Origin of the sequence: Oricola nitratireducens (assembly GCF_014904745.1) — a bacterium.
GTDB classification, from domain to species: Bacteria; Pseudomonadota; Alphaproteobacteria; order Rhizobiales; family Rhizobiaceae; genus Oricola; species Oricola nitratireducens.
Genome location: NZ_JACZCS010000008.1, coordinates 281,782 through 338,850 on the forward strand (window position 1 = coordinate 281,782; position 57,069 = coordinate 338,850).

General features: G+C 61.9%; 55 protein-coding genes and 1 pseudogene (2 of these 56 cut by a window edge). 45 read left to right on the plus strand and 11 right to left on the minus strand.

Annotated elements, in window-relative coordinates:
* Positions 1–271, minus strand: partial view of an aromatic ring-hydroxylating oxygenase subunit alpha gene (locus tag IG169_RS05555; RefSeq protein WP_193175167.1) — the 5' portion only. It extends 935 nt beyond the left edge of the window; 271 of the gene's 1,206 nt are visible here — the first part of the coding sequence; it begins with the start codon at positions 269–271; the stop codon falls past the left edge of the window.
* A gap of 1,038 nt (positions 272–1,309) precedes the next feature.
* Here IG169_RS05555 and IG169_RS05560 point away from each other — a divergent pair.
* The 9 genes from IG169_RS05560 to IG169_RS05600 all read left to right on the plus strand — a co-directional run bounded on the left by IG169_RS05560 (position 1,310) and on the right by IG169_RS05600 (position 11,050).
* Positions 1,310–1,681 carry an STAS domain-containing protein gene (locus IG169_RS05560; RefSeq protein WP_281435895.1) on the plus strand — a complete coding sequence of 124 codons (372 nt, stop codon included), beginning with the start codon at positions 1,310–1,312 and terminating at the stop codon, positions 1,679–1,681.
* On the plus strand, positions 1,681–2,049 hold the full coding sequence (locus IG169_RS05565; RefSeq protein WP_193175169.1) for a response regulator: 369 nt from the start codon (positions 1,681–1,683) through the stop codon (positions 2,047–2,049). Before IG169_RS05560 ends, IG169_RS05565 begins: the two co-directional genes overlap by 1 nt.
* Positions 2,046–4,061 carry a chemotaxis protein CheA gene (locus tag IG169_RS05570; RefSeq protein ID WP_193175170.1) on the plus strand — a complete coding sequence of 672 codons (2,016 nt, stop codon included), beginning with the start codon at positions 2,046–2,048 and terminating at the stop codon, positions 4,059–4,061. The genes IG169_RS05565 and IG169_RS05570 overlap by 4 nt, the downstream gene beginning before the upstream one ends.
* A 35-nt stretch (positions 4,062–4,096) precedes the next feature.
* Positions 4,097–4,567, plus strand: coding sequence for a chemotaxis protein CheW (locus tag IG169_RS05575; RefSeq protein WP_193175171.1), 471 nt, complete (start codon positions 4,097–4,099; stop codon positions 4,565–4,567).
* Positions 4,568–4,578: 11 nt separating this feature from the next.
* Complete coding sequence (locus tag IG169_RS05580) at positions 4,579–6,666, plus strand: HAMP domain-containing methyl-accepting chemotaxis protein (protein ID WP_193175172.1); 2,088 nt, start codon at positions 4,579–4,581, stop codon at positions 6,664–6,666.
* 14 nt (positions 6,667–6,680) lie between these two features.
* Positions 6,681–7,175, plus strand: a complete 495-nt coding sequence (locus tag IG169_RS05585) for a chemotaxis protein CheW (protein ID WP_193175173.1) — start codon at positions 6,681–6,683, stop codon at positions 7,173–7,175.
* Positions 7,176–7,291: 116 nt separating this feature from the next.
* Positions 7,292–8,170: a CheR family methyltransferase gene (locus IG169_RS05590; protein WP_193175174.1), complete on the plus strand. Its 879-nt coding sequence runs from the start codon at positions 7,292–7,294 to the stop codon at positions 8,168–8,170.
* Positions 8,171–8,192: 22 nt separating this feature from the next.
* On the plus strand, positions 8,193–9,317 hold the full coding sequence (locus IG169_RS05595) for a protein-glutamate methylesterase/protein-glutamine glutaminase (protein ID WP_193175175.1): 1,125 nt from the start codon (positions 8,193–8,195) through the stop codon (positions 9,315–9,317).
* Between the two features lie 14 nt (positions 9,318–9,331).
* Positions 9,332–11,050, plus strand: a complete 1,719-nt coding sequence (locus tag IG169_RS05600; RefSeq protein ID WP_193175176.1) for a hypothetical protein — start codon at positions 9,332–9,334, stop codon at positions 11,048–11,050.
* Positions 11,051–11,133: 83 nt separating this feature from the next.
* Here IG169_RS05600 and IG169_RS05605 read toward each other — a convergent pair whose 3' ends face one another.
* Positions 11,134–12,087, minus strand: a complete 954-nt coding sequence (locus IG169_RS05605) for a LysR family transcriptional regulator (protein WP_343225585.1) — start codon at positions 12,085–12,087, stop codon at positions 11,134–11,136.
* A 65-nt stretch (positions 12,088–12,152) separates the two neighbouring features.
* Between IG169_RS05605 and IG169_RS05610 the strand changes: the two genes are divergently transcribed.
* From IG169_RS05610 to IG169_RS05630, 5 genes are read left to right on the plus strand one after another with little or no spacing between them, the layout of a single operon-like run.
* Positions 12,153–13,652 carry a CoA-acylating methylmalonate-semialdehyde dehydrogenase gene (locus tag IG169_RS05610; protein WP_193175177.1) on the plus strand — a complete coding sequence of 500 codons (1,500 nt, stop codon included), beginning with the start codon at positions 12,153–12,155 and terminating at the stop codon, positions 13,650–13,652.
* Positions 13,653–13,707: 55 nt separating this feature from the next.
* The gene (locus tag IG169_RS05615; protein ID WP_193175178.1) at positions 13,708–14,850 is read left to right on the plus strand and encodes an acyl-CoA dehydrogenase family protein; all 1,143 of its coding nucleotides are present in this window, start codon (positions 13,708–13,710) and stop codon (positions 14,848–14,850) included.
* A gap of 3 nt (positions 14,851–14,853) precedes the next feature.
* Positions 14,854–15,894: a 3-hydroxyisobutyryl-CoA hydrolase gene (locus IG169_RS05620; RefSeq protein WP_193175179.1), complete on the plus strand. Its 1,041-nt coding sequence runs from the start codon at positions 14,854–14,856 to the stop codon at positions 15,892–15,894.
* Between the two features lie 13 nt (positions 15,895–15,907).
* Positions 15,908–16,795 (plus strand): 3-hydroxyisobutyrate dehydrogenase, encoded by an 888-nt coding sequence (gene mmsB, locus IG169_RS05625; RefSeq protein ID WP_193175180.1) that lies wholly within the window; start codon positions 15,908–15,910, stop codon positions 16,793–16,795.
* A gap of 5 nt (positions 16,796–16,800) precedes the next feature.
* Entirely contained in the window at positions 16,801–17,571 is a 771-nt protein-coding gene (locus IG169_RS05630) for an enoyl-CoA hydratase (RefSeq protein WP_193175181.1), read from the plus strand.
* Between the two features lie 283 nt (positions 17,572–17,854).
* Here IG169_RS05630 and IG169_RS05635 read toward each other — a convergent pair whose 3' ends face one another.
* Entirely contained in the window at positions 17,855–18,334 is a 480-nt protein-coding gene (locus tag IG169_RS05635; RefSeq protein WP_210325878.1) for a MarR family winged helix-turn-helix transcriptional regulator, read from the minus strand.
* Positions 18,335–18,558: 224 nt separating this feature from the next.
* Here IG169_RS05635 and IG169_RS05640 point away from each other — a divergent pair, with 224 nt between their 5' ends.
* Positions 18,559–20,472 (plus strand): FAD-binding monooxygenase, encoded by a 1,914-nt coding sequence (locus IG169_RS05640; RefSeq protein WP_193175183.1) that lies wholly within the window; start codon positions 18,559–18,561, stop codon positions 20,470–20,472.
* Positions 20,473–20,740: 268 nt separating this feature from the next.
* Here IG169_RS05640 and IG169_RS24320 read toward each other — a convergent pair whose 3' ends face one another.
* Positions 20,741–21,571, minus strand: a complete 831-nt coding sequence (locus tag IG169_RS24320; RefSeq protein WP_193175184.1) for a LuxR C-terminal-related transcriptional regulator — start codon at positions 21,569–21,571, stop codon at positions 20,741–20,743.
* A gap of 146 nt (positions 21,572–21,717) precedes the next feature.
* On the opposite strand from IG169_RS24320, the gene IG169_RS05650 reads away from it, so the two are divergent.
* Genes IG169_RS05650 through IG169_RS05680 form a run of 7 tightly spaced genes read left to right on the plus strand, consistent with a single transcriptional unit; the run spans position 21,718 to position 28,664 of the window.
* Positions 21,718–22,848: a class II histone deacetylase gene (locus tag IG169_RS05650; protein ID WP_343225587.1), complete on the plus strand. Its 1,131-nt coding sequence runs from the start codon at positions 21,718–21,720 to the stop codon at positions 22,846–22,848.
* 40 nt (positions 22,849–22,888) lie between these two features.
* The gene (locus IG169_RS05655; RefSeq protein WP_193175185.1) at positions 22,889–24,208 is read left to right on the plus strand and encodes an ABC transporter substrate-binding protein; all 1,320 of its coding nucleotides are present in this window, start codon (positions 22,889–22,891) and stop codon (positions 24,206–24,208) included.
* Positions 24,209–24,234: 26 nt separating this feature from the next.
* Entirely contained in the window at positions 24,235–25,011 is a 777-nt protein-coding gene (locus IG169_RS05660) for an ABC transporter ATP-binding protein (protein WP_210325863.1), read from the plus strand.
* Positions 25,008–25,724 carry an ABC transporter ATP-binding protein gene (locus tag IG169_RS05665; protein ID WP_193175186.1) on the plus strand — a complete coding sequence of 239 codons (717 nt, stop codon included), beginning with the start codon at positions 25,008–25,010 and terminating at the stop codon, positions 25,722–25,724. Before IG169_RS05660 ends, IG169_RS05665 begins: the two co-directional genes overlap by 4 nt.
* Entirely contained in the window at positions 25,724–26,602 is an 879-nt protein-coding gene (locus IG169_RS05670) for a branched-chain amino acid ABC transporter permease (protein WP_193175187.1), read from the plus strand. Before IG169_RS05665 ends, IG169_RS05670 begins: the two co-directional genes overlap by 1 nt.
* A complete protein-coding gene (locus IG169_RS05675) occupies positions 26,602–27,633 on the plus strand; it encodes a branched-chain amino acid ABC transporter permease (RefSeq protein WP_210325864.1) in 1,032 nt (343 codons plus the stop codon). Before IG169_RS05670 ends, IG169_RS05675 begins: the two co-directional genes overlap by 1 nt.
* Entirely contained in the window at positions 27,630–28,664 is a 1,035-nt protein-coding gene (locus IG169_RS05680) for a histone deacetylase family protein (RefSeq protein WP_193175189.1), read from the plus strand. Before IG169_RS05675 ends, IG169_RS05680 begins: the two co-directional genes overlap by 4 nt.
* A 79-nt stretch (positions 28,665–28,743) precedes the next feature.
* Here IG169_RS05680 and IG169_RS24425 read toward each other — a convergent pair whose 3' ends face one another.
* A complete protein-coding gene (locus tag IG169_RS24425) occupies positions 28,744–28,938 on the minus strand; it encodes an aspartate racemase/maleate isomerase family protein (RefSeq protein WP_193175238.1) in 195 nt (64 codons plus the stop codon).
* A gap of 127 nt (positions 28,939–29,065) precedes the next feature.
* Positions 29,066–29,377 carry a hypothetical protein gene (locus tag IG169_RS05690; protein WP_193175190.1) on the minus strand — a complete coding sequence of 104 codons (312 nt, stop codon included), beginning with the start codon at positions 29,375–29,377 and terminating at the stop codon, positions 29,066–29,068.
* A gap of 69 nt (positions 29,378–29,446) precedes the next feature.
* On the opposite strand from IG169_RS05690, the gene IG169_RS05695 reads away from it, so the two are divergent.
* From IG169_RS05695 to IG169_RS05705, 3 genes are read left to right on the plus strand one after another with little or no spacing between them, the layout of a single operon-like run.
* Positions 29,447–30,010 carry a MaoC family dehydratase gene (locus tag IG169_RS05695; protein WP_193175191.1) on the plus strand — a complete coding sequence of 188 codons (564 nt, stop codon included), beginning with the start codon at positions 29,447–29,449 and terminating at the stop codon, positions 30,008–30,010.
* Positions 30,007–31,167, plus strand: a complete 1,161-nt coding sequence (locus tag IG169_RS05700) for a CaiB/BaiF CoA transferase family protein (protein ID WP_193175192.1) — start codon at positions 30,007–30,009, stop codon at positions 31,165–31,167. Before IG169_RS05695 ends, IG169_RS05700 begins: the two co-directional genes overlap by 4 nt.
* A gap of 2 nt (positions 31,168–31,169) precedes the next feature.
* A complete protein-coding gene (locus tag IG169_RS05705; protein ID WP_428982232.1) occupies positions 31,170–32,300 on the plus strand; it encodes an extracellular solute-binding protein in 1,131 nt (376 codons plus the stop codon).
* Positions 32,301–32,306: 6 nt separating this feature from the next.
* On the opposite strand, the gene IG169_RS05710 is transcribed toward IG169_RS05705, so the two are convergent.
* Together IG169_RS05710 and IG169_RS05715 are read right to left on the minus strand one after the other, a co-directional pair.
* A complete protein-coding gene (locus tag IG169_RS05710; protein ID WP_193175194.1) occupies positions 32,307–33,143 on the minus strand; it encodes an amidohydrolase family protein in 837 nt (278 codons plus the stop codon).
* Between the two features lie 69 nt (positions 33,144–33,212).
* Entirely contained in the window at positions 33,213–33,995 is a 783-nt protein-coding gene (locus tag IG169_RS05715; RefSeq protein ID WP_193175195.1) for an IclR family transcriptional regulator, read from the minus strand.
* A 168-nt stretch (positions 33,996–34,163) separates the two neighbouring features.
* On the opposite strand from IG169_RS05715, the gene IG169_RS05720 reads away from it, so the two are divergent.
* The 12 genes and pseudogenes from IG169_RS05720 (at position 34,164) to IG169_RS05775 (ending at position 45,971) form a co-directional block, all read left to right on the plus strand.
* Positions 34,164–35,480: an ABC transporter substrate-binding protein gene (locus IG169_RS05720; protein ID WP_193175196.1), complete on the plus strand. Its 1,317-nt coding sequence runs from the start codon at positions 34,164–34,166 to the stop codon at positions 35,478–35,480.
* 112 nt (positions 35,481–35,592) lie between these two features.
* Positions 35,593–36,489, plus strand: a complete 897-nt coding sequence (locus IG169_RS05725; protein WP_193175197.1) for a carbohydrate ABC transporter permease — start codon at positions 35,593–35,595, stop codon at positions 36,487–36,489.
* A 2-nt stretch (positions 36,490–36,491) separates the two neighbouring features.
* Positions 36,492–37,358: a carbohydrate ABC transporter permease gene (locus IG169_RS05730; RefSeq protein ID WP_193175198.1), complete on the plus strand. Its 867-nt coding sequence runs from the start codon at positions 36,492–36,494 to the stop codon at positions 37,356–37,358.
* Positions 37,359–37,360: 2 nt separating this feature from the next.
* Complete coding sequence (locus IG169_RS05735; protein ID WP_193175199.1) at positions 37,361–38,458, plus strand: ABC transporter ATP-binding protein; 1,098 nt, start codon at positions 37,361–37,363, stop codon at positions 38,456–38,458.
* A gap of 4 nt (positions 38,459–38,462) precedes the next feature.
* A complete protein-coding gene (locus tag IG169_RS05740; protein ID WP_193175200.1) occupies positions 38,463–39,584 on the plus strand; it encodes an enolase C-terminal domain-like protein in 1,122 nt (373 codons plus the stop codon).
* Between the two features lie 3 nt (positions 39,585–39,587).
* Positions 39,588–39,917 carry an L-rhamnose mutarotase gene (locus IG169_RS05745; protein WP_193175201.1) on the plus strand — a complete coding sequence of 110 codons (330 nt, stop codon included), beginning with the start codon at positions 39,588–39,590 and terminating at the stop codon, positions 39,915–39,917.
* Positions 39,910–40,983: a Gfo/Idh/MocA family protein gene (locus tag IG169_RS05750; protein ID WP_193175202.1), complete on the plus strand. Its 1,074-nt coding sequence runs from the start codon at positions 39,910–39,912 to the stop codon at positions 40,981–40,983. The genes IG169_RS05745 and IG169_RS05750 overlap by 8 nt, the downstream gene beginning before the upstream one ends.
* Positions 40,984–40,985: 2 nt before the next feature.
* A complete protein-coding gene (locus IG169_RS05755) occupies positions 40,986–41,438 on the plus strand; it encodes a MaoC/PaaZ C-terminal domain-containing protein (RefSeq protein WP_193175203.1) in 453 nt (150 codons plus the stop codon).
* Positions 41,439–41,459: 21 nt separating this feature from the next.
* The gene (locus tag IG169_RS05760; RefSeq protein ID WP_193175204.1) at positions 41,460–42,194 is read left to right on the plus strand and encodes an SDR family oxidoreductase; all 735 of its coding nucleotides are present in this window, start codon (positions 41,460–41,462) and stop codon (positions 42,192–42,194) included.
* Positions 42,195–42,216: 22 nt separating this feature from the next.
* Positions 42,217–43,512 (plus strand): enolase C-terminal domain-like protein, encoded by a 1,296-nt coding sequence (locus IG169_RS05765; protein WP_193175205.1) that lies wholly within the window; start codon positions 42,217–42,219, stop codon positions 43,510–43,512.
* A 27-nt stretch (positions 43,513–43,539) separates the two neighbouring features.
* Positions 43,540–44,379 (plus strand): fumarylacetoacetate hydrolase family protein, encoded by an 840-nt coding sequence (locus tag IG169_RS05770; RefSeq protein ID WP_193175206.1) that lies wholly within the window; start codon positions 43,540–43,542, stop codon positions 44,377–44,379.
* A gap of 164 nt (positions 44,380–44,543) precedes the next feature.
* Positions 44,544–45,971, plus strand: a pseudogene (locus IG169_RS05775) (IS3 family transposase).
* 86 nt (positions 45,972–46,057) lie between these two features.
* Here IG169_RS05775 and IG169_RS05780 read toward each other — a convergent pair.
* The gene (locus IG169_RS05780) at positions 46,058–46,969 is read right to left on the minus strand and encodes an NAD(P)-dependent oxidoreductase (RefSeq protein WP_193175207.1); all 912 of its coding nucleotides are present in this window, start codon (positions 46,967–46,969) and stop codon (positions 46,058–46,060) included.
* Between the two features lie 187 nt (positions 46,970–47,156).
* On the opposite strand from IG169_RS05780, the gene betB reads away from it, so the two are divergent.
* The 6 genes from betB (at position 47,157) to betI (ending at position 54,991) form a co-directional block, all read left to right on the plus strand.
* Complete coding sequence (betB, locus tag IG169_RS05785) at positions 47,157–48,623, plus strand: betaine-aldehyde dehydrogenase (RefSeq protein ID WP_210325866.1); 1,467 nt, start codon at positions 47,157–47,159, stop codon at positions 48,621–48,623.
* A 35-nt stretch (positions 48,624–48,658) separates the two neighbouring features.
* Positions 48,659–50,308 (plus strand): choline dehydrogenase, encoded by a 1,650-nt coding sequence (betA, locus tag IG169_RS05790; RefSeq protein WP_193175208.1) that lies wholly within the window; start codon positions 48,659–48,661, stop codon positions 50,306–50,308.
* Positions 50,309–50,365: 57 nt separating this feature from the next.
* A complete protein-coding gene (locus IG169_RS05795) occupies positions 50,366–51,334 on the plus strand; it encodes an ABC transporter substrate-binding protein (protein ID WP_193175209.1) in 969 nt (322 codons plus the stop codon).
* A 74-nt stretch (positions 51,335–51,408) separates the two neighbouring features.
* Entirely contained in the window at positions 51,409–52,278 is an 870-nt protein-coding gene (locus tag IG169_RS05800) for a betaine/proline/choline family ABC transporter ATP-binding protein (RefSeq protein ID WP_193175210.1), read from the plus strand.
* A 161-nt stretch (positions 52,279–52,439) separates the two neighbouring features.
* Positions 52,440–54,356 carry an ABC transporter permease gene (locus IG169_RS05805; RefSeq protein ID WP_193175211.1) on the plus strand — a complete coding sequence of 639 codons (1,917 nt, stop codon included), beginning with the start codon at positions 52,440–52,442 and terminating at the stop codon, positions 54,354–54,356.
* Positions 54,357–54,418: 62 nt separating this feature from the next.
* A complete protein-coding gene (betI, locus tag IG169_RS05810) occupies positions 54,419–54,991 on the plus strand; it encodes a choline-binding transcriptional repressor BetI (RefSeq protein ID WP_193175212.1) in 573 nt (190 codons plus the stop codon).
* Here betI and IG169_RS24430 read toward each other — a convergent pair.
* Positions 54,936–55,205, minus strand: coding sequence for a DUF6538 domain-containing protein (locus IG169_RS24430; protein ID WP_428982233.1), 270 nt, complete (start codon positions 55,203–55,205; stop codon positions 54,936–54,938). The two genes, betI and IG169_RS24430, sit on opposite strands and share 56 nt — an antisense overlap.
* 192 nt (positions 55,206–55,397) lie before the next feature.
* On the opposite strand from IG169_RS24430, the gene IG169_RS05815 reads away from it, so the two are divergent.
* Complete coding sequence (locus tag IG169_RS05815; RefSeq protein WP_193175213.1) at positions 55,398–55,538, plus strand: hypothetical protein; 141 nt, start codon at positions 55,398–55,400, stop codon at positions 55,536–55,538.
* Between the two features lie 660 nt (positions 55,539–56,198).
* Here the strand turns inward: IG169_RS05815 and IG169_RS05820 are convergent.
* Positions 56,199–56,777, minus strand: a complete 579-nt coding sequence (locus tag IG169_RS05820) for a cupin domain-containing protein (protein ID WP_193175214.1) — start codon at positions 56,775–56,777, stop codon at positions 56,199–56,201.
* Between the two features lie 118 nt (positions 56,778–56,895).
* On the opposite strand from IG169_RS05820, the gene gabT reads away from it, so the two are divergent.
* Positions 56,896–57,069 carry the 5' end (the start) of a 4-aminobutyrate--2-oxoglutarate transaminase gene (gene gabT / locus IG169_RS05825; protein ID WP_193175215.1) on the plus strand. It continues 1,128 nt past the right edge of the window, so the window shows 174 of its 1,302 coding nt (coding positions 1–174); its start codon is at positions 56,896–56,898; its stop codon lies beyond the right edge, outside the window.

A 57,069-nucleotide genomic window follows, 5' to 3' on the forward strand; every position in this document is an offset into this window, starting at 1 on the left:
GCCGGCCACCACGGTGACGGCAGATATTGTGGAACGCTCGGACAACCCCGTCCTGGCCGCGGACGACAAGCGCCCGTTCGCCAAAAGCATCGAAGGCGAGATAGTCGCCCGGTTCCGGCATGTCGGATATGTGGCCGGCGATTTGCCAGTGCGTGCGGAACAGATGCTCCTTCTCCAGTTCGAGAAAGGCGTCGCTGTGATAGCTCCAGGCGGGAAGTCCGCTGCGGTCCCAGTCGTTGGGGACGGAAAGATCGCGCTGAGTGATGTTCATGGCCGGTATCCGGATTTATTCGTGCTGAACGTTCATTCAATATAGTCATAATTGACGTTCTTTCGCAAGACGTTACGGACCAACAAATCCATTTCGCATACGATAGGGAATTGTGACGGCGGATGGCTTCGGACGGACGAGTTTCCCGGCACGTGGACGAAACGATGCGTCTTATATGGCGGGTTGACGATGTGCGCCGGTCGCCGATCGATGAGATTATCCGCGATTGTTCAATTGCTTGCGCCGGATGAGCTTTGTCGGTCCGGTCTGCCGCGATCGGCGAGGCGGGCCGCGCGACCGATGAAAAGCGCATCATTGGGCAGCCGTAGACATCGCCGAAAACCGCCCGCCCCAGTATCCGGATTTCGACAATGCGTTCAGCGGCTGGCTGAAGCAATAGTTTTCCCGCAGAGGTGCAGCCATCGGAACCGGCCCGGAGAAGTCGCGACGGAAGTCTCCATTTTCACCCGCGCCGGGATGGAGCGGATCATGCGTTTCGTGTTCGAGACGGCGCAGTCGCGACCGTGAACGCTATAGACGGTCTTCGCCAGACCGAACGCGCATCGTTTCGGGATGGTTTTATGGTGCGAGGTCGCACGCGAGGTTCCAGCGGATTTTCCCGAAGTGACCTGGGACGGGATGCTTGTCGGCGCGATGACAAATATGAACCGGCGTACCGAGGCCCGGGATTGAAGTCAGGCCGTCGTCGCCCTCCGGGGCCTCGTTTCCCGTGCCGGCTAAATCTCATGCTGTATTTGGAATATATAAAATAGCGGCGGCGGAAGACCTGCACCGCGGCCAAGCGCTTCCTTGAAGGCCGGTTCCCGAGAGTCAAGTCTATATTCCCAGAACATAATAAAACTTTCTTACGTAAGGTAATTTCCGCCTGTGTCTAAAATTTTATATTCTCTTAGGGAAATGCTCTGAGTCATCCTGGGCTAATACAATTGATTCTACTTCTTAAGTCTTGGTGCGATTTTGCATCTATAAAAAGTATATATGTAGTAAACTCTTAATTCTTTTTGTTCAGCATAGTCTATGGATTTACTAGAGGGGACATATATTGTGAGTGCGTGCAGCGAAACCGTCGTCGCCCTTAGCGGCGCCTTGGGTCTCAAGGACGCCGGATTGACAGGCGAACGCCTTCACGAAGCGCTCCTTGAGCATGAACGGGTCAAGGTCGAGGTCCACGATCTGGCTAATTTCAACATCGGCATTATCCAGATTCTGGCCTCGGCCCGGCGCACGGCGAGGCAACTTGGTCGTGAACTCGTGCTGTCGGAAACGCCGTCTTCCGCATTTCAAACAACGTTGATCCAGGCGGGTTTGCTCGCGCCGGATGGGACTGCCCGCACGGAAGACGAGCAGTTCTGGATGAACGCCGCCGCCAGACTGGAGGAAGTTGCGTGATGAGCAAGACGATACTGACCATCGACGATTCAGCATCGGTTCGCCAGATGATTGCCCTCACCCTTTCCGGGGCGGGCTACCAGGTCATCGAGGCATGCGATGGCGCGGACGGCTTTCAGAAAGCCACCAGCAATCCTGTGAACGCGGTGATCACCGACCTGAACATGCCGGTGATGAACGGAATCGAGTTCATCCGCAAATATCGCGGCGATCCGTCCAGCACCGGCGTTCCCGTGATTTTTCTCACCACCGAATCCGCGGACGACCTGAAGCGTCAGGCGAAGGAGGCCGGCGCGACCGGCTGGATCACCAAGCCGTTCAATCAGGATCAGCTTCTGGCGGTTATCAGAAAGGTCGTCGGCGCATGACCGGTCCCGATCCCGCTGCAGTCTTCCTCCAGGAAGCACGAGACCTCCTCGAAACGCTGGAGCAGGCGCTTCTCGATCTCGAACAGTCGCCGCACGACCGTGACCTCGTCGATAGCGCATTTCGCGCTCTGCACACGATCAAGGGCTCGGGAGCGATGTTCGGCTTCGACGACGTCGCGGCCTTCGTGCACGAGTTCGAGACCGCCTTTGATCGCGTCCGTGTCGGCGATGTCCCTCCCAGCCCCGGCCTCATCGCCGTGGCGCTCTCGGCCAAGGATCATGTTCACCGGCTTATCGAAGAGCCGGACACGCATGTGCCGGCAGGCGAACCTATCCTCGTAGCGCTGCGCGATATCTTCGACGCGGCCGGCTGGAAAACCGAGCAGGCCGACGCCTTCGCGGAGATGCCGGCCGCGACCGCGAGCGGCCCGCAAGGTTGGCGTGTCGTATTCCGCCTGCCGGAGGATGGCTTGGCGCATGGAACCGATCCGGTGCTGCTTCTCGATGAATTGCGGCAGCTTGGTGATTGCGAGATCTCCGTGCGAACCGACCAGGTTCCGTCTCTCGACGAGATAGATCCGGAAGTCTGCTACTTCGTCTGGGACGTGACGCTGACCACTGATCAGTCGCGGGAGGCTATCGAGGATGTTTTCATGTTCATCCGCGATGACATGGAACTGAGTATCGAGCCCGTGGCCGAAGAAACACCGGCGGCCGAGGAGAACACCGCGGAAACGGAAGCCGTGGCCGAAGCCGGCGATGCCGGCGTCGCGCAAGGCGCGGCACCGAAGAAGAAGGCCGCTGACGGCGCAACCGAGAAATCCAGTTCGTCTATGCGGGTTCCCGCCGAAAGGCTGGACGAACTGATGGATCGGGTGGGCGAGTTGGTGATTGCGCAGGCCCGCTTGTCTCAGATTGCGACCGCCAGCAACGATCTCAACCTCAAGGCCGTTGCCGAGGAGCTTGAACGTCTGTCGTCTGGCCTGCGGGACACGACGATGGGTATCCGAATGGTGCCGATCGGGACGCTGTTTGGCCGCTTCCGCCGTTTGATCTTCGATCTGTCACGCGATCTCGGCAAGGAAATCGAGTTCCTGACCACGGGCGAAGAAACCGAACTCGACAAGACTGTTATCGAGCGCCTCGCGGATCCTCTGGTGCATATCATCCGCAACGCGGTTGACCATGGTCTCGAAGTGCCGGAGCAACGCAAGCAGGTCGGAAAACCGGCCTGGGGGACGGTCAGGCTTTCCGCTATTCATTCCGGCGCGGAAGTTGCCATTTCCATTGTTGACGATGGTGCGGGACTGGACGCCGAGCGCATCCGCGCCAAGGCCGTGAGTGCGGGGTTGCTCGCCGAGGATGCGCACATTTCCGATCAGGAACTGTTCCAGTACATTTTCCATCCGGGCTTTTCGACCGCTGCCGAGGTGACGTCCCTTTCGGGGCGCGGCGTGGGCATGGACGTCGTCAAGCGCACCATGGATGCCCTGCGCGGCAGCATCGACGTCTCCTCCAGGCCCGGTGAGGGGACCACGGTAACCCTGCGCCTGCCACTGACGCTCGCCATCATCGACGGCATGCTCGTGCGTGTTGGGGGCGGACGTTACTCCATCCCGTTATCCGCCGTCGAAGAATGTGTCGAGCTACCGTCGACGGCGGAAGTCGAATCCAAGGGACGCAATTTCCTTAATATCCGGGGCAGTCTCGTTCCGTTCCTGCGGATGCGGGAATTGTTCAATGTCGAGGCGCCGAAGGAACTTCACCAGAAGGTCGTTGTCGTGTCCGCCGGCGAATTCCGCGTCGGGCTGGTCGTCGACCAGATTATCGGCAACAGCCAGACCGTCATCAAGTCGCTGAGCCGGTTCCACGCCGACGTGGAGACGTTCTCCGGTGCCACGATCCTAGGCGACGGAACCGTGGCCCTCATCCTGGATGTCGGGCACCTGGTGAGCTTTGGCCAGACTTTTGAAAACCGCCTGCGGGCGGAAAATGCGGGGAGGGCGGCATGACGGAAGTGAACGACATGCACGACGCGGACGCCGCGATGAAGGCGCTGACAGTCGGCCTGCAGGGGGAAATTTTCGCCATCGAGGCCGAGAGCGTTCGTGAAATCCTGGATGTGGTGCCGATCACGGAAGTGCCCAATGCCAGGGCGTTCGTCGGGGGGCTTATCAATGTACGCGGCCGCGTCGTGCCGCTGGCAGATCTGCGGGTGATGTTCGGCATGGATCGTCCGCCACCGAACACAGATACGCGCATCGTTGTCATCGAGATCGAACTCGATGGCGAGCCGACCATTTTGGCCGTCCTGGCCGACAAGGTTCATGACGTCACCGATATCGAAGCGGTCTCCGTCGAGGAAGCACCGAAAGTCGGTATGCGCTGGCGGCAGGAATTCGTCCGCGGCATCGGCAAACGCGGCGACGACTTCATCATCATTCCCGACATGGGGCGGATATTTGGGGAAAACGGGGGCGCAGGTCAGGCCCTAACTTCGGAAGAAAGGTTCGACTAATGAGACTTACATTGAAGGCAAAACTGGGGGCGGTGTTTGCCACCATTGTCCTGCTTTCGGCTGGGGGCATGCTTCTCGGCATCAACAACCTCGGCAACCTGAACGACAGCTATGACGGCGTGATCAACAACCAGATCGCCCGTATCAGGTACATCAACCAGATCGATTCCACCGCCGTTCGCATCGACCGCGATGAAAAGGATCTCGTTCTTGCCTCCGACAAGGACCAGGTGAACACGGTTGTTACTTCTATCGAAGCGAACAAGAAGAAGCTCGATGACCTGATCGCCAAGGTCTACGATCTGTCCGGTGCCGAGGGACGCTCCAACATTGACGCGTTCAAGGCGGAGTGGGACAAGTTCCTTGCCGCCGACGCGAAGGTGCAGCAGCTGAGCGCCGAGCAATCGATTACGGCCGCAAGCGATTTGCTGGCGAACGAGGCCCGCATTGCCTACAATAACGTGGTGAGCAAGGCCGGTGTCCTCAAGCAGCGTCTTGAGAATGCCGCCGCCGCCAGCACGTTGAGCGGCAACAGCACTGCGGAATATGTAGCGATAGGCAACATCACCGAACTGGTGCTGCGCATTCGGGCCAACACCCTCAAAGTGCTCACCGATCAGGACAATCCCGACGCCCAGAAGGCTGACTCTGAAACGGTCAAGTCCCGCATCGGCGAGCTCAACGCCGAAATGGCCAAGGCGGAGAGCCTGCTGACCGGCAGCAACCTGGCCGCTTTGCAAGAGCTCAAGGCGTCCATTGGCGCCTGGTTGCCTCTGGTCGATCAAGCTGTCGCCAAGGGCCTTGAAAACAGCAACTTTTATGCGTCCGTGGCCAGCCGCGAAGGCGGTGAATATCGGCGCGCCGCCATCGCGGTTCTCAGCGATATGACCGTGCGCATGCGTGAAGCCATCGCTCATACGCAGGAAGAAAATGCTGCGTCCTTCGAACAGGCCCGGATGCTGATGATCGGTCTCCTAGCCGCCATTACCCTGATTGCCGCCATTTCGGCGACCTGGATCGTGCTGAACATCTCCCGTGCGGTTTCCAGCGCCCTCAATCTTGCCAATGCGGTTGCCAACGGCGATCTCAATGCCACGGCCAGTGTGAAATCCAACGACGAGATCAAGGATCTGATCGACGCGTTGAACTCGATGGTGGCCAAACTGAAGGATATCGTCGGTGAAGTGACCTCAGCTGCACGAAACGTTGCGGCCGGCAGCCAGGAGATGTCCGCGGCGTCCGAGCAACTCAGCCAGGGCGCAGCCGAACAGTCGTCATCGACCGAAGAGGCGTCCTCGTCGGTCGAGCAGATGGCTGCCAACATCAAGCAAAACGCCGACAACTCCGGCCAGACCGAAGAGATCGCCCGCACTGCCGCAGGCGATGCCGAGAAGTCCGGCGCGGCCGTAGCCGAAGCGGTCAAAGCGATGGAGACCATCGCCGAGAAAATCCTGATCGTGCAGGAAATCGCTCGCCAGACGGACCTGTTGGCCCTGAACGCGGCGGTGGAAGCTGCACGTGCCGGCGAACATGGACGTGGCTTCGCGGTTGTCGCTTCGGAAGTTCGCAAGCTGGCCGAACGCAGCGCGGCTGCGGCCGATGAAATCTCCGGTCTTTCCGGCGATACGGTGAAGGCCGCCCAGAGTGCCGGCGAGATGTTGTCCAAGCTGGTGCCGGATATCCAGAAGACCGCCGAGCTGGTCTCTGAAATTTCGGCCGCCAGCAACGAACAGAATGCCGGTGCGAGCCAGATCAACATGGCGATCCAGCAGCTCGACAAGGTTACCCAGCAGAACACGTCGGCCGCCGAGGAAATGTCCTCGACTGCCGAAGAGCTGGCCAGCCAGGCCGAGCAGATGCAGCAGACCATCGGCTTCTTCAAGCTGGATGAAAGCTCGACAACGACCAGGCGTCCGGCTGCCGCTCCCTCTCAATCTGCTCAACTCGGCGCGATGGCCAAGCAGATGCGTCAGGGTTTCGCCGCGAAACCGGTGTCCGCGGCGGGCAAGGCCGTAGCCGGTGGCGGGTTCGACCTCGACATGGACAACGGCGGAGACTCGCTCGACAGCGAGTTCTCCCGCCAAAAAGGCGCGGCGTGAGCCGGGGGACAAACATGGCAGATGCTGCGCAATATCTAACCCTTGGGATCGCGAGCGAAACGCTCGCGGTTCCGGTGGGGCGAGTGCAGGAAATACTGGAATTGCGGCCGGTCAGCTGTTTGCCGCATTCCCCCGAAAGCCTCCTGGGTGTCATCGACGTTCGGGGCCAGAGTGTGCCGGTGGTCGATCTGCGGCTCAAGCTCGGCTTTCCGCAATCGGCCGACACACCCGACACGCGAATTGTCGTGTTGTTTGTCGAGGTGGCGGGTCGGCAAATGACCTTCGGTCTGAAGGCGGACCGGGTCTTCGAGGTTACGGTGCTCGACAACACCGATCTCGAAGCGCCGCCGGAAGTCGGAATGAGCTGGCGATCAGACTGTATATCCGGCATCGGCCGCCGCAATGGTGCCTTTGTCACGGTACTCGATCTGGATCGGCTGTTTGGCGATGCCGGGATGTCGTTCAGCGCGCCGGCACGAACCGGTGAGCTGGTCGCGGCCGAAGCATAAGGGGGCGGGAGCGTACCGGCTGTGCCGCATGCTCCCGCGTCTCCGAACATATAACAGCAACCTATAGCCAAGCCTGGCCGAGGATCGCCGTGATCCGGCCGACAGAGGATGCCCGCATGGCGCAAGCGCAGAGAAGTGTAATTACTGCGAAAGAGCCTGTAGACCGACTGGATGACGAGGCCTTCGCGCGTATCGCCGGGATCGTCAACGAACATAGCGGCATCAAGCTGCCGCCAACCAAGCGGCTCATGGTGGAAGGCCGGTTACGCAAGCGTACGCAGCTGAGCGGCTGCGACAGTCTGGCCGATTATTGCGACTACCTGTTCGACAGGGGCGGGCTCGAAAAGGAGTTCGGCCATCTGGTCGACGCGATCACCACGAACAAGACGGATTTCTTCCGCGAATCCGATCATTTCACGGTTTTCGAGGGCGTCCTGTTGCCCTCGCTGCTCAGCCTGCGCCCGAGCGGGGCGAAACCGAAACTGAAGCTATGGAGCGCGGCGAGTTCTAATGGCGCTGAAGCCTACACGATCGCGATGGTCATGGCGGAGGCGAGGGAGCGCTATCGAAACCTCGACTTCTCCATTCTCGGCACCGATATCTCGTCGGCAATGCTCGCGGCCGGGCGGCGGGCAATCTATCCCGCCCAGATGATTGAGCCGGTGCCGGCGGAGATGCAGCAACGCTATGTCATGCGCGGCCGGTTGCCGGCGCGGCAAGATGAGGTCCGCATTGTCCCGGAACTGCGGCGTCGCGTCCGCTTCGAAGCGCTCAATCTGATGGACAACTCGTATCCGTTCGATCGCGACGTGGACGTGATCTTCCTGCGCAATGTGCTGATCTATTTCGACAAGGCGACGCAGGAGGCGGTGACGATGCGGCTGCTGCGGCATCTGCGGCCGGGTGGCTATCTCATTCTCGGACATTCGGAATCGATGATCGGCACCAATCTGAGGTTACCTCAGGTGGCGCCGGGGATTTTCCAGAGGACATGAACACATCAGTGTGAGTAGCGACATGGCAAACAGTACTTTCAATGCCCCGCGCGGAAAGAAAATCCGCGTCCTTATCGTGGACGATTCGGCTGCGGTGCGTCAGTGCCTCAGCGAGATCATTGCCAGCGACCCCGGCCTCGAGGTCATGGCGACCGCGCAGGATCCCTATGTGGCCGCCGAGCGCATCCGCAACGAGGTTCCCGATGTCATCTTTCTCGATATCCAGATGCCCCGCATGGACGGCCTGACTTTTCTGCGAAAGATCATTGCGCAGCGGCCGATCCCTGTCGTGATTTGCTCTACCCTGACTGAAGAGGGTTCCGCGGCCTTTCTCCAGGCTCTGGAGGCCGGCGCAGTGGATGTCGTGACCAAGCCGCGTGTCGATACCGCGCATGCCTTGAAAGAAAGCCGGACCCGGATCTGTGACGTGGCGCGTGCCGCCGCGCAGGCGCGCGTACGGCAACGGCGGCAAGCCGGCGCTCCGGTCAAGGTCGAGGCCAAGCTGACCGCCGATGCAATCCTGCCATCCGGCGGCTTCCGGCAGGGGGCGACCGCCGTCACGAACACGATTGTCTGTATCGGTGCGTCGACGGGGGGAACCGAGGCGTTGCGCGAGGTCCTGACGGTATTGCCGCCTGACTGTCCCGGTATTGCCGTCGTCCAGCACATGCCGGAAAAATTCACGACGGCTTTCGCACGGCGCCTCGACAGCATATGCGCCGTCTCCGTCAAGGAAGCCGAGACCGGCGACATGATTGTTCCGGGTCAGGTGCTGATCGCGCCCGGCAACCAGCACATGCTGATAGAACGGGTCGGCAGCAGCTTCCGGACCGTTATCAGGGGCGGGCCGCAAGTATCGCGGCATCGCCCTTCGGTGGATGTCCTTTTTCGCTCTGCCGCGCAGCGCGTCGGACCCAATGCCGTCGGCATTATTCTGACAGGAATGGGCGATGACGGCGCCAACGGTCTTCTGGAAATGAAAAATGCCGGCGCGCTGACCGTGGCGCAAGACGAAGAAAGCTGCGTCGTTTTCGGCATGCCCAAGGAAGCCATCGATCGCGGGGCGGCGGACCGGATCTTGCCGCTTCATCGAATTCCTGACGTGATCAAGGGAGCGGCCGGCCGGCGGCCGGCGCGTGCATCATGATGGGAGCAAGCGCCTTGGCCAACGCCCCCGAATCCCGGCTTGTCGGGAGCGTGGAGCATATTGCACAGATCGAGGATCGGCTCGCGGCCTCCCGTTCGGTCATCGAGCGGGAATTCGAGGACATGGGCGCCCGGTTGTCGGACTGCGTGCGGTTGTTGAACGAGGTATCGGCAACCCACGCGGATACCGCAGCCGCATTGGAGAGCGAGGAATTCAAGGCGGCGACCCGCCAGCTTCAGGACATGCGTGACAGGATCGGGGAACTGGTCGAAACGCATTCGGGCAGTCACGATTACCTGAATCATCTGGCGGGAATGGCATCGGCCGTTCGCGCTCCGCTCTCGGACCTTTCCAGGACCGTTCGGGCCATCGGAATCGTGGCTATTAACGCCCGTATCGCTGCCGCGGCGCTCAGTGTTCAGGACGAAGATTTCGCGGTCTTCACGACAGGTATGTCGACATTGGCGATGAGCGTTGCGGATGTGGTCAAGGCGCTGTCGGCGTCATACGATGACTTGGGCAGCAGCCTGGCAAAGGCCCGCACCGCCAATGCAGACCTTTCCGCCCGGCAGGGCAACACCGTGAATCAGATTTCAGAGCGCCTCGGCGATCATCTTTCGGTCCTTGATAGCCACAATGTCCGCGCCGCCGCCAAATCCGTCGAATATGCGCAGCTTGTCCGCCAAATCACCGGCCGCGTCGCGGCCGCCGTTTCTGCGCTGCAAATCGGGGACATTACCCGTCAGCGCATCGAACACGTGGAACAGGCCCTGGCCATGCTTCGCATGCGGGTGGGAGAAGGTGTGGACGACGGCAAAGCAGACCCGGTTGTCAGTGTGGTCTGCTGCCTTCAGGCGGCGCAGCTGGAGGATGCGATTCCGGATTTCGATGGGCGTATCCTCGATCTCGCCACGACGTTGCGGGCGCTGGCCAGTGACACATCGGCGCTGCTGAAGGATAGCAACAATGCCGCCGACGCCATGCTGGCTTCGGGCGGGACGGCGCTCGCCGCGATGGTCGACGAGCAGCATCGCCTTCAGGCCATGTTCAAGGAGGTTCGGGCTACTCGGGCAAGCCTGGCAGGCGTGGCCGACAATGTCACGCAGACTTTCGCCGTCATGGCGGGCCACATCGATGCCGTTCGAAAGATCGAAAAGGACATGCGGATGGTCAGTCTCAACACCACGATCCAGTGCGGACGGCTGGGTGATCAGGGCCGTACCTTGAGCGTTATCGCGGAGGAACTGAAGGACCTGACATCGGATACGGTGACGGCGGCGAGCGGAATCATGGCCGCTCTCGGCGAGGCGGATGAGTTCGTAAGGCAGTCGACGGCGGAACAGTCAGGCGGTGACGACGCCGACATCAATGCGCTGGAGTCCGATGCGTCGTCCGCCACGGAGCTGATCGAGGCGGTCATAAGCCGGACCCGGGATGCCGTCACCGATGTTGGCCGGCAGGCGCCGAAAGTGATCGGCCTCATCGAGGACGCGGTGAAAAGCGTCAACTCGCGGGGGAATCTCAGCGATAATTGGCGTCGGGCGCAGAAAGAACTTGAGATGTATGCCCTGTCCGACGCGAAGCCGGCGGAGAATGGCGGCGCCGGGGAGATCCTCGCCGAAATGCGTAGCCGTTACACGATGGACAGCGAGCGCAATGTCCATGACCACCTGCTGGGTTCGTCTGCCGAAAACGTGGCCGACGCTGCGGGCATCGATGATCTCCTGTTCTAGGGATGTGCGACGCTGAGTGATCAGCCCGCCTGGGTGGTCCGGTTTAACTGTTGGCGCATGGCCAAAGTCGCATGGGCCGGTCTTCAGCCATCTGAACGGGCACCGAACCGTTCAGAGAATATCGCATTGTTCTCCGTCACTTTCTCGGAAATGAACTCGATTACCGTTCTGATACGTGCAGTGTCGCGGAGGTCGAGATGCGCCATGATCCAGAAGGTGCGGACGAATTCCAGCTGTTCGGGAATGACCTTGACGAGGTCCGTGGTGCCGTGCGCCATGAAATCCGGCAGGATGCAGAGACCTGCGCCCGCCTGCGTCGCGTGCAACTGGGCGAACAGGTTGGTGCTCGACAACCGTGGAACGAAATTGTCTCCGATGTCCTTCAGGTAGTCGAGTTCGGGGGTGAAGACCAGTTCCGAGATGTATCCGATCAGGAGATGGTCGGTGAGATCCTGCCTGGAGGTGATCGGTGTGTGCGTTTCGAGATATGTACGGGCGGCGTAGACATGCAGTGTGTAGTCGGTGAGCTTGCGCGAGTAGAGGCGGCCCTTGTTGGGGCGTTCCAGGCCGATCGCGATATCGGCTTCCCGCTTCGACAGGCTGAATACCCGGGGCATTGCGACGATCTGAAGTTCAAGTTGCGGGTGGCGGTCAGCCAGTTCGCCGATCCGCGGCGCGAGGAAGAAGGCACCGAATCCGTCGGGCGCGCCGATGCGTACTGCGCCGCTTAGAGAGAACTTCTCTCCGGCGATATCGTTCTGGATCGTGGCCGCCGAACTCTCGATATTCTCGGCGTGGATCAGCAGCCGTTCGCCGGCGCCGGTCAGCGAATAGCCGCGCGGAGAACGGGCAAAGAGATCGGCGCCAAGTTCCCGTTCCAGCGCCGAGACGCGGCGGCTGACCGTAGCGTGGTCGGTGCCCATGCGGCGCGCGGCCGCCGTCAGGCGCCCGGTGCGCGCGACCGACAGGAAATAACGCAGATCGTCCCAGTCGAAAGCCATCGTATGGGTATAATCGCACAACAGATGCGCGATCAAGTCTATGGATTTGCGCAAACAATCGCATAAACTGGACGCAACAAGACAAACACAGGGAGGAAGCCGTGTACGAGATCGGTCATTTCATCGGCGGCAAGCGGGTTGCCGGAAAAAGCGGCCGCGAGGCCAATGTGTTCAACCCCGCGACAGGAGAAGTCCAGGCGACGGTGGCGCTGGCCGACGCGAACGAACTGAACGCGGCGATCGAGAACGCCAAGGCCGCGCAGCCGGCCTGGGGCGCGACCAATCCGCAGAAGCGCGCCCGCGTGCTGATGAAGTTCGTCGACCTGCTGCACCGCGACATGGACAAACTCGCAGAGGCGCTGTCGCGCGAACACGGCAAGACGCTTCCCGACGCCAAGGGCGACGTGATCCGCGGGCTGGAAGTGGCCGAGTTCTGCATCGGCGCGCCGCATCTCCTGAAGGGCGAATTCACCGAGGGCGCGGGGCCGGGGATCGACATCCATTCGGTGCGCCAGCCGCTCGGCGTCGTCGCCGGCATCACGCCTTTCAACTTCCCAGCGATGATCCCGATGTGGAAGTTCTGCCCGGCGATCGCGGCCGGCAACGCCTTCATCCTCAAGCCGTCCGAACGCGATCCGTCGGTTCCGATGATGCTCGCCGAACTGATGCTGGAAGCGGGCCTTCCGGCGGGCATCCTCAATGTCGTCAACGGCGACAAGGAAGCCGTCGACGGCATTCTCGACCATCCCGACATCCAGGCTGTCGGCTTCGTCGGGTCGACGGCGATTGCGGAATATGTCTATTCGCGCGGCTGCGCCAACGGGAAGCGGGTACAGTGCTTCGGCGGCGCCAAGAACCACATGCTGATCATGCCCGACGCCGATCTCGACCAGGCGGTCGACGCGCTGATCGGCGCCGGTTACGGCGCGGCCGGCGAGCGCTGCATGGCCGTTTCGGTGGCCGTGCCAGTCGGCGAGGAGACGGCGAACCGGCTAATGGACAAGCTGATCCCGCGGGTCGAGAACCTGAAGATCGCGCCTTATACCGCCGGCGACGATGCCGATTTCGGACCGCTGGTGACGAAGGATGCGCATGCGCGCGTCAAGGGTTATGTCGACAAGGGTATCGAGGAAGGCGCGAAACTCGTTGTCGACGGGCGCGATTTCTCGATGCAGGGCTACGAGAACGGCTATTTCATCGGCGGCTGCCTGTTCGACAACGTCACCAGGGACATGTCGATCTACAAGGAAGAGATCTTCGGCCCGGTGCTGTCGGTCGTGCGCGCCAAGACCTACGAGGAAGGGCTCGATCTGGCGATGAGCCACGAATACGGCAACGGCGTCGCGATCTTCACCCGCGACGGCGACGCAGCGCGCGATTTTGCCGCGCGGATCAATATCGGCATGGTCGGCATCAACGTTCCGATCCCCGTGCCGCTCGCTTACTATACATTCGGCGGGTGGAAGCGGTCGGGCTTCGGCGATCTCAACCAGCACGGTCCCGATGCCTTCCGCTTCTACACGCGCACGAAGACGATTACCTCGCGCTGGCCCTCTGGTATCAAGGACGGCGCCGAGTTCGTCATCCCGACAATGAGTTGACCGGGCCGGGAACGCGGAATTTGACCAGTTACCGGTGGTTGGAGGAGATCGCAGGATGAATTTCGATTTGAGCGAGGAGCAGCGCGCCATCCAGGAGATGGCGCGCGCATTCGCCGACGACAATCTCGCGTCGAACGCGATTGAGTGGGACGAGACGGGGCACTTTCCCGAGGACGTCGTGCGTTCGGTCGGCGAACTCGGCCTCGCCGGCATCTATGTCCGCGAGGATGTTGGCGGATCCGGGCTTGGCCGGCTCGACGCCGCGTTGATCTTCGAGGCGCTGGCGCATGGCTGCCCGTCGATCGGATCCTTCATCTCGATCCACAACATGGTTGCCTGGATGATCGACCGGTTCGGCACCGGGGAGCAGCGGCAGACATGGCTGCCGAAACTGTGCTCGATGGAACTGATCGCATCCTACTGCCTGACCGAGCCGGGGGCCGGGTCCGACGCGGCGTCGCTGCGCACGCGCGCCGAAGCCGACGGTAATGGCTGGAAGCTCAACGGCACCAAGGCCTTCATCTCGGGCGGTGGGTTTTCCGATCTCTATCTTGCCATGGTGCGCACCGGCGGCGACGGCCCGAAAGGCGTGTCGGCGGTGTTGGTCGAGAACGGGACGCCGGGGCTTTGCTTCGGCGCCAACGAGCGCAAGATGGGTTGGAAGGCCCAGCCAACCGCGGAAGTTCAGTTCAACGACTGCAAGATCCCGGCCGATCACCTGCTCGGCGAAGAGGGCAAGGGTTTCAAATACGCCATGGCCGGCCTCGACGGCGGCCGGCTCAACATCGCTGCAAGTGCGCTGGGCGCGGCGCAGTCGGCGCTCGACAAGGCGCTTCGCTATGCCAAGGAGCGCAAGGCCTTCGGCAATCCGATCGCCGATTTCCAGTCGCTGCAGTTCAAGCTGGCCGACATGGAAACCGAGCTGCAGGCCGCGCGCATATTCCTTTACCAGGCCGCCTCGAAGCTGGATGCCGGTGCGCCGGACGCCAGCAAGCATTGCGCCATGGCAAAGCGCTTCGTCACAGACACCGCTTTCAAGGTCGCCAACGACGCGCTGCAGATTCACGGCGGCTACGGCTATCTCGCCGATTTCGGCGTCGAAAAGATCGTGCGCGACCTGCGCGTGCACCAGATCCTCGAGGGCACCAACGAGATCATGCGGGTCATCATCGCGCGGCATCTCCTCGCCGAGGTGTGACCGGTGACGGATGGCGCAGAAATTGACATCCGAACGCTCGGCCGATGCGGCCGGATCACGCTGACGCGGCCGAAAGCGCTGAACGCTCTGACCTACGACATGGCGATGGCGATCGAGGCCGCGCTCGACCGCTGGCAGGCGGAGCGCACGGTCGACATGATCGTCATCGACGCCGAAGGCGAGCGGGCATTCTGCGCCGGCGGCGACATCGCGCACATGCACGCGACCGGTGCGGCAGGCGACTTTTCCTATGGCCGGAAGTTCTGGGCCGACGAGTACCGGCTGAACGCAAAGGTCGCCAATTCGGCCATCCCCTATGTCGCGGTGATGGACGGGATCGTCATGGGCGGCGGCGTCGGCATCTCGGCGCACGGTTCGCACCGTATCGTCACCGAGCGCTCGATGATCGCGATGCCCGAATGCGGAATCGGACTGGTGCCGGATGTCGGCGGCACGCGCATACTCGCCGATGCGCCGGGTCATCTTGGCGAGTTCCTCGGCATGACGGGATGGCGCATGACGGGCGCCGACGCGATCCTTGCCGGTTTCGCCGATCTGCTGGTCGCGGGCGACGACTTGGCGACCGTGAAGGCGGCGCTGGAAGAAACGGCTGATCCGGTCGCGCTCGACGCGTTTGGCCGCGCGCCAGGCGACGCGCCGCTTGTCGGCCATCGCGAGATCATCGACAGGCATTTCGGCCACGACACTGCGCTTGCCTGCCTGCAATCGCTGGAGGGCGATCCTTCCGAATTCGCGCATAAGGCGGCGAAAATGATCCGCCAGGCCTGCCCGCTGTCGGTCGCCTGCACTTTCGAGATGATCCGGCGCGGGCGATCGCTTGCGACGATCGAGGAAGTGCTGGCGCTCGAATACCGCTTCACCTTTCGCTCGATGTCCGACGGTGATTTCGTGGAAGGCATAAGGGCGCAGATCATCGAGAAGGACCGCAATCCGAAATGGCGGATCGCGCGGCTGGAAGACGTCAGCCGCGAGACGGTCGAAGCCATGCTTGCGCCGCTGGGCGACAACGAACTGAAACTCTGAGGGAGGAAGCCGCATGAGCAGGATCGCATTCATCGGCCTCGGCAACATGGGTCTGCCGATGGCCATCAACCTGAAAAAGGCGGGGCACGACATCCATGCTTTCGACACGGTCGCCGATGCTGTGGCCAAGGCCAAGGCCGAGGGCATGACGGCCGCTGCAAGCGCGACGGAGGCGGTCGCGGACGCGGAGTTCATCGTCACGATGCTGCCGAACGGGTCGATTGTTCTAAAGGTGTTCGAGGACATCGTTCCGGCGGCGAAAAAAGGCGCGGTCATCATCGACTGTTCGACCATCGATGTCGCGAGCGCCAGGAAAGCGCATGAGATGGCGGGCAGGGCCGGGCTGCTGCCGCTCGACGCGCCAGTCTCCGGCGGAACGGGTGGCGCGATAGCGGGTACGCTGACCTTCATGGTCGGCGGCTCGGAGGAAGCTTTCGACAAGGCGGCGCCGATTCTCGACGTCATGGGCGGCAAGCTGGTCCATTGCGGCGACGGCGGCGCGGGCCAGTCGGCCAAGATCTGCAACAACATGCTGCTGGGGATCTCGATGATCGGCGCCTGCGAAGCCTTCGCGCTGGCCGAGAAGATCGGCCTGTCTGCGCAGGCCGCCTTCGACGTGATCTCGACGTCGTCGGGCTTCTGCTGGTCGGTTAACACATATTGTCCGGTGCCGGGCGTCGGGCCGAAAAGCCCAGCCGACAACGACTACAAGCCGGGCTTCGCGGCCGAACTGATGCTGAAGGATCTCGGCCTGTCGCAGCAGGCGGCTTCGGATGCGGGGCAGGCGACACCGATGGGCGAACATGCGATGCAGCTCTACGCGACCTTCCTGAAGGAAGGCGGGGCGGGCAAGGACTTCTCCGGCATCATCGAATATCTGAAAACCGCGGCGCGAGGCTGAACCACATGAGCGAAGTCGAAATATCGATCGACGAGGGCGTCGGCATCATCACGATCAACCGGCCGGCGGCGCTGAACGCGATCAACCACAACGTGATGAACGGGCTCATCGAAGCGGCGGCGACATTCGACACGGACGAGACCATCGGCTGCATCCTGATCACCGGGGCAGGCGACAAGGCCTTCGTCGCCGGCGCGGACATCAAGGAGATGGCGGACAAGTCCTACATGGACATGTTCCTGGCCGACATCCAGGCCGGATGGGAGCGTTTCTCCGCCACGCGCACGCCGATGATCGCGGCGGTCAACGGTTTTGCGCTCGGTGGCGGATGCGAGATCGCGATGATGTGCGACATCGTCATCGCCTCCGAGAAGGCGAAGTTCGGTCAGCCGGAAATCAAGCTCGGCGTCATGCCGGGCTGGGGAGGCACGCAGCGGCTGACGAAGGCGGTCGGCAAGGCCAAGGCGATGGATCTGATCCTGACCGGCCGGATGATGGATGCGGCGGAAGCCGAAAGCGCCGGGCTCGTGGCGCGGGTGGTGCCGCATGACGAATTGATGAGCGAGGCGCTCGCCGCGGCGAAGGCTGTCGCCTCATTCGGTCGCCCGTCTGTGGTGATGGCCAAGGAGGCGGTCAACCGCGCCTTCGAGACAACGCTGGCGGAGGGCCTGATGTTCGAGCGGCGCGTATTCTATTCGATGTTCGCGACCGAGGATCAGAAGGAAGGCATGGATGCCTTCATCAACAAGCGGGCGCCGGATTTCAGGAATCGATAAAGGAATTCCCTGGCTTCTGCGGGACGAATAAAAAGGTCTCATGTCGGTGGCGAATTCTACCGGTCGCCCCAACACATTCGCCGAATTTCTTCGCCGGGGTTTGACGGTGCAAACTCTTGCGCGGCCGTTCGCTGAGTTGGCGTGCGATCAATCGCGCTTGGTCAAGGTTGTCGTCTCGAGTTGAAAACTGCGGGCGGATTCGATGGGCGAAAAGCCATGGAAGAAATTAGACAGCGTCTGCGCCCCGTGAAAAATTCGGATTCTCAGCCGATGCGGCGCGGAACTATTTAGCGGGTTTGATCCTCTCGTGCGAAGCCGCCGTCCAGGCTGTCCTTTGCGGCGCGCGACTGAGGTCGTTACCGGCGTCGATGGCCTTGCGAAGGAGATGCATCAGGGTTTCTGCCTCATCCTCCGTCAGGCCCCGGACGAGCATGTGCTGGGCGGCGTCGACGGCGGGATCGATCCTTTCGAGCGTGTCGCGCCCCTGATCTGTGATTTGAAGCACGCGGGCGCGGCGGTCCGTGCTGCTGGCGTTGCGCTCGGCCAAGCCTTTCTGGACGAGGCGGTCCACGACGCCGCCGATGGTGGTGCGGTCATAGGCGATCAGGCCGGCCAGCGTCGCCTGGTCAAGGCCGGGATTGGCCTCGATGGCTGAGAGCGCGGCGAATTGCACAGGCGTAAGGTCGAAACCTGCTTCGCCGACCTCTCCGTGAAAGACGGCCACTGCAATCTGTTGGAAGCGGCGCGCCAGGTGTCCCGGCATTTCATCGAAGTTTCTCACCGGGTTCTCCCGCGTTTTGGATCATATTGACAGTATACTGATTATCAGTGTACTGATCAATTATCGCGCCGCACGATGGCGGCCTCCGGCTTGTGTAGCCGAGAGAAGCGTCAATCGCGAGGGGCAGAACGGGCCAGGCGCCCGCAATGGAATGACAAATCCCGGCCCGAAGCGGCAGGCGGGCACCAAATAGAGGAAGTAGGGTCATGCAATTCCATCTGAACGGCTTTACGACGGGTGATCCGGAAATTTCCGGTCGGACTGAAGACGCCATGGCGCTCGCGAACACCGACGCGCTACCCGGCGAGGTCGATGTGCTGATTGTCGGCTGCGGCCCGGCAGGCCTCGCGCTCGCCGCCCAACTCGCCAAGTTCCCGGACGTCAAGACCCGGATCGTGGAACAGAAGGACGGTGCGCTTACCCATGGCCAGGCGGACGGTATCGCCTGCCGGACCATGGAAATGTTCAATGCCTTTGGCTTCGCGGAGAAGATCGCCAGGGAAGCCTGCTGGATCTCCGAGGTCACCTTCTGGAAGCCGGATGAGGCCGATCGGACGAAAATCACGCGCAATGACCGCATCCAGGACGTTGAGGATGGTCTGTCGGAATTCCCGCATGTGGTGCTGAACCAGGCGCGCGTCCATGACCACTTCCTCGATGTGATGCGCAATGCGCCGAACCGGTTGGAGCCCAATTACTCCCGCAAGTTGGAAAGCGTAGAGGTCGGCACCGGCGAATACCCGGTGACTGCCAAGTTGGAGCGTACGAATGCCGCGCACGCAGGTCAGATCGAAACGGTCAAGGCGAAATATGTGGTCGGCTGTGACGGTGCGCGCAGCGCCGTTCGTGCCTCCATCGGTCGTTCGCTCAAGGGCGAAGCGGCTCACCAGGCCTGGGGCGTGATGGATATTCTGGCCGAAACCGACTACCCGGACATTCGCATGAAATCGGTGATCCAGTCTGCCGGCGAGGGCAGTATTCTGATCATTCCGCGCGAGGGCGGCTATCTGTTCCGTGTTTATGTGGAGCTCGACAAGCTTGCCGAAGACGAGCGCGTCGCCAACAAGAATATTACTCTCGACTACCTTGTCGACGCTGCCAACCGGATCATGAACCCGTTCAAGCTCGACGTGAAGGAGGTCGCCTGGTGGTCGGTCTATGAAATCGGGCACCGCATCTGCGACAAGTTTGATGACGTGCCGGCAGAGGGGATTGCCACCCGCCTGCCGCATGTGTTTATCGCCGGTGATGCCTGCCATACCCATAGCCCGAAGATGGGCCAGGGCATGAACGTTTCCATGCAGGACACCTTCAATCTCGGCTGGAAGCTCGCCTATGTACTCCAGGGCCGCTCCGGACCCGAGTTGCTGCACACGTACTCCGCCGAACGCAAGGCGATCGCCCAGGATCTGATCGACTTCGACAGCGCGTGGGCACGTATGCTGAGCGCGCCGATCAAATCGGCGGAAAACCCGGACGGGGTCGATCCGGCGGACGTGAGGAAGCATTTCCAACAGCTCGGCCGTTACACAGCCGGTGTTGCGACCGTGTACGAGCCGTCGGTGTTGACCGGTGAATCCACGAACCAGCATTTGGCCGAAGGTTTCAAGATCGGCTCGCGCTTCCATTCCGCGCCGGTAATCCGTCTGGGCGACGCCAAGCCGATGCATCTGGGTCATACGATTGAGGTCGACGGCCGCTGGCGCATCTTTGCCTTCGGCTCCAAGGAAGAACCGGCGGGCGCAAACTCCGCTATTCGCCGTTTGTGCACCTTCCTGGAACAGTCACCGGACTCGCCGGTGAAGAAATACACGGCCAAGGGGGCCGACATCGACTCCGCTATCGACGTCCGCGCCGTGTTCCAGCAGGGCTTCCGCGATCTGAACCTCGAAGCGATGCCGTCGCTGCTGCTGCCGAAGAAGGGCAAATACGGCCTGACCGACCGCGAGAAGATGTTCTGCGCCGACCTGAAGAGCGGCAACGATATCTTCGACATGCGCGGTATCGATCGGGACAAGGGCTGCATGGTCATTGTCCGGCCGGACCAGTATATCGCCCATGTGCTTCCGCTCGACGCCCACGCGGAATTGGCGGCCTTCTTCGGCGGTTTCATGATCTGAAGGTTTCCCGCCCACGTTGGTTGATGCCCGAATTCAAGAGCGGGCCGTGACGCAATGACGGTGTCTTCGCGGAACTAGGAAGCACAGGGTGCTTGTCGGAAAAACCGGGGTTGAGGAGGGGCAGGGCGCTGGCTGGCGTCAGGGCATGACGAAACGCAGCCCGTTTAAATATTTCAAGACGAGCCCCGAGATCATCGCTTGGCGGTGATGCTGTCTGTTTCAGATCCGTCATTCAATCGACGGTCATGTCAGATGAGGGTCACCGACTTCAGCAGATCGTCCGCCCACGCGATGCAACATTTCGGTCCGCATACACGAACTGCCGCTCTTTGTTTTGGTCGCTCGCGCGCATTGCAAGGCCGAACAGCTCGTTTTGTGCCGATATCGCAAGCTTCTTGTAGATGTTTCGCCGGTGCACTTTCACCGTGTGAATGGAGATTCCGAGATTGATCGAGATTGAACGGCTTGAGTGCCCCTGGGTGATCAGGGCGGCGATTTCGGCCTCCCGTCCGCTCAAGCGCCGCTTTTTGTCCATGTGCAGGTCCCGGAACAGTTCGGCAAGATTGCTTGCCGACGACCCAGTGCCTTGCTGCGTGAAGTCGGCCGCAATATGTTGCGCGATATCGACCGCCGCGAGCTGCGCGATCTTGGGCATGAGGGCTGCCGAGAGCATCTTGAACTTGCGGGATTCGCGCGCGGTGAATTTCGGATAGCCGGCGTTTCGCCCCAACGAAAGATGCGCAACGGTCGTATCGTCGATCCGGAACAACGCACCTAGTTCGTCCACCATTCCCGTCTTGCGGTAATAGCGTGCGAAATATTCGCTGCTTTCGAACCGGTCGGGTGCGATTTCGAAGATGCGATGCGCGGACATGAACGGTTCGGCGGCCGCTTTCAGCGCGAATGGGTCCAGCAGGTAGCCGAGGTTGAAATAATCCTCGTCGAACGTCTGCCTGAGCGGATCGTCGGGAATCCAGCGGATGATCGAGACTGGCTGGTGGCCGTCCCGATAAACGAGAACGATCACGCTTTGCGGCGCGAATTCTGTCGTGGCGAATTCGATGAGCGGGGGCATTGCGTCGGCGATCTTGTCGGCCACGGCAATCTTCCCGATCAATTCGTATCGTCGAGCAGGTGTAACCATTTTACTCCTCTATACCGCCTCAAACTGTAAAAAAATACCAATCTGGTGGTATTGGCGAATTCTGGCGATACGGCATTCTGAAATCCCAAAAGGAACCGCTTGTGGCAGATCAATCATCGAAAGCACAGAGACGAACCGGGTGGATAGCGCCCGAGCTTTGCCTCTGGCACCACACACAGAACTGGGCCGGCTTCTTCGAACCGGACATGGCGGTGCAACCCGGCGAGCACTTCGAAAACGCAGAGACGAAGCGGCGGTTGAAGAACCTGATCGACGTCTGCGGCCTTCATGACGCACTCACCGACATCCCGCCCCGAATTGCCGAAGATGCGGACCTGCTGTCCGTCCATTCCCGGGCGCATCTCGATCACCTCGAAGCCGTGTGCACTGGCGGCGGTGGCGACATGGGCGCACTGACGCCCGGCGGTCGAAGCGCCTTTCAGATTGCGCGGCTGGGCGCCGGAGCGGTCCTCTCGGCCGTGGATTCCGTGATCGATGGCGTCGTGGACAATGCCTATGTCCTGTGCCGCCCGCCGGGCCATCATGCCGAGCGGGAAACGGCCATGGGGTTCTGCCTGCTCGCCAATGCCGCGATCGGCATCCGTCATGCGCAGGCACGCGGCATCGGCAGGATCGCGACAGTCGACTGGGACGTTCATCACGGCAACGGCACCCAGTCCGTTTTCTTCGACGACCCGAATGTCCTGACCATTTCGCTTCATCAGGAAAACCTGTTTCCGCCCGGGTCGGGCACAATCGACGAGAAGGGCTCCGGAAGCGGCCTCGGCGCCAATCTCAACATTCCGCTGCCTCCGGGAAGCGGCTCCGGCGCCTACAGGCACGCCTTCGAGACGCTGGTGATGCCGGCGCTTGAGGATTTTGGTCCAGAGATGATTTTTCTGCCGACCGGCTACGATGCATCGGCGATGGACCCGCTCGGGACCATGATGCTCTCGTCGAGCGACTACGGCTGGATGGCCGGGCAGGTCGTTGCCTTTGCCGAGGCGCATTGCGGCGGACGCATCGTCGCCACGCACGAAGGCGGCTATTCCGCGATGCACGTGCCTTTTTGCGGCCTTGCGGTCGTCGAGGCGCTGAGTGGCGCGGAGAGCGGCGTGACGGATCCGTACGACATCCATATTCGCGGTTACGGCGGACAGCAGCTTCAGGACCATCAGCGGCACGCAATCGAAGCCGCATCGCAAGCCTTCCGCAAGGCGAGGGCGCGGTGACCAAATTATCAAATCTGAATCGATCGCAGGGAGATCAAACATGAGCGACAGTCAACCGAAGGCGCCTTCGCGCCGCAAATTCCTGAAAACCATGGGCATCTCTGCCGGGTCGACTGCCATGCTGGCGGGATTGAACCAGTCGGCGAGCGCGCAGTCTTCCGAGCCCGTGAAGATCGGATGCCCGGCGCCGTTGACGGGCATTGTCGCGGCCGATGGGATCGAGTTCCGTCGCGGTCTGGAAATGGCGGCCGAGGAAATCAACGCGGTGGGCGGTATTCTCGGCCGTCCGGTCGAGCTCGTCTTCGTCGATACCGAAAGCAAGGGAGACGATGTCGTCATCCAGGCGGCGCAGCGCCTGATCGACCGCGACAAGGCCAGCGCTCTCGTGCTGGGTTACAACCTCGAAACCGGCACGGCCCTGCATGACGTGGCCGCCGATTCCGGCATTGTCGCTATGCATTCCAATACGGTGGTGGCGCATGACGAACTCGTCCGGTCGGATCCGGAAAAATACTGGGGCATTTTCCAGTATGATCCGCCGGAAACCTTTTACGGCATCGGCTTCCTCGACTTCGTGAAGGGCCTGGAAGACCGCGGGGAGTTCACCCGTCCGAACAACAAAATCGCGATCATCACGGGTCCCGGGACCTATTCCACCAATATCGCCAACGCGATCAAGGACAACGCCGACAAATACGGTCTGGAAGTGTCACTCTTCGAAAGCGTCAACGTGCCGATCTCGGAATGGGGTCCGACGCTCGCCAAGGTGAGGGCTGACGAACCGGCCATCATCGCGGTCACGCATTTCTACGCCGCCGACCAGGCCCAGTTCATGAACCAGTTCATGAGCCAGCCGACCAACAGTCTCGTCTACATGCAATACGGTGCGTCGCTTGCCGCCTTCCGCGACATTGCGGGCGTCAACTCGGAGGGCGTGATCTACGCGACCGTCATCGGCGCGCTGCAAGACGAAATCGGCAGCGGATTCGCCGAAAAATATGTTGGAAAATTCGGTGACACGTCATCGCCCAACGGCGGCGGCCAGACTTACCAGGCACTCCATGCATACGCCGTCGCAGCGGCGCTCGCCGGCGGTCCGGGCGAGCCATATGAGGAAGACCGGAACCGCATGGTGGCCGACCGCCTGCGCAACCTGATCTATCGTGGCCCGATGGGCACGATGCGGATCAATCCCGACGGTCAGTCCGCATTTTGCTACCCGTCGCAGACGAACGATCCGTCGCTCGGCATGCCGCATATCTTCAGCCAGATCCAGGACAAGGCAGTTGGCGGGGTCCTGATCGCGCCTTCGCCCTACGATGTCGGCGCGTTCAAGCTGCCGTCCTGGATGAAGGCTTGAGTACAAGCGCCATGCAGGTATCCGCCGTGACGCCTCTTCTCAAATGCCGGGGGGTCACCAAGCGGTTCGGCGCGCTGGCTGCGGTCGATGGAGTCGATCTCGATGTTTCGCCCGGCGAAACCATCGGGATCGGCGGACCGAACGGGGCCGGGAAAACGACCCTGTTCGACGTGATCTCGGGATTGCAGGCTCCGACCGCCGGAACGGTCGAACTGTCCGGGCATTCGCTTGCCGGTCTTTCCGCCGATCGCATACTGCACAGGGGCATGGCGCGGAGCTTTCAGCTGAATTCGGGCTTCGACGGGCTGAGCGTATTCGACAACGTTCTCGCTGCGGTTGCTTTCGGCCGCCAGTCGACCAGCGGTTTTTTCCTCTCCAGCCGGAAGGATCGGGAGCGGGCCTGGTCGACGCTTGAAAGGCTGAAGCTGCAGGATTTCGCCAACGATATCGTGGAAAACGTGCCGGTTCTGGTCCGCAAGAAACTGATGATCGCCACAGCGCTCGTCAACGAACCGCAGATATTGCTTCTCGATGAACCGGTTGGCGGGCTTACCCCGTCCGAAACGGACGAATTCATCGATCTCATCGATGGCTTGAAAACCGGCGGGCTGACGATGATTTTCGTCGAGCATGTGATGCGGTTTCTGACTGCGCTCGCCGATCGCGCGCTCATCATGCATCAGGGCCGTATCATTTTCGACGGTCCCCCGTCGCAGATCGGAAATGACCCCATTGTCCGATCCGTGTATCTCGGGTCGGCGGTGATCGAACCGGCTGCGTCCGGCGGGGGGGCGCATCCATGACGGCTCCTTTGCTGGCTCGCGATCTGGTATCGGGCTATCACGCCCGTCCGGTGCTGCAAGGCGTTTCCGTCGAGCTCGTAGCGGGCCGGATTGCCGGGCTCATCGGGCCCAACGGACACGGGAAGACGACCCTTCTGCGCACGCTCTCCGGGTCGATCCCGCTGCGCAGCGGCAAAATCGAGATGAATGGCGAGGATGTGAGCCGCGTCCCGGTTTGCGACCGCGTCGGACGCGGGCTCGTGCACATACCGCAGGGCGACCAGCTTTTCGGCGATCTCTCCGTCGAGGAAAACCTGCGCATGGGCGCTTATCTGCGCGACGACCAGAAGGCGGTCAGGCAGACGCTGGACGAGGTGTTCACGATCTTTCCGCGGCTGGCCGAAAGGCGCAGGCAGACCGCGAGCAGCCTTTCCGGCGGCGAACGGCGGATGGCAGGCATCGGTCGCGGGCTAATGGCGGAAGGCCGGGTGCTGATGGTCGACGAGCCGTCCCTCGGCCTGGCGCCATTGGTCATCGAACAGATCTACGAAGCGCTCAGGCAGGCGGTTCAGTCGGATCGGGCCATTCTCGTGGTCGAGGAAAATCCCAGCCGGCTGCTTGGCGTCGCCGACGCGATCTACCTGATGGATGCCGGCCGCATCGTGTGGTCCGGATCGGCCGCCGAGACGGTGAATTCAAGCGATATTTTGGCAACTTACCTGGGCGGGCACTGATGGATATTTTGATCCAGATACTCGTTACCGGCCTCACACTCGGCGCTATGTATGCGTTGGCTTCGGTAGGGCTGGCGCTGATCTTCGGCACACTCGGCATGTTCAACATGGCCCACGGCCTGTTCATGACGATCGGTGCCTATGCGGCGTTCAGCCTGAGCGGTTACCTCGGACTGGTCCTGCCGGTCGGGCTTCTGATCGCCATGGCGGCGGGCGCGCTGATAGGCGTTCTGACCCATCTGCTGATCGTCCGTTTCATGCTGACCGGGCCGAATTTCGAGACGAATGTCATGGTGGCGACGGCGGGTCTCGCCATCCTGTTGCAGGACGTTCTTCTCAAGATCTTCGGCGCCTATCCCTTTACCCAGCCGGTCAAGGTGGAAGGAACGATCCGCCTCGCGGGTGTGGCCATTACCCTGCAATCGGTGGTGATCGTGGCGGTCGCGCTGGTTCTGATCTCGGCGATTGCCTTCCTGCTCCTCAGGACGCGATTCGGCATGACGATCAGGGCGACCGCCATGAATCGCGAAGCCGCGGAGCTCATGGGAGTTCGCACGACGCGCGTCTACCTGCAGGTCATGGGCCTTGCCGGAGCTCTGGCGGGCGCCGCGGGATTGATGATCTCGTCGCTGACAACTCTGTCGCCGCAGATGGGCGGCGATCCGTTGCTCAAGGCCTTCGTGATCTGCGTTGTCGCCGGGCTCGGCAATGTCTGGGGCGCAGGCATATGCGCATTCGCGCTCGGGCTCCTGGAGGCGACGGTCCAGTTCGAGTTTGGCGTGCGCTTCGGCTTTCCGGTGATGCTGCTCCTGGTGATCCTGGTGCTTGTCTGGCGGCCGCAGGGGCTCTTCGGGCGCGAGAGGGTGGTGCGGCTTTGATGGGCAACAACAATCTTCGCCGGCATCTGCTCGTTGCGGCACTGATCGCGCTCGCATTCGCTGTCCTGCCGCTCTTTGTGACTGAGCGGTACTTCCTCGGCGAAGTCATCATTTTTCTGATCTGGTCGATCGTTGCCGCGAACTGGAACCTGCTGATGGGCCATGCGGGTGTCTTCTCGCTGGCGCAAATGCTGTTCTTTGCGACGGGTGCCTATGGCGTCGCCGTCGCCACGCAGTTCGCGGGCCTGTCTATCTGGCTTGCCATTCCGGTCGCGGCGCTCGCGGCGACGCTGCTGGCGCTGATCATAGGCGCGGCGTGCCTGCGTTTGTCCGGCGCCTATGTGGCGCTGCTCACTTACGCGATCGCGGAAATGATCCACATTCTGATCGTCACGGACACGGCGTGTTTCCGCCAGGTGGGAGGAAGTTGCCTTCAGCTTTTCGGCGGCGCTCGCGGGTTTTCGCGGTTCGAGGATTTCGGCTTCCGGCCGCTTTTGAAAGCGGACTGGATTCTCGGTAACTACTACGTCGTCTGGGCGGTTTTCGCCTTCACCATTTTTGCGCTCGTCGTCGTGATACACGGTCGTCTCGGGCTTGGATTCCGCGCCATCCGCGACAATGTCGGATATGCCGGCAGCCGGGGCATCAACCGCCGGAAGATCCAGCTGATCGCCTTCGGCATCTCGGCCTTCCTGACCGGTCTGGCGGGCGCGGTCTATGCCGGGCACTTCCGGTTCGCCGGGCCAAGCCTGTTCGAGTTTTCGAGCCTGATGTTCGTGCTGGCGATGGTGATCGTGGGCGGCCTTGGTTCCACCTGGGGGCCGCTCATCGGTGCCGCCGCCATCATGACCGTCGTTGAAATTACAAAGGAACTGGGCGACGCCCGGGCGATCGTGCTCGGCCTCGCCCTCATTCTGTTCGTACTCTTTCTGCCGAAGGGACTGGCCGGGAGCCTTGAGCGCTTGCAGCGCGCTACAGGGCTGTCGCGCAAACCCGGGCCCGAGGCTTCCACATCCAAGGACCCCGCATGAAGATCATCTATTCCGACCTGCACAGGAAACGCCAGGCAAAGACCGAACTCTATGGTGGAGAACTGCGGCCGCCTTTCGAATGCCCCGAACGCATGGACTACATCCTCGCCGAGATCGACAAGCGCAAGTTCGGCGAGATCCTCCCGCCCAAGGAGTTCGGCATCGATCCTGTGCTCGCGGTTCACGACAAGGCCTATATCGAGTTCCTGGAAAGGGCCTGGTCGGACTGGAAAGCACTCGGTTATGCCGGCGAAGCGGTTCCGAATGTCTGGCCGGCGCGGCGGATGCGCTCGGACATCGTTCCCGAGCATTTCGACGCACGCCTCGGCTACTATGCACTCGCGGGCGAGACCTCTCTGAGCGAAGGAACCTGGGAAGCGGCGGTCGCCTCGAAGGATGTCGCGCTGACTGCGCTGGCGGCTGTCATGGACGGCGAACGCGCCGCATTCGGGCTTTGCCGCCCGCCCGGGCATCATGCTGCGATGGACCAGTTTGGCGGCTATTGTTTCTTCAACAATGCGGCCGTGGTTGCTCAACAGGCCCGCGATCAGGGAATCGAGCGTGTCGCCATTCTGGATGTCGACTTTCACCACGGCAACGGAACGCAGCAGATCTTCTACGACCGCGCCGACGTGCAGTTCCATTCCATTCATGGCGACCCCCAGCACGCCTTTCCGCATTTCCTCGGATTTGCCGAAGAGAAAGGGGAAGGGGCCGGCGAAGGGCACAACTTCAACTATCCGCTCCCGCCCGGCACGGGTTTTGCCGAGTGGCGGGCCGCGCTCTCCTCGGCACTCGACGAGATCAATCGCTACAAGCCAGGTCTCTTGATCGTGTCGCTTGGCGTGGACACGTTCGAAAAGGATCCCATCAGCTTCTTCAAGCTGACGTCCGGCGACTTCGTTACGATCGGGCAGGACATTGCCGGCCTCGAGATGCCGACTCTCTTCCTGATGGAAGGCGGCTATGCGGTCGAGGATGTCGGAGTGAACACGATCAACACTGTGAGCGGATTCTGGTCATCTCATTGATCGGCGCTGTCAGGACGATCAGCCTTTGAGGCAGGTCGGTTTCGTCTGACAGCACCCACGTGAGTCTTTCGCGCCGAATTCATCGGAGAGGCGTGCCTTGCCGGTCGATTCCCTTCAGCAGCATGCTGAAACCGTCGACCGGTTGGCGAATCCCGGTCAGTCGCAAAGCTTCCCACAACAGGGCGCCGTTGCTCGAAATGACGGGCAGCCCCTTTTCCTTCTCGATCGCGTCGATCCCGTTAGAAAGGTTGATTCCGGCACAGCTGAAAACGATGGCGGCGCAGCCGCTTGTATCCGTTTGACGGGCTAGCCGAACCTAATGGTCCGGCGGCAGCGAACCTTGTGCCAATGCGGTTTGGCATTCGGTGTACGCCTCGGCGCGGCTCGTCGCCATCGGGTTACTAGGTGGTGTCCAGGACCGGATAGGGCCGTGCATACATCACCTGGCGCGTGATCTTAACGGGCCCGAGCATCCGCCAGATATCCGCATCCGTCAGAGGTTGAAGCGCGCCATCGGCCGCGATGGCGGCCTCAAGGTCTTCGAGACTTTCATTATAGAGCTGAAGCGCAAGGCGCGGCGAGGCGTCATCATTCGTGTAGAAGTCACGCGCCTCCGCGGGCTGGAACAGAAGCGCCGGGATGGTTGTAACAATGTCCTGCACGCGCTGCACCTTGTCGGCGATCACGACGCCCACGATCACACCGTCGCGCATATGGTCCGCCTCTTGTCATCATGATCCATATGTGAATATATTATTCACATAGGAATTTTAGGAGGAATCATGGGGTCGTCGTTCGCACCCACCGTCGGGGTCGCCAGCACGCATCCGCAGGACATGCCGCGCGAGCATGCTGATCTGCCGGTGTGGAATTCAGAGAACTGGTTCTACGAGGATTGGCAGCCCGGCCACCGGATCAGGTCGTTGCGGCGGACGATCGCGGAAGGAGAGAGCCACCTTTTCAACACGCTCGTCGTCGACATCCATCCCTATGTGCAGGACCAGATGTTCGCCGAGAAGGAAGGGATGTTCGGGCGGCGGCTCGTCGCCGGCGCATTCGTGTTTTCGGCCGGACTCGGGCTGGTGGCGACGAACTGCGTCAACGCCTTTTCCTATGGCTATGACAAGCTGCGGTTCATCAAACCGGTGTTTATCGGCGACACGATCTACACGGTGCGCACGAATTTCGACAAGAAGCCGCGCTACGAGGAGATGGGACTGACCCGCGCCAGCTACGAGGTGTTCAAAGGCGAGGGGGAACTCGTCCTCTACTGCGAACACCTGCAGACCGTTAAATACCGCAATCCGGCCGACTTCGAAGGCCTCACCGAATCCGGAACATCATGACTTCCACATCGGACTTGCCGCTTGCCGGGCTGGTCGTGCTCGACATGAGTCAGTTTCTCTCCGGCCCGTACGCCACCCTTCGCCTGCAGGATCTGGGCGCGCGCGTCATCAAGATCGAGCGTCCCGGCGCCGGCGACCTTTCGCGCAGCCTGTATCTGAGCGACACCGAGATCGGCGGGGATTCGACGATCTTCCACGCGATCAACCGCGGCAAGGAAAGCCTCGCGATCGACCTGAAGGACGAGGCGGACCTTGCGAAACTGAGGCGATTGATCGCAAAGGTGGACGTGCTGGTGCAAAATTTCCGGCCCGGCGTGATCGAGCGGCTGGGTCTCGACTACGAGGCCGCGCGCATGATCAACCCGGGGATCGTCTACGGCTCGATCAGCGGCTATGGCGAGGAAGGGCCGTGGGTGAAGCGCCCGGGCCAGGACCTTCTCGCCCAGGCTCGCTCCGGCGTCATGTGGCTGAGCGGCGACGACGGCGACGGCCCGGTGCCCATGGGGCTCGCGGTCGGCGACATGTTCGCTGGCGCGGCTCTGGCTCAGGGGCTTCTCGCAGGGCTTGTGAAGCGCGGTGTCACGGGCAAGGGGAGCCACGTCCAGACGAGCCTGCTCGAGGCGCTGGTCGATTTCCAGTTCGAGGTCCTGACGACCTATCTCAACGACGGACGCCGGATGCCGAAACGGTCGGGATTCCGCAGCGCCCATGCCTATCTGTCCGCGCCATACGGCGTTTACGAAGCGAAGGATGGTTTCATCGCCATCGCCATGACGCCGATTCCGCGGCTGCGGGAGCTGATGCAGCTCGATTCACTGGCACCCTATTCCGACGACCCGAAAAGCTGGTTCACCAAACGCGACGAGATCAAGAAGCTGATCGCCGGCGCGATCGCCGAACGGACGGTCGAGGAGTGGATGGCCGTGTTCGAGCCCGCCGACATCTGGTGCTCGCCAGTGCTTGACTGGGACGGCCTGATGGACAGCGAAGGCTTTAGCATTCTGGACATGTTGCAGCGGGTGACACGCGAGGACGATGTTTCCATCCTGACGACGAGTTCGCCCGTCCGCTTCGATGGCGAACGCCCGAAGGGTACACGCGCTGCGCCGCGCGTTGGCGAACACACCGCCGCGATTTCTGAAGAGTTCGGGCTTTGAGCATGCCGCGGCTGAAGGGAATGACGTGGAGCCATCCGCGTGGCTACGATCCAATGGTGGCCTGCTCCCGGATCTGGGAGGAGAAGACCGGCTTCGTGATCGACTGGGACAAGCGTTCGCTGCAGGATTTCGAATCGTTCCCCGTCGAGGACCTCGCCCGCGCCTATGATCTTATCGTCATCGATCATCCGCATGTCGGCGAGATCACGGCGCAGTCCTGTCTGGCGTCGCTGGATAACCCGGGCCGGGAACAGGAGCGTTTCGCGCTCGCGGCCGGCAGCGTCGGCGGCTCCTATGGCAGCTATAACTGGGACGGACATCAATGGGCGTTTCCGATCGACGCGGCGGCGCAGGTTCAGGCGTGGCGGCCGGACCTTCTCGATCATGCGCCGGAACGGTTCGAGGAAGTGCTGGCGCTCGCCGCTGACGGCAAAGTGCTGATCCCGATGCGGCCGCCGCATTCGCTGATGACGTTCTTCACCCTGGCCGCGAATCTCGGCACGCCGTGCGCGACGACCGGGCCCGGACGCCTGATCGACCGCGAGGCCGGTGTTGCGGTTTACGAGTTGATCGCCGCCCTGATGCGCCATGTGCCGGAAGACTGCTACGCGATGGACCCGATCGCGGCGTTCGAGCGCATGAGCAGTGAAAACAGCGATATTGCCTGCGTGCCGCTGATCTACGGCTATGTCAGCTACGGCCTCGAGGGGTTCCGCCCAAAACGCCTGTCCTTCGCCGACATTCCCGCAGTGGGAAAGCATGGCCCCGTCGGTTCGGCGCTTGGTGGCACGGGCATCGCGGTCTCGGCATTTTCCGCCCATGCGGACGCAGCGGTCGACTTCGCCTACTGGATCGCCAGCAGCGAGGTACAGTGCGGTCCCTTCGCCGCGGCCGGTGGCCAGCCGGGCCATGCCGACGGATGGAACGACGAGACAGTGAATGCCGTAACCAACGATTTCTACCGCAAGACCCGCAAAACGCTGGACGGTTCCTGGATCCGGCCCCGCCACCGCGGATATATGGCGTTCCAGGCGCAGGCGTCGGAGCGTCTGAACTCCGGCCTCCTGGTGGGCGAGGGGGCGCAAACCGTCGTCGCGGAGCTCAATGCGATGTTTGCGAAAAGCTTCCGCTGAAACGGATCAGAGGCGCCAGATCCGCTTCGCGTTTGCGGACAGCAGCTTTCGGCGTTCGTCCTCGCTGGTTCCGTCCAGCAATGCGTGGGTGGCGGCGGCCCAGGCCATCAGTCCACCGCCGAGCGTGCAGACCGGCCAGTCGCTGCCCCATACGACGCGATCCCAACCGAAGGACGTGATCGTGTATTCGACCCAGGGACGCAGGGTTTCCGCGATCCAGGTTTCCGGATCGGCATAGGCGACGACGCCGGAGATCTTGGCGATCACGTTGGGGCGCTCCGCAAGCGCGGCGATGTGGTCGCCCCACGGCTGGCGCGCGTCGCCCTTGATGTCGGGGACGCCACAGTGATCCAGGATGAAGGTGATGTCCGGCGCGAGATCGGCAAGCGCGATCGCCTTGGGCAACTGGTTCGGCAGGACGCAGAGATCGAAGGTCAGGCCGGTGCCGGACAGGCGCGCCATGTTCTCGCGAAACAGCGGTCGTTCGGAAAGTTCGTCGGGCATGACGTGGAGTACGCGGCGGAATCCCTTGACCAGCGGATTGGCGCGCTGCCGTTCGAGATAGGCCGGAAAGTCCTTTTCCTCGGGGCGGCATGACGCAATAGCGCCGGCGATCAGGCTGTCGGGCCGGCCGGCAAGCGTTGCGACATAACCGGTTTCGTCCTCGATTTGCGCCGGCGCGACGTCGACTTCCATATGTAAAGTCCGCGCTATTCCCGCGCGCCGTGCTTCCAGTTCATAGGCGTCGTAGGACCATGTCCTGTTGAGCGCCTCGACGCCGGACAGCCACGGATAGTCCAGCGCCGAAAGGTCGATGACATGCAGATGGGTGTCGACAATCATGCTGCTTCCTCCTCGCAGGCTCGACTTTCCGCATATTTCCACAGGGAAATAATTTATTCAAATAAGAATTCAGGCGCGCTTTTTGACTTCCGCGCCGGCCAGTTCGGACAGTTGTTGCGATGTCTTCGCCAGCATCTCCAGCGTTTCGGTGATGTCCGGCGCCTGCGGCACGTTGACGAGCGTGATGTAGGGAACCGTCAGGGCTGCAATCGCGCGTCCGTCAGGCCCGAGGACAGGTGCCGAAAGGTTGTACACGCCGGCCGTTTGCGCGCTCGGCATCATTTCGTAGCCGCGCTCGCGGATCTGGTCGAGGCGGTCGAAGAATTCGCGCGCCATCGTCGGATGTTCTGTACTGCTCGAATATTCGTTGATCATCATCAGGCGCTCTTCCTGCGAACGGAAGGCGAGCAAGACGTGGCCCGAGCCGGTGTCATACAGGCTGATATGCGAGCCCACGCGGATCGAAATACCCCAATAGCCGGGCGCTTCCTGCTGGGCCACGACCACCACCGATCCGCGATCGAACACGGCGAGCTGGTTCGCCTGGCGGGTTTCCTCCGCCAGTTCGCGCATGAACGGCGTGGCATAGGAGACGAGACGGCGGACCGGCGCGTGCAGTTGCGCAAGGCCGAACAGCTTCAGTGTCAGCGAAAACCGGTCGCCGTCTATGCGGGTGACGTAGCCGCGCCGCACGAGACGATCGAGCATGCGGTAGAATTCGTTCGGGCTGCGCCCGAGCCGCTTTGCGATTTCCGCCTGGGTGAGACCGCCGTCGATTTCGGCGAGGAGCTCGAGGATGTCGAGCCCCTTGTCGAGAGCTGGCGCCCTGTAGCGGTCTTCTTCCGAGTCCATGCTTTTCTCCGTGAATTCTGTCATTCATATACGCATAAAGACTCCAAATAACAATCAAACAATCCCTTGACCGCCAATGAAGAAAGTGTTTGTATATGAATGAACCACTCATCTGTGAGGGTTTGGGGCGTTTCGCCCATCATGCTCAAACGTCTCGGGAGGAGGCTCATGAACAAGCTATTGGCCGGCGTGTCTGCCGGAGTCCTTGCATTGGTCGCTGGCGGCACGGCGCTTGCCCAGGATCTGCCCGGCAAGTTCGAAGGCGTCACCATCGACGCCAAGCTGATCGGCGGTCAGCAATATGAAAACCTCTATTCGCGCATCGCGGAGTGGGAAGCGGCGACCGGCGCAACGGTCAACGTCATTTCCAAGAAGAACCACTTCGATCTCGATAAGGAGATCAAGTCGGACATCGCGGTCGGCGCGGTCAATTGGTGCGTCGGGTCGAACCACTCGTCCTTCGCGCCGCAGTACCCGGGCATTTACACAGACCTGTCCAAGCTGCTGCCGAAGGAAGAGATCGACGCGTTCGTGCAAGCAAACATCCAGGCGTCGACGCTCGACGGCAAGCTTGTGATGCTGCCGCGCGCGCAGTTCGACGTATCGGCGCTTTATTACCAGAAGAGCCTTTACGAGGACGATGCCAAGAAGGCGGCGTTCAAGGAAAAATACGGCTATGACCTGGCTCCGCCGGATACGTGGCAACAGGTGTCCGACCAGGCGAAGTTCTTCGCCAATCCGCCGGACTTCTACGGTACCCAGTTCGCGGGCAAGGAAGAGGCGATCAACGGCCGCTTCTATGAAATGCTGCGCGCCGATGGCGGCGAATATCTCGATGCAGACGGCCGCCCCGCCTTCAATTCCGCTGCAGGCGTAGAAGCACTTAACTGGTTCGTCGATCTCTACAAGGCCAAGGCGGTTCCGGCCGGCACCACCAACTATCTGTGGGATGATCTTGGCCAGGGCTTCGCCTCCGGAACGGTCGCCCTCAATCTGGACTGGCCGGGCTGGGCGGGGTTCTTCAACGACCCGAACTCCTCCAAGGTCGCCGGCAATGTCGGCGTCGCTCCGCCCCCGAAGGGATCGTCGGGCGCCCGCACCGGCTGGTCCGGTCACCACGGTTTCTCGGTGACGGAGAGTTGCGCCAACAAGGAAGCGGCCGCTTCGCTCGTCTGGTTCCTGACCAACGAGGACAGCCAGAAGCTGGAAGCCGCTGCCGGTCCGCTCCCGACCCGCACTGCGGTATGGGACTGGGTGATCGAGCAGGCGAAGGACGATCCGTACCGCAAGGAAGTCCTGCAGGCCTTCCAGGAAGCGGCGAAGGGCGCCTATCCGGTTCCCCAATCGCCGTCGTGGATCGAGATCTCGAACGCGGTGTATCCGGAACTGCAGGCCGCCATCCTCGGCGACAAGACCTCTCAGCAGGCGCTTGACGATGCCGCGGCCAAGGCCACGGCGATCCTCGAGGATGCCGGAGAGCTCTGACGCTCCTCCCGGAGGGGCGCGGCCCGGCCGCGCCCTTTTCTCTTGACCCGGCGGTCGTGCAGTCGACACTTGCCGGTACCCTGACCATCATGCGAACCGAGACGAGGAAACGATGAGAGGGTGGAAGCCCGCGCCGCACGTGCTCTTGCTGCTGCCTGCCGTCATCGTGCTGGCGGCCGTGGTGATCCTGCCGCTGCTGCTATCGCTTTATTCCAGTTTCACGCCGTTCCGGCTGACCCGGCCGGATTCGATCTACACTTTCATCGGTTTCCGCAACTATCAGCGCCTGTTTACCGACAAGGAGTTCTGGATCGCCTTCGGTCGCACGGTCCTGCTGCTTACGGTCGCCTTGAACCTCGAAATGGTGCTCGGCCTCCTGCTGGCGCTGCTCGTGGAAAAGGCGACGCGCGGCCAGCGGCTGCTGCGCACGATCATGATGTTTCCGATGATGTTCTCGCCGATCCTTGTCGGGTTCCAGTTCAAGTTCATGTTCAACGACAATGTCGGCATCGTGAACAACGCGCTGCAGTCGCTCGGCCTGACCGACAGGGCGATCCCCTGGCTCATTGACGGCCAGCTTGCCTTTACGTCGATTCTGATTGCCGAGATCTGGTCGTCGACATCCGTCTTCGCGATTTTCATTCTTGCCGGCCTGATGGCGATGCCGCGCGAGCCGCTCGAGGCGGCCAAGGTCGACGGCTGCACGCCGTTGCAGAGTTTTCGCTACGTGACATGGCCGTTCGTGATGCCGTTCGCGTTCATCGCGATGACGATCCGGTCGCTCGACATCGCGCGCGCCTACGACATCGTCAAGATCATGACTGACGGCGGCCCGGCCAAGCGCACCGAGATCCTGTGGACTCTGATCTCGCGGACCGCCTATTCGGATGCGCGCATGGGGCTAGCCAACGCCATGGCCTATGTCGCGATCCTGCTGTCGATCCTGTTCACCGTGATGTTCTTCCGCCAGCTCGCCAAGGCGCGCCAGCAGATCGGTGCGGAGTGGTAGCGATGGACGAGAATGCCATTCATCGCCTGAAGCGCGGCCTGCTCAAGGCAGGCCACATGTTCGGACTTTTCCTAGCCATGGCGATCATCTGTCTGCCCGGGCTCTGGATCGTGCTGTCGTCGCTGCGGCCGACGGTCGAGATCATGGCGAAACCACCGGTCTGGATTCCCCGCAACATCTCCCTGGACGCCTATGTCGCCATGTTCTCCGGCGTCGGCCAGGGCGGTATTCCCGTGCTCGAATATTTCCGCAATTCGCTGATCATATCGGTCACCTCGACGGTGATCGCGCTGGCCGTCGGCATGGCCGGCGGATACGCCTTCGCGCGCTACCGGTTCCGGGGCAAATCGGCGATCTTCCTGGGCTTCATGCTGACGCGCACCGTGCCGGGTATCGCATTGTCGTTGCCGCTGTTCTTCGTCTATGCGCGCCTCGGCATCATCGATACCCATTTGGGGCTGATCCTCGCCTATGTCGCGCTCAACGTGCCGTTCACGGTCTGGCTGATCGACGGTTTCTTCCGGCAGGTCCCGCGCGACCTGGCGGAAGCGGCCCAGATCGACGGCTGCACGCGCTGGCAGGCGTTCTGGCAGGTCGAGTTCCCGCTGGCGCGGCCTGGCATCGCGTCGGCCGGCATATTCGCCTTTCTGATTTCCTGGAACGAGTTCGCGCTGGCTTCGCAGCTCACGCGGTCGACGAATTCGAAGACGCTTCCGGTCGGTCTGCTCGACTACACGGCGGAATTCACCATCGACTGGCGCGGCATGTGCGCGCTGGCGGTCGTGATGATCATCCCGGCGCTCACCCTCACATTCATCGTCCAGAAACACCTCGTCTCCGGGCTCACGTCCGGCGCGGTCAAGGGATAGTCATGGCTACCGTTTCGCTCAAAAACCTGGTCAAGAAATACGGCAACCTGGAAGTCGTGCATTCGATCAATCTCGACGTGAAGGACCGTGAATTCGTTGCGCTTGTCGGCCCGTCGGGCTGCGGAAAGTCGACGTCGCTGCGCATGATCGCCGGCCTCGAAGACATCACCGGCGGCGAGATCCATATCGGCGACCGCGTGGTCAACGAACTGCCGCCGCGACAGCGCAACATCTCCATGGTGTTCCAGTCCTACGCGCTCTATCCGCATATGACGGTGGCCGAAAACATGGGCTTTTCGCTGAAGATCGCCGGGCGGTCGCAGGCCGAGATCGATGCGGCCGTCGCGGACGCGGCGCGCACCCTCGGGCTGGGAGAACTGCTGGAGCGCCGGCCGTCGCAACTGTCGGGAGGGCAGCGCCAGCGCGTGGCGATGGGCCGCGCGATCGTACGCAAGCCGGACGTGTTCCTGTTCGACGAACCGCTCTCCAATCTCGACGCGAAGCTGCGCATGCAGATGCGCACGGAGATCAAGAAACTGCATGCCCAGGTCCAGTCGACGGTGATCTACGTCACGCATGACCAGGTCGAGGCGATGACGCTGTCCGACCGGATCGTCATCATGCGCGACGGGCATATCGAACAGGTCGGTACGCCGGACGAAGTGTTCCGGCGTCCGGCAACCCGCTTCGTCGCCGGCTTCATCGGTTCGCCGACGATGAATCTGCGCGAGGCCACGGTGGATGACGGAAAACTGGTTTTCGGCAATGGCGACACACTGCCTCTGCCGGCGGAGTTCCGCGACAGCGTGACGGCGGGCCAGAAGGTGGTGTTCGGCCTGCGTCCCGACGACCTTTATCCGGCGGGGCACGGTATTCATTCGGGCGAAGCCGCCGACGTGCACACGGCCTCGGTGCCGGTCACGATCACCGAGCCGCTGGGCAACGAGACGCTGGTCTTCGTCGAATTCGCCGGCGACGACTGGATTGCGCGCATGCTCAACCCGAAAGCGCTCCAACCCGGCGAGAAGATCGATCTCAGCTTCGACCTCAGCCAGGCGCACCTGTTCGACGCCGCGACGGAAAAGACGTTGAGGAGGTGATCCAGTGGCGCGTATCGAAAAAGTCGAACTTCGCATGGTCGACCTCGTTCCGAAGGTCAAGCGCACCGATGCGATCCAGAGTTTTGTCAGCCAGGAAACCCCGATTGTCACGATCACCGATTCCGACGGGGCGACCGGCACAGGCTACAGCTACACGATTGGCACCGGCGGCTCCTCTGTCATGCGGCTTCTTGCCGACCATCTGGTGCCTCGCCTGATCGGACGTGACGCCGACATTATCGAGGCGATCTGGCACGAGCTGGAATTCGCCACCCATGCGACGACGATCGGGGCGATCACCTCGATCGCGCTTGCCGCCATCGATACCGCGCTGTGGGACCTGCGCGCCCGCAAGCAGGGACTGCCGCTCTGGAAACTCGCGGGCGGCGCCAAGGACCGCTGTCCACTTTACACCACCGAGGGCGGCTGGCTGCATATCGAGACGCAGGCGCTTGCCGACGACGCGCTGGAGGCGAAGGCGAAGGGCTTTACCGGCTCGAAGGTCAAGATCGGCCGGCCGCACGGCTCGGAGGATTTCGAACGTCTGTCCGCCGTGCGCGCCGCCGTCGGCGACGGCTACGAGATCATGACTGACTGCAACCAGTGTTTCACCGTGGACGAGGCGATCCGGCGCGCCGAACGGTTGCGCGATCTCGATCTCGCCTGGCTCGAGGAGCCGCTTCCCGCCGACGATATCGACGGTCACGTCCGGCTGTCCAGATCCACCGCAACGCCGGTTGCCGTCGGCGAGTCGCTTTATTCGATCCGTCATTTCCGCGAATACATGCAGAAGGGGGCTTGTTCGATCGTGCAGGTCGATGTCGGGCGCATCGGCGGCGTCACGCCCTGGCTGAAGGTCGCGCATGCGGCTGAAGCCTTCGACATTCCCGTTTGCCCGCATTTCCTGATGGAACTGCATGTCAGTCTGACCTGCGCCGTGCCGAACGGGAAATATGTCGAATACATCCCGCAACTCGACGAACTGACATCGAGCCGCATGACGATTAAGGACGGCCATGCGCTCGCGCCGTCCGAACCGGGTATCGGCATCGATTGGGACTGGGACGCGGTGCGCGCCAAAAGCATTCCGGAATTCACGACGACGATCACGGCAGGGGAGGGCTGAGCCATGCAGCGAATGGGAATGGTGATCGGCTTGAAGCCGGAGAAAATCGCCGAATACAAGCGCCTGCACGCCGCGGTCTGGCCCGAGATCCTCGACATGATTTCGAAGTGCAACATCAAGAACTACACGATCTTCCTGAAAGAGCCGGAAAACCTGCTGTTCGGCTATTGGGAATATCACGGCACGGACTTTGCGGCGGATGCGGCGAAGATGGCGGCCGATCCGAAGACGCAGGAATGGTGGGACGTCTGCATGCCATGCCAGGAGCCGTTCGAGACCCGAAAGGACGGCGAGTGGTGGGCGATGATGGAGGAGGTCTTCCATCATGACTGAGCATTTCGACCCGACCGCGCTGAACCAGGAATGGCCAATGCCGTCCAGTCCGCGCCCGATCGTCACGTTCGGCGCCGGTTCGATCGTCGGCGACGCCCATTTCCCGGCCTATCGAAAGGCCGGTTTTCCCGTCGCCGGGCTTTATGATCCCGATCGGGAGAAGGCGCGGAAACTGGCAGGCGAGTGGGGCGTGCAAGCCTTCGCCTCGGCCGAGGAGGCGGTGGCGGTGCCGGACGCCATTTTCGATCTCGCCACGCCGCCGAAGGCGCATGCCGACGTTTTGCGCATGCTGCCCGGAGGCGCTGCGGCGCTGATCCAGAAGCCGATGGGCAGCGACCTCCAGGGTGCCACCGAAATCCTCGCGATATGCCGAAGCAGGAACCTCAGGGCGGCAGTCAATTTCCAGTTGCGCTTCGCGCCGATGATGCTGGCGCTGAAGGATGCGATCGCCAAGGGATGGCTTGGGGATGTCGTCGATTTCGACGCTTGGCTGGCGCTGGCGACGCCATGGCAGTTGTGGCCGTTCCTGAAGGGGCTGCCGCGCATCGAGATCGCGATGCACTCGATCCACTATCTCGATCTGATCCGCCAGATCCTCGGTGACCCGGATGGCGTGCACGCGAAGTCGATCGGCCATCCGTCACATGACGTGGCGCAGACGCGAACCAGCGCCATTCTCGATTACGGCGATCAGGTTCGCTGCGCCCTGTCGATCAATCACGATCACGATTTCGGCCGCAAATACCAGGCATGCGAATTCCGTGTCTGCGGCACGGAGGGGGCCGCCTATCTGCAACTCGGGGTCAATCTGGATTATCCGCGCGGCGAACCAGATATTCTGGAAATCCATCCGAAGGGCGGGGACGACTGGATCGCGGTTCCCCTGAAGGGGGCGTGGTTCCCGGATGCCTTCGTCGGCCGAATGGCCAATCTTCAGCGCTTTGTATCCGGCGAGGACACCGAACTCGTCAGTTCCGTCGAGGACGCGTGGAACACCATGGCGCTCGTCGAGGCCGCCTACCAATCCACGGCGTCGCCGGCGACACCGCTACAGCCGAGACCGTGACAATGGAAAAGACGACCTATTTCGAAGATTATGAAATCGGTTCCGAGCGCGTCACTTACGGGCGCACGATCACCGAAACCGATTTTGTCGTGCATGCCGGGCACACGGGCGATTTCTTTCCGCATCACATGGATGCGGAGTTCATGAAGACCCAGCCTTTCGGCCAGCGCATCGCACACGGGACGATGGTGTTTTCCATCGGCGTCGGGCTGACGGCAAGCGTCATCAATCCTGTGGCGTTTTCCTACGGCTATGACCGGTTGCGCTTCATCAAGCCGGTATTCATCGGCGACACGATACATACGCGCGCCATGATCGCCTCCAAGGAAGACGATCCGAAGCGGGCGGACATGGGCAGGGTTTTCGAACGCACAGAGGTCATCAACCAGCATGGCGACGTCGTCATGGTCGCGGACCACATCTACATCGTTGAACGCAGGAACAAGCCGGCCTGAGCCGCGCCGAACGGAGGCAGAATGACAGACTGGGTCAAGGGAAAGACCGTCCTCGTGACAGCGGCGGCACAGGGAATCGGCCGTGCGACCGCGCTGGCCTTCGCGGCAGCCGGCGGCAAGGTCGTCGCGACCGACATCAACGAAGATGTGCTCCGCGAACTCGATGGCACATCCGGCATCATGACACGTCGTCTCGACGTCCTCGACGCGGCGGATATCGCCAGAGCCGTGGATGCGGCTGGTCCCGTCGACGTGCTCTTCAACGGCGCGGGTTTCGTGCATGCCGGGTCGATCCTGGAGATGAAGGACGAGGAATTCGACTTCGCGGTCGATCTCAACGTCCGCTCGATGATCCGCACCATCCGTGCCGTATTGCCGGCCATGCTGGAGCGCGGCGGCGGCGCGATCATCAACATGGCTTCGGTCGCAAGCTCGATGAAAGGCGTACCGAACCGGTTCGCCTACGGCACGACCAAGGCCGCCGTGATCGGCCTGACCAAGGCCGTCGCCGCCGATTACGTGGGGCAGGGGATCCGATGCAACGCGATCTGCCCCGGCACGGTCGAAAGCCCGTCGCTGCAGGACCGTATGCGCGCCCAGGGCGACTACGAGACCGCGCGCGCGGCTTTCATCGCGCGCCAGCCGATGGGCCGTATCGGCACGCCGGAGGAGATCGCCGATCTCGCGCTACACCTTGCCAACGCCACCTACACGACCGGTCAGGCCTACGCCATCGACGGCGGCTGGACGATCTGAAGACCTTTCAAGGACGGATATTGTGACCGAAATCACCGGCCTCAAAAGCTACGATCTCCGCTTCCCGACATCGCAGAGCCTCGATGGTTCGGATGCGATGAATCCTGATCCGGACTATTCGGCCGCCTATGTGGTTCTGTCCACTGACTCGCCGAACCTCGAAGGTCACGGTCTGACCTTCACCATCGGGCGGGGCAACGAGATCTGTTGCGCCGCGATAGAAGCGCTGCGCCATCTGGTCGTCGGCCTGGACCTCGACTGGATTCGCGAAAATCCCGGCCGGTTCTGGCGCCACGTGACGTCGGACAGCCAGTTGCGCTGGATCGGTCCGGAGAAGGGCGCGATGCATCTCGCGACCGGAGCCGTGGTCAATGCCGTCTGGGACCTGCTGGCAAAACAGGCGGGCAAGCCGGTCTGGCGCCTGGTCGCTGAGATGAACCCCGAGGAGATCGTCGACATCGTCGATTTCCGCTACCTCACCGACGCGATCACGCGCGACGAAGCGCTCGACATCCTTCGGCGCGCGGAGGCCGGCAAGACGGAGCGTATCGCCAAACTCGAGGCGACCGGCTATCCCTGCTACACGACATCCGCGGGCTGGCTCGGCTATTCCGACGAGAAGCTGCGCCGGCTGTGCCGCGAGGCCGTCGATGCGGGATATACCCATGTGAAACTCAAGGTCGGGCGCGATCTCGACGACGACATCCGCCGCCTGACGATCGCGCGCGAGGAGCTGGGGCCGGACCGGTTCCTGATGATCGACGCCAACCAGGTGTGGGAGGTCGGCGAAGCGGCCGACTGGGTGAAGAGACTTTCCTTTGCGAAGCCTTACTTCATCGAGGAACCGACCAGCCCCGACGACATCGCCGGCCACCGGCGCATTCGCGAGGCGGTCGCGCCGGTCAAGGTGGCGACGGGCGAAATGTGCCAGAACCGGATCGTCTTCAAGCAGATGATCGCTGGCGGCGCGATCGACATCGTGCAGATTGACGCCTGCCGGATGGGCGGCCTGAACGAGGTTCTCGGTGTCCTGCTGATGGCGGCGAAATTTGGCTTGCCGGTCTGGCCGCATGCCGGCGGCGTCGGCCTGTGCGAATACGTCCAGCACCTTTCGATGATCGACTACGTCGCCGTGTCCGCGACGATGGAGGGAAGGGTGATCGAATATGTCGATCACCTGCACGAACATTTTCTCGATCCCTGTGTCATCCGCAACGCGGCCTATATGCCGCCTTCGGCACCCGGTTTCTCGATCGAGATGAAACCGGCTTCCATCAAGGACTACGTCTTTCACGGTGACCGGACGGCCGCTGCCTGACTTCACTCTCTGCAAGGACAAGACATCATGAAACTTCTCCGCGTCGGCAAGTTCGGAATGGAAAAACCCGCAATTCTCGATGCCGAGGGCAAGGCACACGATCTGTCTTCGGTCGTCGCCGATATTGCTGGCGACACCTTGCTGCCGGAGACCCTGGATAAGATTGCCGCGCTCGATCCTTCTGCATTGCCGGTCCTCGACGAAGGTCGGATCGGGCCGTGCGTCGGGCAAGTCGGCAAGTTCATCTGCATCGGACTGAACTATTCAGATCATGCTGCCGAGACGGGCGCGGAAGTGCCGAAGGAGCCCGTCATCTTCATGAAGGCGACCAGCGCGATATGCGGGCCGAACGACGGCGTGCTGATTCCGCGCGGTTCCGTGAAGACCGACTGGGAAGTCGAACTTGGCGTCGTGATCGGCAAGGGCGGCGCCTATATCGACAAGGCGGACGCCCTCGACCACGTGGCCGGCTATTGCGTCGTCAACGACGTCTCGGAGCGCGAATTCCAGATCGAGCGCGGCGGGACCTGGGACAAGGGCAAGGGCTGCGACACCTTCGGCCCGATCGGTCCGTGGTTGGTCACACGCGACGAGGTGGCCGATCCGCAGAAGCTGAAGATGTGGCTGGAAGTCGACGGCCACCGCTACCAGGACGGTTCGACGGAAACGATGGTCTTCGGCGTTGCCCATCTCGTGAGCTATGTCAGCCGCTTCATGAGCCTGCAGCCCGGCGACATCATCTCGACGGGAACTCCGCCGGGCGTCGGTATGGGACAGAAGCCGCAGGTCTATCTTAAGGGCGGCGAAGTCATTGCGCTCGGTATCGAGGGCCTGGGTACGCAACGACAGACCGTCGGCAAGGCATAAGGCGGCGCAGATCTCGTTTTCTAGGTTTTACGCATAGAGGACATCGCGAGATGTTTTCGGAGTGATTCACTTCCTAATTGTCCGGGTTCAGCGCCAATGAGACAATTTCGGCTTAACGGATAGAGGAGGATTTCTGGCTCATCGTAGCCCTTCAAGGAGCGAAGATGAGACAGAAATCCGGGACACAGAAAGAGCCGGCGGAGAAAGTCATCAAGGACATCCGCCGCGCCACCCGCAAACAGTATTCGGCGGAAGAGAAGATCCGCATCGTGCTGGAAGGCTTGCGCGGCGAGGAGTCGATCGCCGCGCTGTGCCGGCGTGAAGGCATAGCCGAGAGCCTCTATTACAACTGGTCGAAGGAGTTCCTGGAGGCTGGCAAGAAGCGGTCGGCCGGGGACACGGCGCGTGCAGCCACCAGCGATGAGGTCAAGCATCTGCGCCGCGAAGCCCACGATCTGAAAGAGGTCGTCGCCGAACAGGCGCTGGAACTGCGGCTGCTCAAAAAAAGCATGATCGCACCCTCTCGGTGAATGCCAAGCATTCACCTGCCGGGTGACAGATGGGGGCGACGACGAATGAGATACCCTGCATCCGAAAAGCTGGAGATCTCCGGGCTCGTCGAGAAGTCGCATCTTCCGGCCAAGCGAACGCTGGACAAGCTCGGCATTCCGCGCGCCACCTTCAATCGCCCCTCTCGGCGATGCTTCGCATCGCCTGCCGGCAACGGGTATGACCGCTTCCTGACCGGCGGCGTCGATGCGCTGGAAGACCGCAAGCCTCAGCCCAAGCGGGTCTGGAACCGCATTCCCGACGACATCCGAGAGAAGGTCATCGACCTTGCCCTCGATGAGCCGGAGCTGTTACCACGCGAACTGGCTGTGACGTTCACCGACACGCGAGGCTACTTCGTCTCGGAATCCTCGGTCTACCGCCTGCTCAAGGCGCGAGATCTGATCACCAGCCCGGCCTTCATCGTCATCAAGGCTGCCGACGAGTTCCATGACAAGACGACGGCACCCAACCAGCTCTGGCAGACCGACTTCACCTATCTGAAGGTCATCGGCTGGGGCTGGTTCTATCTGTCGACCATCCTCGACGATTACTCGCGCTACATCATCGCCTGGAAGCTGTGTACCACGATGAAGGCCGGTGATGTCACCGATACGGTGACCATGGCGCTGCAGGCATCGGGTTGCGACAATGCCAGGGTCATGCAGCGTCCCCGGCTGCTCTCCGACAATGGCCCATGTTACGTCGCCGGCGAACTGGCCGATTGGCTCTCCGGCATTGGGATGAAACACACCCGGGGTTCGCCGTGCCATCCGCAGACCCAGGGAAAGATCGAGCGATGGCACCAGACGTTGAAGAACCGCATCCTGCTCGAAAACTACTTCCTGCCCGGTGCCCTCGAAGCGCGGATCGGCGCTTTCGTCGATCATTACAACCACCGGCGCTACCACGAGAGCCTCGGCAATCTCACACCGGCCGACGTCTACTTCGGACACGGCCAGACCATCCTGCAGATAAGGGAAAGGATCAAACGCGAGACCATCAACCAACGGCGCTTGCTGCATCGTAAAGCAGCCGCCTAAAATGAAAAACCTGATGGGCCAGAGCCTCCACTAGATCAGGCTGCCGAACTGCTCAAAACCCCTGAAGACGGACAATCCGACCTCGCCTATTTTTCCCAGTGAGGAACCCAGTCGCCGTCCATGCGCAGGGACACACCGGCGGCATCTTCTTCCAGCTTGACGACATGCAGTTCGCCCTTGTCTCCGCCATAGGTCCGCTGTGCTTTGCGGAACCGCTCATGGACGAGCCGGGTGACGCTGGCTTCGGTTCCCGCGGCGTCGCAGGCGCCGACGATAAGTCCCAAGTCCTTCATGCAGAGGTCCAGCGTGAAGGAAGGATCGTAATGGCCCTGGAATACCGATGGCGCGTCATGATGCATGCACCAGCTCTCCGCTGCGCCGATCTTCAGCGCTTCCCATGCCTGCGGAAGATTGACACCGGATTTTACGGCCATGACGAGCGCTTCGCCCATGGCGGTGGCATGAATAGCCCATAGCTGATTGCTGGCGAGTTTGGTGATACAGCCCGTTCCGTTCGGGCCCATGTAGTGGACTGGTCCCAACAGCTCCATCATTGGGCGCAGCCGTTCGACGACTGCTTCGTCTCCGCCGGCAAATTGCGTCATGTTGCCGTTGCGGGCGCCGTCCACCGCGCCCGTGACGGGCGCGTCGATCGCCCGGGCGCCCCTGGCCTCGATGTCGCGGGCCAGCGCCTTGGCGAGTTCCGGCTCGTTGGTCGTCATGTCGATCCAGACCTGGCCCGGCCCGATCGCGGAGAGGATACCCTTGTCGCCGCGAAGGACCGCCTCGATCTGTTTCGGGCCGAAGACCATCGTGTAGATGACATCCGCGCTTTTCACGGCTTCGGCGGGACTGTCAGCCCATGTCGCGCCCAGCGCGATGTGTTCCTGCGCGCGCTCCCGGTCGAGGTCGCACACGGTCAGTTCGTGGCCTCCCCTGATCAGGTTCAGGGAGGCTGCGCCACCCATGGTGCCCAGTCCGATAAACGCTATGCGCATGTGATCCGTTCCTGTTTCGCTGTGATGTGGGCGTCCGGCCCCGTGTCCGGAGCCGCTGTCGAGAGGCACGATATTGGCATTGCACAGATGTGCAAGAAAAAGTTTGCATAAACGTGCAAGAATTGCGAAGTTGCCGTCGCGGACGGGCGCGGGGCCCTTCGGAAAACGATGCCTTGGGGAAACGGCGATGAGCGGACTGGCGGTTCAGAAGCTGTATATCGACGGACAATATGTGGATGCCACGTCGGGTGAAACATTTGAAACGCTCAATCCGGCCACCGGCGATGTGATCTGTAAGGTCCAGCAGGCGTCCGGGGCCGACGTGGACGAAGCCGTGGCATCCGCCATTCGCGGCCAGAAGGTCTGGGCGGCGATGGCGGCCGAGGAACGTGCCCGCATATTGATGCGCGCCGCCGCCATCCTGCGCGAGCGCAATCGGGAACTGGCGGAGCTGGAGGTTCTGGACACCGGAAAGCCGATCCGGGAGGCCGAGACCGTCGACATCGTCACCGGCGTGGACTGCATCGAGTATTATGCCGGCGTGTCCCCCTCGATCAGCGGCGAATTCTTCAATTACGGAGAGAATTTCGCCTATACGCGCCGCGAGCCGATCGGGGTTTGCGCCGGGATAGGAGCGTGGAACTATCCGATCCAGATCGCGATGTGGAAGTCGGCGCCGGCGTTCGCCTGCGGAAACGCGATGGTGTTCAAGCCATCGGAAGTGACGCCGCTGAGCACCCCGAAGCTGGCGGAAATCTACACCGAGGCAGGTGTCCCGGACGGCGTGTTCAACGTGGTGCAGGGCGACGGCCGTGTCGGCGCGATGCTCACCGCGCATCCCGATATCGGCAAGGTGTCGCTCACCGGTGAAGCCTCGACGGGCAAGAAGGTCATGGCAGGCGCGGCGTCGACCCTGAAAGAGGTTACGCTCGAACTCGGCGGGAAATCGCCGCTGATCATTTTCGACGATACGGATGTGGAAGTCGCGGTCCGCGCCGCGATGCTGGCCAATTTCCTGACGCAGGGCGAAATCTGCGCCAACGGGACGCGGGTTTTTGTCCAGCGGAGCCTCTACGAACCCTTCCTCGAACGGTTGGCCGCGCGAACGCGAGCGTTGCGCGTCGGCATGCCGATGGATCCCGAAACCCGGGTCGGCGCCCTGATTTCCGCCGAGCATTTCGAAAAGGTCATGTCCTATATCGATGCGGCGAAGGCCTCCGGCGCCCGGCTGGTCTGCGGTGGCGGCAGACCCGCCGATCCTGCTCTGGCGGGCGGCTATTTCGTCGAGCCAACGGTTTTCGCCGACTCCAAAGACGGCATGGCGCATGTCCGCGAGGAGATTTTCGGCCCGGTCATGTCCGTGCTGCCATTCGATACCGAAGACGAAGCGGTGTCCCGGGCCAACGCGACGCCTTTCGGTCTGGCCGCCGGCGTGTTCACGCGGGACATCTCCCGCGCCCACCGGGTCGTGGCCAATCTCCAGGCCGGCACCTGCTGGATCAACTCCTATCAGGACCTGCCCATTTCGATGCCGTTCGGCGGCTACAAGGCCTCCGGCCTCGGACGGGAAAACGGGCAGGCCGTCATCGATCATTACACGCAACTGAAGAGCGTGTTCGTGCGCACCGGCGATCTGGCCGATGCGTTTGCGTGAAGCCGCGAGACGGATGAAACGGGGAACAGAACCGGGTGGAGTTTGACTACATCATCGTCGGCGCCGGGTCCGCTGGTTGCGTCCTGGCCAATCGTTTGAGCAAGGACGGCAAATCCACGGTCCTGTTGCTGGAGGCGGGCGGCAAGGATCGCTCGATCTTCCTTTCGATGCCGGCGGCGCTGGCCTATCCGCTGGCGGGCACACGCTTCAACTGGGCCTACTGGAGCGAGCCGGAGCCCTATCTCGACGGGCGACGGATGTATTGTCCGCGCGGCCGCGTTCTGGGCGGCAGTTCGGCCATCAACGGCATGGCCTATGTCCGTGGTCATGCCTGCGATTATGATCGCTGGGCCTCCTACGGGCTGAAGGGCTGGGGCTACGCCGGCGTGCTTCCCTATTTCAAGCGGTCGGAAGACCGCGAACTCGGCGCGGACGCCTATCATGCCGAGGGCGGGCCGCTTGCGGTTCACCGCGAGGCGATGGGCAATCCGCTGCATCAGGCCTGGCTTGCCGCCGGCCGACAGGCGGGGCTCGGCCACAGCGACGACCAGAACGGCTTTCGCCAGGAAGGCGTCGGACCGATGGACATGACGATCCGCGGTGGCGCGCGCGAGAGCACGGCGCGCGCGTTCCTGCGCCCGGCGCTGGCGCGTCAGAATCTCCAGGTCGTCACCAACGCGCGGGCGACCGGACTGCGGTTCGAGGGGCGACGGGTCACGGGCGTCGACTTCGTGGTCGGGCGCGACAGCCGGCGGGCGGCCGCGCGTCGCGAGGTCATCCTTTCCGGCGGCACGGTCAATTCTCCGCAATTGCTGATGCTGTCCGGGATCGGGCCGGCCGACCATCTGCGCGAGGCCGGGGTCGAGGTCCGCGTCAACGCCCGCGAAGTCGGGCGGAACCTGCAGGATCACCTCGAAGTCTATGTGCAGCATGAATGTACCCAGCCTGTATCGATCTACCCGCTGACGCGCCCTTTCGGTCGCCTCAGGGTCGGCGTCGAGTGGTTGCTCCGGCGGAGCGGGCCGGGCGCTTCCTGCCAGTTCGAGACCGGCGGCTTCGCGCGGATCTCCGACCGGTCCGCGCATCCGGACCTGCAATTTCACTTTCTGCCGATCGCGGTGGATTATGACGGCAAGAACCCGGTCAGCTCCCATGGTTTCCAGGCTCATGTCGGGCCGATGCGGCCGAGAAGCCGCGGGCATGTCCGGCTCAAGAGCCGCGACCCGCTTGCCGCGCCGGGGATACTGTTCAACTATCTGGAGGCGGAGGAGGACCGGGCGGAATTCCGGGCCGGCATCCGCCTGACCCGGACCATCTTCGGCCAGCCGGCTTTCGATCCCTATCGGGGCAGGGAGTTGCAGCCGGGCGCGCATGTCACAGACGACGATGAAATCGACGCCTTCGTCCGGCGGCGCGTCGAAAGCGCCTATCACCCGGTGGGAACCTGTCGGATGGGCATGGACGCGAATGCCGTCGTCGACGATGCCGGCCGCGTGCGCGGGGTCGACGGGCTGCGCGTGGTCGATGCTTCGATCATGCCCGACATCGTCAGCGGCAACACCAACGCGCCGACCATCATGATCGCCGAGAAAATCGCCGATTCCATACGCGGCAGGAGCGCGCTCCCGCCTGAATCCGTACCGGTCTATTCCCACACCGGCGAGCCGGAACGGCGAGTGAACTGAAACTGCGGAAAAATGGACGACCTTCAGAACCGACGGAAAACGAAAAGGAGCAATGCGATGAAACGCCGAATTCTTGGACTTGCGACAGCGCTGACGGTGGCGCTCGGGACGACGCCGGGCATGGCCGCGTCGAGCGTGCCGGAAAGCAGCGCCCCCATCAAGCTGGCCATGTTGGAATGGACGGGCGAGCAGGCCGTGACCAAGGTCGCCGGCATGCTGCTGGAGAAGATGGGCTACAACGTCGAATATGTGACGTCCGGCACCTACACGCAGTTCCTCGCCATTCCCGACGGGTCGATCACCGCTTCGCTGGAAGTCTGGAGCTCCAACACCGGCGAGCATTATCCGAAGGCGATGGCGTCCGGCAAAGTGGTGAAGATCGGCGCGCTCGGCCTCGATCCTGTCGAGACCTGGTACTACAACAAGGCGGCGGGCGAGGCTTGCCCCGGGCTTCCCGACTGGAAGGCCCTTAAGGATTGCGCCCAGTCGCTGGCGGTTGCCGAGACCTATCCGAAGGGACGCCTGCTCGACTATCCGGCCGATTGGGGAACGACCAATGTCGATCGCATCAAGGCGCTGGATTTGCCGTTGGTCTCGATCCCGGCGGGCAGCGAGGGCGCGCTTGTCGCCGAGATCACCGGCGCCGAGAAGGCCAACCGTCCGTTGCTGGTGATGTTCTGGTCGCCGCACTGGGTGCACGCCGTCGCCGACCTTACGCCCGTCGCCCTGCCGCCTTATCAGGATGGCTGCTACGACGACCCGAAGGTGGGCATCAATCCCGACGCCGTCTATGACTGCGACTGGCAGCGCGGTGAAATCATGAAACTCGCCTGGGTCGGCATGAAGGACGAATGGCCGGCGGCCTATCGCCTGCTGGAGCAGTTGACGATCACCAACAAGGACGAGATCGCCTGGATGCGCGACATCGATTCCGAAGGCAAGGACATGGACAGCGTGCTCGCCGCCTGGATGGACGCCAACCAGGCGCGCTGGCAGGGATGGATCGACGCGGCCATGAAGCAATAGCATCGCGGCACCGACCGGTCGCGGATGGAGCCGCGGCCGGTCAGGCCCGCATGTGAGGGAGTGTCACGGACATCATGAACGCCAGCGTCAAATTGTCTTGCCGGCGCCTCTGGAAGACCTACGGTCCGCGCGAGGCGGTCGAGGCTACCCGGTCCGGCGCCGGTTCCGGAGATGCGGCCGCCGTGATGGAGCGCGTCGCCAGCCTTTACGGCCTGTCGGCCTGCGCCGGCATCAGTTTCGACGTGGTGCGGGGCGAGATCTTCATCATCATGGGATTGTCCGGCTCCGGAAAGTCCACGGCGTTGCGGTGCCTTTCCCGCCTCGTCGAGCCGACGGCGGGTGAGATCCTGATTGATGGCGAGGACTTCACCGCCAAATCGCCTCGCGAGCTGATCGATTTCCGTCGCCACAAGATGGGGATGGTGTTCCAGAATTTCGGCCTGATGCCGCATCTGACGGTTCTGGAGAACATTGCCTTTCCGCTCAGGGTGCGCGGCATCGATCCCGCCGAGCGCAACGAGCGCGCGCGCGACATGATGCGCCTGGTCGAACTGGACGGACGCGAGAACGCCTATCCGCGCCAGCTTTCCGGCGGTCAGCAACAGCGCGTCGGCATTGCGCGGTCGCTGGCCGGCGACCCCGATATCTGGTTCCTCGACGAACCCTTTTCGGCGCTCGACCCGCTGATCCGGCGGCAGATGCAGAACCAGTTTCTCCATCTGCAATCGGCGCTGCATAAGACCATCATCTTCGTGACCCATGACATTTCCGAGGCCGTGCGCCTGGCGGACCGGATCGCGATCATGAAGGGCGGCGAGATCGTCCAGATCGGCACGCCGCGCGAGATCCTCGACAATCCGGCCAATGCCTATGTCGAGGAGTTCACGCGTGATGCCCGCGAGGGCCTGACGGTTCGCGGCGCGGTCGGGGCAGGTCGCGGGTGAGCGAGGTTCCGACCGATTTGTCGAGGTGGCGGGCGTGGGCGTTCTGGGGTGTATGTCTCGCGGCCTGCGTGATCTGCTTTCAGCAGGCGGATACCAGGGAGTGGATCGGCAATTTTCCGAAGGATTGGACTTACGGGATCGCCGGGCCCGTCAACGTCGCAATGAACTGGCTCGTCCCGGTGTTGTCCGGTCCGTTGCACGTGATCAGCGCGATCCTCGGGTTTCTCCTGAACATGACACGCGACATTCTGGCCTGGACACCGTGGCCGGTCGCGTTCTGCCTGTTCGTGATCGTTGCGCACCGCGCCGGCGGGCTGTCCCTGGCGGCCTTCATGGCGGTGTCGCTCGTCTATATGCTGGTGACGGGCTATTGGGAGCGCTCCATGAATACGCTCGCCCTTGTCGGCGCGGCGGTCCCGCTCTCGGTCGTTATCGGCGCCCAAATCGGCATTCTGTGCTACCGGCACGCATGGCTGAATTCGCTCACGCAGCCCGTGCTCGACGTGATGCAGACGCTTCCGGCCTTCGCCTACCTCATCCCGATCCTGCTGTTGTTCGGGTTCGGTCCGGTTGTCGGCCTCATCGCCAGCATGATCTTTTCCATCCCGCCGATGGTTCGCAACACGATACTCGGTTTGCAGAGGGTGCCGCCCGAGGTCACGGAAGCGGGGCTGATCTGCGGCTGCAACCGGCGTCAGTTGCTGTGGTGGACCCAGATCCCGGCAGCGCTGCCGCAGATGAAGATCGGCATGAACCAGACCACCATGGCGGCGCTCTCCATGGTCATCATCTCCGCGATCATCGGTGGCTCCGACGATGTCGGCTGGGCGGTGTTGAACACGATGCGCAAGGCGCAATTCGGCCCAAGTCTGATCGCCGGCCTTGTCATCGCCCTCATGGCGATGCTGATCGACCGCATCAGCCTGGGATTCGCCGAAACGGACGCCGCGCCCGACGGCGGTTCTCGTGACGGCATTTTCCGGCATCCGCATCTGCTGGCCGCCCTGGCGGTTCTCGCGGCCGTGCTGCCGCTCTCGCTGACGGTCGAAACGCTTCATCACTTTCCGCGCGCCTGGGTCTGGGACATCGGCGGCGATATTTCCGCCGCGCTCGACACGGTTATCGCCGCGACATCGGGAACGCTGGAAAACGTGAAGCGTGCAGGCCTGTTCTTCTTTCTGCTTCCGTTGCGCATCGGTCTGGATCAGGCGGTCAGTCCGTTCAGTTGGGGCGTCGAGTTCACGCCGGCGCTGCGCATCGCCTATGCGGGTCTGGTCGCCGTCGGCTGCCTAGCGGCGCTCGGTCTGGGATCGCGCGCCGGCGCGATCATCGTCGCCATTTGCGGGGTCCTGTTCTACTACGGAACCTCGGGCATTCCGTGGCCGGTGTTCATCGGCGCGACGGCCATCATGGCCTACGCGGCGGGCGGGCCGGCGATTGCCGCGCTTGCGCTTGGAACCATGGTCTTCATTCTCCTCAACGGTCTCTGGGAGCCGGCCATGTTTTCGGCGGCGCTGTGCGGCGCGGCCATCCTGATCGCTTTTCCGCTCGGCATGGCGATCGGAACGATTGCGGCGGAGACGGACTGGGTCTCCAAGGCCGTCCGTCCGGTCAACGACACGCTCCAGACCATGCCGCAATTCGTCTATCTGATACCCTTCCTGATGTTGTTTCAGGTTGGCGAATTTACAGCGCTGATCGTCGTGATCGCCTATGCGCTCGTTCCGGCGATCCGTTATACGGAACATGGCCTGCGTTCGGTGCCGGCGGCCTGTGTCGAGGCGGGCCGCGCGTCGGGTTGTACCGGGCGTCAGCTTCTTTGGTGGGTGAAGATGCCCCAGGCGGTGCCGGAGATCATGCTGGGCTTGAACCAGACCGTGATCTGCGCCCTGTCGATGCTGGTCATCGCCGCGCTCGTGGGAACGCGCGGTCTCGGCCAGCAGGTCTATGTCGCCCTGGGCAAGGCTGACAGCGGATTGGGGCTCGTCGCGGGCGTATCGATCGCGCTGGTCGCGATCACGACGGATCGTATACTCCAGTGCCTGAACCGGAGCCGCAGGCAGGCGCTTGGCCTTTAGCTCTTGGTTTCGAGCTCCTGGACAGCAATACCGGATGACGGGAAACGCGAATCGGTGACGAGATGGGACGAAAGCCAATAGATGCCGACCGAAGGCAGAAGATCGTGGATGCGACGCTGAATTGCATCCACAAATACGGCTATCAGGATACGACCGTCGCGCGCATCTGCGCCGATGCGGGGCTTTCCACGGGCAATATCCATTACTATTTCGGCGGAAAACAGAACCTCCTCGAGGAAGCCATGCGCAGTCTGTTGCGCGATATCCGCCGGAAAATGGTCACCAGCCTGAACGATGCGGATTCACCCGCCGAAAGGCTTGCCGCGATCCTGCGCAGCAATTTCCATCCCGGCATCTTCCGCACCGATATCTGCATAACCTGGCTGCATTTCTGGGCCCAGGCGCCGCATGCCGGCGAGTTGGCGCGCCTGGAGCATGTCAACAGGCGGCGTTTCAGGCAGAATCTCCTTCATGAATTCGTGAAGCTTAAAAGCCGCGAGGAAGCCGAGATGCTCGCCCGCCAGACGGTAGCGATGGTCGATGGCCTCTGGGTCGAGAAAGCCCAGAAAAACACGACTCTCACCGCCCAAGACGCGTTCGGGCTGGTGATGGAATACGTCGAGACGCGGTTGTAGCAGCAAGGTTTCCGGAGCCAAGGCGCATCCTGTCGTTCATCCGGTGGACCCAGCCGATGCATTCTGTAAGTCTGGCACAGGCCTGACGATAGTCGTTGGTTCTCAACGAGACTCTATAGAACTGCCGGCCCAAGAGCCGGGCAACGAGCGGGCTCAGGCGCACCTGCAGATAGAAGCGCCCTTCGCGCCGTGAAAGGTAGGGAGTACAGGCCATGGCATCTCCGCGTACATCAGTGCGAGATGTCTCACAGTCATTGAAACCCCTGTTCCTTGTAACTTTTTGATTTCATTGCTTGAAGATCAATGATAGCGGAGGAGCGCTGCCGCAGATCTCCACATCAAACTCAAATCCGCTACGCTTTTAGACTGCTTTCTCGGGATTTTGCCGCCTAACCGGCTGAGACTGATGCACCAGACCTTGTCTGGGGCCTACGACTTCATCATGGATCGCACCCATGACGGGAAGGCCTTCCGCATACTCAGCATAATCGACGAGTTCAACCGTAAGAACCTGACCATCCACGTCAGGCGCAAGCTCAACAGTTAGGACGCCCTGCCTGTCTTCGGCAAGATGTTCCTGCGGCATGGACCGCTCGAACAAATTTGTTCCCGCAATAATGGCCCGGAGTTTATTGCTGATACCGTGTGCGAATAGCTGTGAAGACGATTTTTATCGAGCCGGGAGGTCAGTGGGAGGACGGCTATCGCGAGAGCATCAACGGCAAGTTCCGCGGCGAATGCTGAGCTGAGAGATCTTCCACTCGCTACGCGAGGCCCAGATGCTCATCGAGTAGTGGCGGGTCTTCCACAATACCGAATGACCGCACAGCTCACTAGGATACATGCCACCGTCCCCGAGATTTACCTTGTCATTACCAATCCCGGCTGCCTGCGTTGCCATTCGCGTCGTCAAAACCCAAGTCCAAGTTCATGCTAGAACTTAACACTTGATCTGGACCACCAAAGCGCCTTGGCAAAGGCATTTACGGATTTAGCTAAAGCGCAGTTCGACCGCCTTTGAGGAAGTGAAGATGTTCAACGAAGAACAGCGAGACCAATATTGGATCGAGCCGATCTGACGTGTGCTGGCGATTCCGGACTGCTATTTCCTTGCCTTCCATTTCGTACGGCCAGGCAAATTCTACATGGACAATTCAGATGCGAACGCTGGGATAGCCTTATCTACTATATGAACGTCAGTCCGTCGTTAAAGGTAAGGCGGGGTGCACGCGGATACGACAATCGCGGGACGGTCGCTGATGTTGCGGAAGCGGTGGGGCTGGCGTGAATCGAACAGGAACGAGTCGCCGGCCTTCAGCACGGAAACCTTGTCGCCCACGGTTATCTCGAGTTCGCCGGCAATGACGATTCCGCCCTCGTTGGCCGGATGTTCGAGCAGTTCCTCGCCGGTATCGGCACCGGGTTCGTAGGTTTCGTGCAGGATCTGGAGGTTGTGCAGGCGGGCGTCGCCGACTTGCTTGAGCGTTATCATTCCCTCGGCGCCCTCGCGTTCGGAAAACAGGCGCGACGTCAGGTCGCGAAGCTCGGCCGGCGTGAAGAAGGGATTTCCCGGCTGCGGGCTGTCATGCTCAAAAAAATCAGACATCCCGATCCCAAGTCCGCCCAAAATCTTGCGCAAAGATGCCACGGATGGGCTGCTTTTATTGGTCTCGATCATCGAAATCTGGCCATGCGGCACCCCGGCGCTTTCCGCCAGCTGGCGCTGCGAGAATCCCGCGCGCTGCCTGAGTTCCCGCATACGGGCGCCTACGTCGAAGTCGGCCATGGAATTACTCCGTTTCCCGGCAACATAACCGGCGCGGCCCGGAGCGGCAAGATACGACAAATCGCTTGCTCAATAATTTGAGCAGATATATAGAGATTTTAGAGCAGAGAGGTCTCCCATGACGAAATCTTCCGAACTGAAATCCCGTCGCGATGCCGCCGTTGCCAAGGGTGTCGCAACCCGTGCGATCTATGCCGAACGCGCCGAGAACGCAGAACTCTGGGACGCCGACGGACGTCGCTTCATCGACTTCGCGGCCGGAATCGCCGTGAACAATGCCGGCCACCGTCAC

What these genes read in the sequence shown, in the direction of transcription:
- IG169_RS05560 (WP_281435895.1), top strand. Translation starts at nt 1,310, where the DNA reads ATGGATTTACTAGAGGGGACATATATTGTGAGTGCGTGCAGCGAAACC.
- IG169_RS05565 (WP_193175169.1), top strand. Translation starts at nt 1,681, where the DNA reads ATGAGCAAGACGATACTGACCATCGACGATTCAGCATCGGTTCGCCAG.
- IG169_RS05570 (WP_193175170.1), top strand. Translation starts at nt 2,046, where the DNA reads ATGACCGGTCCCGATCCCGCTGCAGTCTTCCTCCAGGAAGCACGAGAC.
- IG169_RS05575 (WP_193175171.1), top strand. Translation starts at nt 4,097, where the DNA reads ATGAAGGCGCTGACAGTCGGCCTGCAGGGGGAAATTTTCGCCATCGAG.
- IG169_RS05585 (WP_193175173.1), top strand. Translation starts at nt 6,681, where the DNA reads ATGGCAGATGCTGCGCAATATCTAACCCTTGGGATCGCGAGCGAAACG.
- IG169_RS05590 (WP_193175174.1), top strand. Translation starts at nt 7,292, where the DNA reads ATGGCGCAAGCGCAGAGAAGTGTAATTACTGCGAAAGAGCCTGTAGAC.
- IG169_RS05595 (WP_193175175.1), top strand. Translation starts at nt 8,193, where the DNA reads ATGGCAAACAGTACTTTCAATGCCCCGCGCGGAAAGAAAATCCGCGTC.
- IG169_RS05615 (WP_193175178.1), top strand. Translation starts at nt 13,708, where the DNA reads ATGAATTTCGATTTGAGCGAGGAGCAGCGCGCCATCCAGGAGATGGCG.
- mmsB (WP_193175180.1), top strand. Translation starts at nt 15,908, where the DNA reads ATGAGCAGGATCGCATTCATCGGCCTCGGCAACATGGGTCTGCCGATG.
- IG169_RS05630 (WP_193175181.1), top strand. Translation starts at nt 16,801, where the DNA reads ATGAGCGAAGTCGAAATATCGATCGACGAGGGCGTCGGCATCATCACG.
- IG169_RS05635 (WP_210325878.1), bottom strand. Translation starts at nt 18,334, where the DNA reads ATGCCGGGACACCTGGCGCGCCGCTTCCAACAGATTGCAGTGGCCGTC.
- IG169_RS05640 (WP_193175183.1), top strand. Translation starts at nt 18,559, where the DNA reads ATGCAATTCCATCTGAACGGCTTTACGACGGGTGATCCGGAAATTTCC.
- IG169_RS05655 (WP_193175185.1), top strand. Translation starts at nt 22,889, where the DNA reads ATGAGCGACAGTCAACCGAAGGCGCCTTCGCGCCGCAAATTCCTGAAA.
- IG169_RS05665 (WP_193175186.1), top strand. Translation starts at nt 25,008, where the DNA reads ATGACGGCTCCTTTGCTGGCTCGCGATCTGGTATCGGGCTATCACGCC.
- IG169_RS05670 (WP_193175187.1), top strand. Translation starts at nt 25,724, where the DNA reads ATGGATATTTTGATCCAGATACTCGTTACCGGCCTCACACTCGGCGCT.
- IG169_RS05675 (WP_210325864.1), top strand. Translation starts at nt 26,602, where the DNA reads ATGGGCAACAACAATCTTCGCCGGCATCTGCTCGTTGCGGCACTGATC.
- IG169_RS05680 (WP_193175189.1), top strand. Translation starts at nt 27,630, where the DNA reads ATGAAGATCATCTATTCCGACCTGCACAGGAAACGCCAGGCAAAGACC.
- IG169_RS05690 (WP_193175190.1), bottom strand. Translation starts at nt 29,377, where the DNA reads ATGCGCGACGGTGTGATCGTGGGCGTCGTGATCGCCGACAAGGTGCAG.
- IG169_RS05695 (WP_193175191.1), top strand. Translation starts at nt 29,447, where the DNA reads ATGGGGTCGTCGTTCGCACCCACCGTCGGGGTCGCCAGCACGCATCCG.
- IG169_RS05700 (WP_193175192.1), top strand. Translation starts at nt 30,007, where the DNA reads ATGACTTCCACATCGGACTTGCCGCTTGCCGGGCTGGTCGTGCTCGAC.
- IG169_RS05705 (WP_428982232.1), top strand. Translation starts at nt 31,170, where the DNA reads ATGCCGCGGCTGAAGGGAATGACGTGGAGCCATCCGCGTGGCTACGAT.
- IG169_RS05710 (WP_193175194.1), bottom strand. Translation starts at nt 33,143, where the DNA reads ATGATTGTCGACACCCATCTGCATGTCATCGACCTTTCGGCGCTGGAC.
- IG169_RS05715 (WP_193175195.1), bottom strand. Translation starts at nt 33,995, where the DNA reads ATGGACTCGGAAGAAGACCGCTACAGGGCGCCAGCTCTCGACAAGGGG.
- IG169_RS05720 (WP_193175196.1), top strand. Translation starts at nt 34,164, where the DNA reads ATGAACAAGCTATTGGCCGGCGTGTCTGCCGGAGTCCTTGCATTGGTC.
- IG169_RS05725 (WP_193175197.1), top strand. Translation starts at nt 35,593, where the DNA reads ATGAGAGGGTGGAAGCCCGCGCCGCACGTGCTCTTGCTGCTGCCTGCC.
- IG169_RS05730 (WP_193175198.1), top strand. Translation starts at nt 36,492, where the DNA reads ATGGACGAGAATGCCATTCATCGCCTGAAGCGCGGCCTGCTCAAGGCA.
- IG169_RS05735 (WP_193175199.1), top strand. Translation starts at nt 37,361, where the DNA reads ATGGCTACCGTTTCGCTCAAAAACCTGGTCAAGAAATACGGCAACCTG.
- IG169_RS05745 (WP_193175201.1), top strand. Translation starts at nt 39,588, where the DNA reads ATGCAGCGAATGGGAATGGTGATCGGCTTGAAGCCGGAGAAAATCGCC.
- IG169_RS05750 (WP_193175202.1), top strand. Translation starts at nt 39,910, where the DNA reads ATGACTGAGCATTTCGACCCGACCGCGCTGAACCAGGAATGGCCAATG.
- IG169_RS05755 (WP_193175203.1), top strand. Translation starts at nt 40,986, where the DNA reads ATGGAAAAGACGACCTATTTCGAAGATTATGAAATCGGTTCCGAGCGC.
- IG169_RS05760 (WP_193175204.1), top strand. Translation starts at nt 41,460, where the DNA reads ATGACAGACTGGGTCAAGGGAAAGACCGTCCTCGTGACAGCGGCGGCA.
- IG169_RS05770 (WP_193175206.1), top strand. Translation starts at nt 43,540, where the DNA reads ATGAAACTTCTCCGCGTCGGCAAGTTCGGAATGGAAAAACCCGCAATT.
- IG169_RS05780 (WP_193175207.1), bottom strand. Translation starts at nt 46,969, where the DNA reads ATGCGCATAGCGTTTATCGGACTGGGCACCATGGGTGGCGCAGCCTCC.
- betB (WP_210325866.1), top strand. Translation starts at nt 47,157, where the DNA reads ATGAGCGGACTGGCGGTTCAGAAGCTGTATATCGACGGACAATATGTG.
- IG169_RS05795 (WP_193175209.1), top strand. Translation starts at nt 50,366, where the DNA reads ATGAAACGCCGAATTCTTGGACTTGCGACAGCGCTGACGGTGGCGCTC.
- IG169_RS05800 (WP_193175210.1), top strand. Translation starts at nt 51,409, where the DNA reads ATGAACGCCAGCGTCAAATTGTCTTGCCGGCGCCTCTGGAAGACCTAC.
- IG169_RS05805 (WP_193175211.1), top strand. Translation starts at nt 52,440, where the DNA reads ATGAACTGGCTCGTCCCGGTGTTGTCCGGTCCGTTGCACGTGATCAGC.
- betI (WP_193175212.1), top strand. Translation starts at nt 54,419, where the DNA reads ATGGGACGAAAGCCAATAGATGCCGACCGAAGGCAGAAGATCGTGGAT.
- IG169_RS24430 (WP_428982233.1), bottom strand. Translation starts at nt 55,205, where the DNA reads ATGGCCTGTACTCCCTACCTTTCACGGCGCGAAGGGCGCTTCTATCTG.
- IG169_RS05815 (WP_193175213.1), top strand. Translation starts at nt 55,398, where the DNA reads ATGCACCAGACCTTGTCTGGGGCCTACGACTTCATCATGGATCGCACC.
- IG169_RS05820 (WP_193175214.1), bottom strand. Translation starts at nt 56,777, where the DNA reads ATGGCCGACTTCGACGTAGGCGCCCGTATGCGGGAACTCAGGCAGCGC.